The 54987-nt window shown below is 69.0% G+C and carries 54 protein-coding genes and 9 pseudogenes; 30 read left to right on the top strand and 33 right to left on the bottom strand.

The genetic code is table 11. The features are described from left to right. Entirely contained in the window at nt 1-372 is a 372-nt protein-coding gene (locus ACFYZB_RS33815; RefSeq protein ID WP_388765023.1) for a hypothetical protein, read from the bottom strand. Nucleotides 373-1451: 1079 nt separating this feature from the next. Here ACFYZB_RS33815 and ACFYZB_RS33810 point away from each other — a divergent pair. After that, nucleotides 1452-2099, top strand: coding sequence for a polysaccharide deacetylase family protein (locus ACFYZB_RS33810; RefSeq protein ID WP_388765022.1), 648 nt, complete (start codon nt 1452-1454; stop codon nt 2097-2099). Nucleotides 2100-2115: 16 nt separating this feature from the next. On the opposite strand, the gene ACFYZB_RS33805 is transcribed toward ACFYZB_RS33810, so the two are convergent. From ACFYZB_RS33805 to ACFYZB_RS33790, 4 genes and pseudogenes are all read right to left on the bottom strand, one after another. Next, on the bottom strand, nt 2116-2448 hold the full coding sequence (locus ACFYZB_RS33805; protein WP_388765021.1) for a hypothetical protein: 333 nt from the start codon (nt 2446-2448) through the stop codon (nt 2116-2118). Between the two features lie 326 nt (nt 2449-2774). Beyond that, nucleotides 2775-3908: pseudogene (locus tag ACFYZB_RS33800) on the bottom strand (IS630 family transposase). A 75-nt stretch (nt 3909-3983) separates the two neighbouring features. After that, complete coding sequence (locus ACFYZB_RS33795) at nt 3984-4715, bottom strand: dienelactone hydrolase family protein (protein WP_388765020.1); 732 nt, start codon at nt 4713-4715, stop codon at nt 3984-3986. A gap of 205 nt (nt 4716-4920) precedes the next feature. After that, a pseudogene (locus ACFYZB_RS33790) lies at nt 4921-5153 on the bottom strand (HNH endonuclease); the annotation flags it as partial. A 171-nt stretch (nt 5154-5324) separates the two neighbouring features. Here ACFYZB_RS33790 and ACFYZB_RS33785 point away from each other — a divergent pair. After that, a protein-coding gene (locus ACFYZB_RS33785) for an IS5 family transposase (protein ID WP_388765146.1) occupies nt 5325-6124 on the top strand; the annotation gives its coding sequence in 2 pieces (ribosomal slippage) (nt 5325-5660 and nt 5663-6124; 798 coding nt in all). Between the two features lie 23 nt (nt 6125-6147). On the opposite strand, the gene ACFYZB_RS33780 is transcribed toward ACFYZB_RS33785, so the two are convergent. Together ACFYZB_RS33780 and ACFYZB_RS33775 are read right to left on the bottom strand one after the other, a co-directional pair. Further along, nucleotides 6148-6291 (bottom strand): hypothetical protein, encoded by a 144-nt coding sequence (locus tag ACFYZB_RS33780; protein ID WP_388765019.1) that lies wholly within the window; start codon nt 6289-6291, stop codon nt 6148-6150. Nucleotides 6292-6578: 287 nt separating this feature from the next. Beyond that, complete coding sequence (locus tag ACFYZB_RS33775; RefSeq protein WP_388765018.1) at nt 6579-7478, bottom strand: helix-turn-helix domain-containing protein; 900 nt, start codon at nt 7476-7478, stop codon at nt 6579-6581. A 149-nt stretch (nt 7479-7627) separates the two neighbouring features. Between ACFYZB_RS33775 and ACFYZB_RS33770 the strand changes: the two genes are divergently transcribed. Then, complete coding sequence (locus ACFYZB_RS33770; RefSeq protein ID WP_388765017.1) at nt 7628-8008, top strand: YybH family protein; 381 nt, start codon at nt 7628-7630, stop codon at nt 8006-8008. 448 nt (nt 8009-8456) lie between these two features. Here ACFYZB_RS33770 and ACFYZB_RS33765 read toward each other — a convergent pair whose 3' ends face one another. Both ACFYZB_RS33765 and ACFYZB_RS33760 read right to left on the bottom strand, forming a co-directional pair. Continuing rightward, nucleotides 8457-8777, bottom strand: a complete 321-nt coding sequence (locus ACFYZB_RS33765) for a hypothetical protein (protein WP_388765015.1) — start codon at nt 8775-8777, stop codon at nt 8457-8459. Nucleotides 8778-9016: 239 nt separating this feature from the next. Beyond that, on the bottom strand, nt 9017-9199 hold the full coding sequence (locus ACFYZB_RS33760; protein WP_388765014.1) for a hypothetical protein: 183 nt from the start codon (nt 9197-9199) through the stop codon (nt 9017-9019). Between the two features lie 111 nt (nt 9200-9310). Here ACFYZB_RS33760 and ACFYZB_RS33755 point away from each other — a divergent pair, with 111 nt between their 5' ends. Then, nucleotides 9311-9919, top strand: a complete 609-nt coding sequence (locus ACFYZB_RS33755; RefSeq protein WP_388765013.1) for a hypothetical protein — start codon at nt 9311-9313, stop codon at nt 9917-9919. A gap of 632 nt (nt 9920-10551) precedes the next feature. Here ACFYZB_RS33755 and ACFYZB_RS33750 read toward each other — a convergent pair. The 3 genes from ACFYZB_RS33750 to ACFYZB_RS33740 all read right to left on the bottom strand — a co-directional run bounded on the left by ACFYZB_RS33750 (nt 10552) and on the right by ACFYZB_RS33740 (nt 12982). Beyond that, nucleotides 10552-11271: an SMI1/KNR4 family protein gene (locus ACFYZB_RS33750; RefSeq protein WP_388765011.1), complete on the bottom strand. Its 720-nt coding sequence runs from the start codon at nt 11269-11271 to the stop codon at nt 10552-10554. Between the two features lie 201 nt (nt 11272-11472). Continuing rightward, entirely contained in the window at nt 11473-11940 is a 468-nt protein-coding gene (locus ACFYZB_RS33745; RefSeq protein ID WP_388765009.1) for a hypothetical protein, read from the bottom strand. Between the two features lie 43 nt (nt 11941-11983). Beyond that, on the bottom strand, nt 11984-12982 hold the full coding sequence (locus ACFYZB_RS33740; RefSeq protein WP_388765007.1) for an RNA-guided endonuclease InsQ/TnpB family protein: 999 nt from the start codon (nt 12980-12982) through the stop codon (nt 11984-11986). A gap of 168 nt (nt 12983-13150) precedes the next feature. Between ACFYZB_RS33740 and ACFYZB_RS33735 the strand changes: the two genes are divergently transcribed. From ACFYZB_RS33735 to ACFYZB_RS33725, 3 genes are all read left to right on the top strand, one after another. Next, nucleotides 13151-13501 (top strand): WD40 repeat domain-containing protein, encoded by a 351-nt coding sequence (locus tag ACFYZB_RS33735; RefSeq protein ID WP_388765006.1) that lies wholly within the window; start codon nt 13151-13153, stop codon nt 13499-13501. 181 nt (nt 13502-13682) lie between these two features. Beyond that, complete coding sequence (locus ACFYZB_RS33730) at nt 13683-14039, top strand: hypothetical protein (RefSeq protein ID WP_388765004.1); 357 nt, start codon at nt 13683-13685, stop codon at nt 14037-14039. 81 nt (nt 14040-14120) lie between these two features. Continuing rightward, nucleotides 14121-14699, top strand: a complete 579-nt coding sequence (locus ACFYZB_RS33725; RefSeq protein ID WP_388765003.1) for a GNAT family N-acetyltransferase — start codon at nt 14121-14123, stop codon at nt 14697-14699. Between the two features lie 203 nt (nt 14700-14902). Here ACFYZB_RS33725 and ACFYZB_RS33720 read toward each other — a convergent pair whose 3' ends face one another. Together ACFYZB_RS33720 and ACFYZB_RS33715 are read right to left on the bottom strand one after the other, a co-directional pair. Then, nucleotides 14903-18427, bottom strand: a complete 3525-nt coding sequence (locus ACFYZB_RS33720; RefSeq protein WP_388765000.1) for a hypothetical protein — start codon at nt 18425-18427, stop codon at nt 14903-14905. Nucleotides 18428-18498: 71 nt separating this feature from the next. After that, nucleotides 18499-18999 carry a hypothetical protein gene (locus ACFYZB_RS33715; RefSeq protein ID WP_388764999.1) on the bottom strand — a complete coding sequence of 167 codons (501 nt, stop codon included), beginning with the start codon at nt 18997-18999 and terminating at the stop codon, nt 18499-18501. 182 nt (nt 19000-19181) lie between these two features. On the opposite strand from ACFYZB_RS33715, the gene ACFYZB_RS33710 reads away from it, so the two are divergent. The 7 genes from ACFYZB_RS33710 to ACFYZB_RS33680 all read left to right on the top strand — a co-directional run bounded on the left by ACFYZB_RS33710 (nt 19182) and on the right by ACFYZB_RS33680 (nt 25090). After that, nucleotides 19182-19646: a hypothetical protein gene (locus ACFYZB_RS33710; protein ID WP_388764997.1), complete on the top strand. Its 465-nt coding sequence runs from the start codon at nt 19182-19184 to the stop codon at nt 19644-19646. Between the two features lie 401 nt (nt 19647-20047). Further along, nucleotides 20048-21025, top strand: coding sequence for a DUF4129 domain-containing protein (locus tag ACFYZB_RS33705; protein ID WP_388764996.1), 978 nt, complete (start codon nt 20048-20050; stop codon nt 21023-21025). Beyond that, complete coding sequence (locus tag ACFYZB_RS33700; RefSeq protein WP_388764995.1) at nt 21022-21558, top strand: hypothetical protein; 537 nt, start codon at nt 21022-21024, stop codon at nt 21556-21558. The genes ACFYZB_RS33705 and ACFYZB_RS33700 overlap by 4 nt, the downstream gene beginning before the upstream one ends. Before the next feature lie 64 nt (nt 21559-21622). Beyond that, nucleotides 21623-22630 carry an AAA family ATPase gene (locus ACFYZB_RS33695; RefSeq protein WP_388764993.1) on the top strand — a complete coding sequence of 336 codons (1008 nt, stop codon included), beginning with the start codon at nt 21623-21625 and terminating at the stop codon, nt 22628-22630. Further along, nucleotides 22627-23973: a DUF58 domain-containing protein gene (locus tag ACFYZB_RS33690; RefSeq protein ID WP_388764991.1), complete on the top strand. Its 1347-nt coding sequence runs from the start codon at nt 22627-22629 to the stop codon at nt 23971-23973. Before ACFYZB_RS33695 ends, ACFYZB_RS33690 begins: the two co-directional genes overlap by 4 nt. Beyond that, nucleotides 23970-24572 carry a hypothetical protein gene (locus tag ACFYZB_RS33685; protein ID WP_388764989.1) on the top strand — a complete coding sequence of 201 codons (603 nt, stop codon included), beginning with the start codon at nt 23970-23972 and terminating at the stop codon, nt 24570-24572. Before ACFYZB_RS33690 ends, ACFYZB_RS33685 begins: the two co-directional genes overlap by 4 nt. A 152-nt stretch (nt 24573-24724) precedes the next feature. Continuing rightward, nucleotides 24725-25090 (top strand): hypothetical protein, encoded by a 366-nt coding sequence (locus ACFYZB_RS33680; RefSeq protein WP_351216470.1) that lies wholly within the window; start codon nt 24725-24727, stop codon nt 25088-25090. Between the two features lie 238 nt (nt 25091-25328). Here ACFYZB_RS33680 and ACFYZB_RS33675 read toward each other — a convergent pair whose 3' ends face one another. The 3 genes from ACFYZB_RS33675 to ACFYZB_RS33665 all read right to left on the bottom strand — a co-directional run bounded on the left by ACFYZB_RS33675 (nt 25329) and on the right by ACFYZB_RS33665 (nt 27827). Beyond that, on the bottom strand, nt 25329-25610 hold the full coding sequence (locus tag ACFYZB_RS33675; protein ID WP_388764986.1) for a hypothetical protein: 282 nt from the start codon (nt 25608-25610) through the stop codon (nt 25329-25331). Between the two features lie 346 nt (nt 25611-25956). Next, on the bottom strand, nt 25957-26733 hold the full coding sequence (locus ACFYZB_RS33670) for a MerR family transcriptional regulator (RefSeq protein ID WP_388764984.1): 777 nt from the start codon (nt 26731-26733) through the stop codon (nt 25957-25959). Then, nucleotides 26730-27827, bottom strand: coding sequence for a serine hydrolase domain-containing protein (locus ACFYZB_RS33665; RefSeq protein ID WP_388764982.1), 1098 nt, complete (start codon nt 27825-27827; stop codon nt 26730-26732). The genes ACFYZB_RS33670 and ACFYZB_RS33665 overlap by 4 nt, the downstream gene beginning before the upstream one ends. A 234-nt stretch (nt 27828-28061) precedes the next feature. On the opposite strand from ACFYZB_RS33665, the pseudogene ACFYZB_RS33660 reads away from it, so the two are divergent. Together ACFYZB_RS33660 and ACFYZB_RS33655 are read left to right on the top strand one after the other, a co-directional pair. Next, nucleotides 28062-28218 (top strand): annotated as a pseudogene (locus ACFYZB_RS33660) (IS630 family transposase); the annotation flags it as partial. 58 nt (nt 28219-28276) lie between these two features. Then, nucleotides 28277-28662, top strand: a pseudogene (locus tag ACFYZB_RS33655) (transposase); the annotation flags it as partial. Between the two features lie 15 nt (nt 28663-28677). Here ACFYZB_RS33655 and ACFYZB_RS33650 read toward each other — a convergent pair. Next, the gene (locus tag ACFYZB_RS33650; protein WP_388764979.1) at nt 28678-29265 is read right to left on the bottom strand and encodes a histidine phosphatase family protein; all 588 of its coding nucleotides are present in this window, start codon (nt 29263-29265) and stop codon (nt 28678-28680) included. Nucleotides 29266-29539: 274 nt separating this feature from the next. Beyond that, entirely contained in the window at nt 29540-30730 is a 1191-nt protein-coding gene (locus ACFYZB_RS33645) for a serine hydrolase domain-containing protein (protein WP_388764978.1), read from the bottom strand. Nucleotides 30731-31017: 287 nt separating this feature from the next. Here ACFYZB_RS33645 and ACFYZB_RS33640 point away from each other — a divergent pair, with 287 nt between their 5' ends. Continuing rightward, on the top strand, nt 31018-31446 hold the full coding sequence (locus ACFYZB_RS33640) for a hypothetical protein (protein WP_388764977.1): 429 nt from the start codon (nt 31018-31020) through the stop codon (nt 31444-31446). Nucleotides 31447-32054: 608 nt separating this feature from the next. On the opposite strand, the gene ACFYZB_RS33635 is transcribed toward ACFYZB_RS33640, so the two are convergent. Beyond that, nucleotides 32055-32717, bottom strand: a complete 663-nt coding sequence (locus ACFYZB_RS33635) for a peptidylprolyl isomerase (RefSeq protein WP_388764976.1) — start codon at nt 32715-32717, stop codon at nt 32055-32057. 294 nt (nt 32718-33011) lie between these two features. Between ACFYZB_RS33635 and ACFYZB_RS33630 the strand changes: the two are divergent. Beyond that, nucleotides 33012-33386 (top strand): annotated as a pseudogene (locus tag ACFYZB_RS33630) (ATP-binding protein); the annotation flags it as partial. Here ACFYZB_RS33630 and ACFYZB_RS33625 read toward each other — a convergent pair. Then, complete coding sequence (locus ACFYZB_RS33625) at nt 33364-33831, bottom strand: hypothetical protein (RefSeq protein ID WP_388764974.1); 468 nt, start codon at nt 33829-33831, stop codon at nt 33364-33366. The pseudogene ACFYZB_RS33630 and the gene ACFYZB_RS33625 sit on opposite strands and share 23 nt — an antisense overlap. A gap of 463 nt (nt 33832-34294) precedes the next feature. Next, nucleotides 34295-36028, bottom strand: coding sequence for an immunity 49 family protein (locus ACFYZB_RS33620; protein WP_388765144.1), 1734 nt, complete (start codon nt 36026-36028; stop codon nt 34295-34297). A gap of 490 nt (nt 36029-36518) precedes the next feature. On the opposite strand from ACFYZB_RS33620, the gene ACFYZB_RS33615 reads away from it, so the two are divergent. Then, the gene (locus ACFYZB_RS33615) at nt 36519-36875 is read left to right on the top strand and encodes a hypothetical protein (protein ID WP_388764972.1); all 357 of its coding nucleotides are present in this window, start codon (nt 36519-36521) and stop codon (nt 36873-36875) included. Here the strand turns inward: ACFYZB_RS33615 and ACFYZB_RS33610 are convergent. Next, nucleotides 36834-37253: a hypothetical protein gene (locus tag ACFYZB_RS33610; RefSeq protein WP_388764970.1), complete on the bottom strand. Its 420-nt coding sequence runs from the start codon at nt 37251-37253 to the stop codon at nt 36834-36836. The genes ACFYZB_RS33615 and ACFYZB_RS33610 overlap by 42 nt on opposite strands. A 29-nt stretch (nt 37254-37282) precedes the next feature. Here ACFYZB_RS33610 and ACFYZB_RS33605 point away from each other — a divergent pair, with 29 nt between their 5' ends. Then, on the top strand, nt 37283-37651 hold the full coding sequence (locus ACFYZB_RS33605; protein WP_388765142.1) for a transposase family protein: 369 nt from the start codon (nt 37283-37285) through the stop codon (nt 37649-37651). Further along, a complete protein-coding gene (locus tag ACFYZB_RS33600) occupies nt 37648-37803 on the top strand; it encodes a hypothetical protein (RefSeq protein WP_388764968.1) in 156 nt (51 codons plus the stop codon). The genes ACFYZB_RS33605 and ACFYZB_RS33600 overlap by 4 nt, the downstream gene beginning before the upstream one ends. 32 nt (nt 37804-37835) lie before the next feature. Here ACFYZB_RS33600 and ACFYZB_RS33595 read toward each other — a convergent pair whose 3' ends face one another. The 4 genes from ACFYZB_RS33595 to ACFYZB_RS33580 all read right to left on the bottom strand — a co-directional run bounded on the left by ACFYZB_RS33595 (nt 37836) and on the right by ACFYZB_RS33580 (nt 43146). After that, entirely contained in the window at nt 37836-38399 is a 564-nt protein-coding gene (locus ACFYZB_RS33595; protein WP_388764967.1) for a DinB family protein, read from the bottom strand. A 1709-nt stretch (nt 38400-40108) separates the two neighbouring features. Further along, nucleotides 40109-40588 (bottom strand): hypothetical protein, encoded by a 480-nt coding sequence (locus ACFYZB_RS33590; RefSeq protein WP_388764965.1) that lies wholly within the window; start codon nt 40586-40588, stop codon nt 40109-40111. A 919-nt stretch (nt 40589-41507) separates the two neighbouring features. Beyond that, complete coding sequence (locus tag ACFYZB_RS33585; protein WP_388764964.1) at nt 41508-42674, bottom strand: FAD-dependent oxidoreductase; 1167 nt, start codon at nt 42672-42674, stop codon at nt 41508-41510. Nucleotide 42675: 1 nt separating this feature from the next. Further along, nucleotides 42676-43146 carry a hypothetical protein gene (locus ACFYZB_RS33580; protein ID WP_388764962.1) on the bottom strand — a complete coding sequence of 157 codons (471 nt, stop codon included), beginning with the start codon at nt 43144-43146 and terminating at the stop codon, nt 42676-42678. 72 nt (nt 43147-43218) lie between these two features. On the opposite strand from ACFYZB_RS33580, the gene ACFYZB_RS33575 reads away from it, so the two are divergent. Both ACFYZB_RS33575 and ACFYZB_RS33570 read left to right on the top strand, forming a co-directional pair. Beyond that, complete coding sequence (locus ACFYZB_RS33575; RefSeq protein ID WP_388764960.1) at nt 43219-43812, top strand: PadR family transcriptional regulator; 594 nt, start codon at nt 43219-43221, stop codon at nt 43810-43812. A 798-nt stretch (nt 43813-44610) separates the two neighbouring features. Further along, nucleotides 44611-44793 (top strand): annotated as a pseudogene (locus ACFYZB_RS33570) (DUF4291 family protein); the annotation flags it as partial. 55 nt (nt 44794-44848) lie between these two features. Here ACFYZB_RS33570 and ACFYZB_RS33565 read toward each other — a convergent pair. Then, the gene (locus tag ACFYZB_RS33565) at nt 44849-45274 is read right to left on the bottom strand and encodes a hypothetical protein (RefSeq protein ID WP_388764958.1); all 426 of its coding nucleotides are present in this window, start codon (nt 45272-45274) and stop codon (nt 44849-44851) included. Nucleotides 45275-45629: 355 nt separating this feature from the next. Continuing rightward, entirely contained in the window at nt 45630-46223 is a 594-nt protein-coding gene (locus ACFYZB_RS33560; protein WP_388764956.1) for a DUF4291 domain-containing protein, read from the bottom strand. A gap of 384 nt (nt 46224-46607) precedes the next feature. Between ACFYZB_RS33560 and ACFYZB_RS33555 the strand changes: the two genes are divergently transcribed. Both ACFYZB_RS33555 and ACFYZB_RS33550 read left to right on the top strand, forming a co-directional pair. Next, a complete protein-coding gene (locus tag ACFYZB_RS33555) occupies nt 46608-46973 on the top strand; it encodes a hypothetical protein (protein WP_388764955.1) in 366 nt (121 codons plus the stop codon). 230 nt (nt 46974-47203) lie between these two features. After that, nucleotides 47204-47365 carry a hypothetical protein gene (locus tag ACFYZB_RS33550; protein WP_388764953.1) on the top strand — a complete coding sequence of 54 codons (162 nt, stop codon included), beginning with the start codon at nt 47204-47206 and terminating at the stop codon, nt 47363-47365. Nucleotides 47366-47631: 266 nt separating this feature from the next. Here ACFYZB_RS33550 and ACFYZB_RS33545 read toward each other — a convergent pair whose 3' ends face one another. Beyond that, complete coding sequence (locus tag ACFYZB_RS33545; RefSeq protein ID WP_388764951.1) at nt 47632-48237, bottom strand: TetR/AcrR family transcriptional regulator; 606 nt, start codon at nt 48235-48237, stop codon at nt 47632-47634. Between the two features lie 116 nt (nt 48238-48353). Between ACFYZB_RS33545 and ACFYZB_RS33540 the strand changes: the two genes are divergently transcribed. The 3 genes and pseudogenes from ACFYZB_RS33540 (at nt 48354) to ACFYZB_RS33530 (ending at nt 50954) form a co-directional block, all read left to right on the top strand. After that, a complete protein-coding gene (locus tag ACFYZB_RS33540; RefSeq protein WP_388764949.1) occupies nt 48354-49271 on the top strand; it encodes an alpha/beta fold hydrolase in 918 nt (305 codons plus the stop codon). A 550-nt stretch (nt 49272-49821) separates the two neighbouring features. Then, complete coding sequence (locus ACFYZB_RS33535; protein ID WP_388764948.1) at nt 49822-50352, top strand: hypothetical protein; 531 nt, start codon at nt 49822-49824, stop codon at nt 50350-50352. A gap of 100 nt (nt 50353-50452) precedes the next feature. Beyond that, nucleotides 50453-50954, top strand: a pseudogene (locus ACFYZB_RS33530) (DUF4291 domain-containing protein). Between the two features lie 27 nt (nt 50955-50981). Here ACFYZB_RS33530 and ACFYZB_RS33525 read toward each other — a convergent pair. Further along, complete coding sequence (locus ACFYZB_RS33525; protein ID WP_388764946.1) at nt 50982-52127, bottom strand: FAD-dependent oxidoreductase; 1146 nt, start codon at nt 52125-52127, stop codon at nt 50982-50984. 257 nt (nt 52128-52384) lie between these two features. On the opposite strand from ACFYZB_RS33525, the gene ACFYZB_RS33520 reads away from it, so the two are divergent. Then, nucleotides 52385-52978: a TetR/AcrR family transcriptional regulator gene (locus ACFYZB_RS33520; RefSeq protein WP_388764943.1), complete on the top strand. Its 594-nt coding sequence runs from the start codon at nt 52385-52387 to the stop codon at nt 52976-52978. A gap of 164 nt (nt 52979-53142) precedes the next feature. On the opposite strand, the pseudogene ACFYZB_RS33515 reads toward ACFYZB_RS33520, so the two are convergent. Both ACFYZB_RS33515 and ACFYZB_RS33510 read right to left on the bottom strand, forming a co-directional pair. Continuing rightward, nucleotides 53143-53385, bottom strand: a pseudogene (locus ACFYZB_RS33515) (hypothetical protein); the annotation flags it as partial. A gap of 29 nt (nt 53386-53414) precedes the next feature. Further along, a pseudogene (locus ACFYZB_RS33510) lies at nt 53415-53602 on the bottom strand (DUF4158 domain-containing protein); the annotation flags it as partial. Nucleotides 53603-54104: 502 nt separating this feature from the next. Between ACFYZB_RS33510 and ACFYZB_RS33505 the strand changes: the two are divergent. After that, nucleotides 54105-54419, top strand: a complete 315-nt coding sequence (locus ACFYZB_RS33505) for a helix-turn-helix domain-containing protein (RefSeq protein ID WP_388764941.1) — start codon at nt 54105-54107, stop codon at nt 54417-54419. Nucleotides 54420-54987 lie beyond the last annotated feature (568 nt).

The raw sequence follows: 54987 nt of genomic DNA, 5'->3' as shown, positions 1-54987 counted from the left end.
TCAGGGTTCGCAGGGCCCCGGCTTGGCGGAGAACACCGGTCGGTCGAACTGCTGGTACTCGCGCGGGAGCAGCGGTGCCACCGGGTCCTCGAAGCCCGGGCGGGCGTGGAAGCACCAGGGCTGGTCGTCCTGGTGCTCGGCCCGGGCGAGCGGCGGGACGATGATGGGCTCCTCCTTGGCCAGCTGGCGCGTGTTGCCCTCAACGTCCTCCGCGCAGACGGAGAGAACGGGCAGCCAGCAGTCCAGCTCCGCCGCGCGGACCGACGGCTGAGCCTGTGCCTGGGTGGCGGGCAGTGCGACTACACCGACGAGAGCGGCGACCATGGCGGCTGCGGCCGCGAGCTTCCGGGTGAGGCGGCTGGTCAGAGGCATCGCGTCCCTTCCCGTACGTCAACTACCTTGCGTATGCGAATAGTTACCGTCCGTTGACAGGATGGCCGAGCCGGGGAAGCGATAAACGATGCAGAGCTAGTTATGAAAATCATGTTATGACGATGAAGAAACCATTGTCTGCTCCCTGACCAGCATCGTTGTCAGACCAGGATGAACGGGTCCGTTCAATGTTCATGGTTGCGTGCGCCGCGCCACCCCCTGGGCCTGTGCGCCGCTCTGCGCGAGGGCACGCGGGCGTACGCTGCCCACCTGGCTCCCGACCTGTCCAACAGCGCGTCGGCCTTCCGGCTGGATCCAGCACGTCGACCGGCCGAGGACTACCCCCTACGAACCCCGGCCTCAGATCCAGCATCTGGTCTGGAGATCCCCCGCCCCTCATCCAGGACGCCGACCCCGCCCCGACCTGATGGGCCGGCAGGCATGGGGGGAACCGGCCGCGGGCGCCGGCTACCTGCGCCGTGGAACCGTGCAGGATCAGCCTGCACCTGCCGGTGGCCCGGCGGTGAGTTGGTCCACCGGCCGGCCTTGGCCTCCGATCGGGACGGAGACCGGCTATCGGCCCTCACGGCGGATACGCGAACTACCAGATCCCGTTCGGGCCGTCAACGTCCTTCGTGAAATGCCCCGCATGCGCCAGCGCCCCGCGGACTACTCTCCGGCGCCCGTGGCGCTGCCGCGCCTGTCGTGCGCTGCTGGAGAACGAGCAGGCGCACAGGCTGGTCGTTCGGTTAGCTCGGTTCATCGAGACCACAACCGCGTGGGCTCCCCCTTCGCGAAATGAGGGGGCTGTGCGTTCGGATCTACGCCGCACTCCTTCTCTCGACGTTGAAGCCTTCCCCGGGTGCAGGCTCAAGGGCGGGTATCGGTCGGCCGATGACGGTGGCATGGAAACGCGCTCTCTCGCCGCACGCCGTGTTGTCTCCCGCCGTCTGGTGGCCGCCGGACTGTTCGCCGGGGCTTGGGCGGTGGTGTCCGGGCCTCTGGCCGGGACGTCGAGGGCTGCTTCGATTCGGCCGGGCGTAGACGGCCTGCGGGCGCTGTTCGGGTCGGAGAACCGTGTGATCCGTACGCGCGAGCGGGTGGTCGCGGTGACGTTCAACGCCGCCTGGAACGACGCCGGCCTGGACAGCGTTCTCGGTGAGCTCGCCCGCCGGCACACGCCTGCCACGTTCTTCCTGACAGGAGACTTCGCCGACCGCTACCCCGAGGTGGTCAGGAGACTTGCCACCGCAGGGCACGGGCTGGGCAACCACTCCTACAGCCATCCCCACTTCAGGGACCTGACCGCCGCCGGGAGGAGCCGGGAGGTCCGGGCAGCGGACCGGGCGCTGCGCGCCGCCGGGGCAGGACGGGCGCTGACCCCTTTCTTCCGGTTTCCCTACAGCGAGACCAGTTCCACCCAGATCAGGGAGGTCAACGGGCTGGGATTCGCGGATGTCGAATTCACCACCGACACCAACGGGTGGAAGGGCACCGAGGGCGGCATGACCGTGGACCTCGCGTTGCGCCGGGCGCTGGACGCGCTGCGCCCGGGAGCGATCGTGCAGATGCACGTCGGCGCGTTCGAGGGCGGCACCGAGGTGATCGACGCTCAGGCCCTGCCACGCATCCTCGACGCGATCACAGCACGCGGCTACCGCGCCATCGACCTCCGCACCCTCCTCACACCCTTGGCCCACCCCGCAGGCAGTGGGGACAAGCTCTGAAAGAGCACGTTCCCGGTCATTCTCCGAAGGTCTGCGGGCCGCTGGGGGTGGCTCCGGCGCCGTAGCGGTTGCTGGTGAAGCTCCAGTCGAGGTTGCCGCGGATCCAGTGGGCGGTGCCGGTGACGTATCGGTCGACGCGCGGGTCGCAGCGGTGGCGGCGCCTCTCCTGCTCGACCAGGTCCAGGAAGATGCAGGGCTCCTCGGTGTGCATCCCGGCGGCGAGGTCGAGGGCTTCCTGCAGCGGGGCCAGCCCTGACATCTCGAGGATGACGAAGCACGCGGAGCACTGCAGCGCCGACGACTCGCGCAGGGTGATGTACTCGTCCAGCGCGGGCTGGGCCTGCTCCACCTGGTAGATCGACTCGGGGCGCTGGAGGCCATGAAGTAATCCTTCAGGCCCGCCCGCCACCGCAGCATCTGCTCGGGCGGCACATGCGCCGCCACCGCTGCGCCAGTTCCTGCAGCAGCAAGCTCCTCGTCAGCCAGGGTGAGCGCCTGCACGTGGTTGGTGCTTCCGCCCCGTCCTCGTGGGAGACGGGGCGGAAGCGACGGACCCTGCGCCCTGACGCCGGCATGCCGGGCGAGTGACCGCCGCGAGGGGTTGGTCGCAAGTGGTGAGCATGTCGCTGAGCTTCGTCTTCACAGGCGGCGTGATGCTCAGTCCCTAGTGCTGCGTCAGGCAACGTTCGCCCTGTCGACGACCTCCTGTAAGTGTCGGTCGTCGGCGTGGCGGTTTCGCCAGATGATGTAGCGGCGGATCACGCTGCCCTGCTCCTTGTGGGTGGTGTGGTCGGTGCCGTCGAGGGTGAAGTAGCGCAGGGCGGTGAACTGGGCTTCGATGCGGTTGAGCCAGGAGCTGTTCGTCGGCATGTAGGCGATCTCGACGTTGTTCGCGGTGGCTCAGTCGCCGACGCGCTGGCACTTCCTCGTGGTCAGGTGCGGGGGGAAGTTGTCAAGGACGATCGCGATGCGGACCTGTGCCGGGTAGAGAGTGCGCAGGTAGCGGCAGAACTCCAGGAACTGGGTGCGCTTCTTGATCGGCTTGATGTGGCCGTAGAGCTTGTCCCGGGCCAGGTCCAGGGCTGCGAAGAGGTGGCGCACACCGCCGTAGCGGTTGTACGTAGCCCGCCGCCTGCGGCGCGGTTCCCGGTCGGGGTCCTTGTGCTTGCCCCCGCGTTCGGCCCACTGACGGCCGGGGTGCGGCATCAGGTTGAGCGGCCTGAACTCGTCCATGCAGAAGACCACTTCGGGCTCGCCGTCCTCGGGTATGACCTCGCCGTCGGCGATCGCGTAGAGGTGCTCGACCTGGGCCTTCTTGGCTGCGTAGTCCGGATCGCGGGAGGTCTTCCAGGTCTTCAGGCGTTGAAAGGAGACGCCTTCCTCGCGGAGCAGGATGCGCAGGCCCTCGTGGCTGATGTCGTCGACCACCCCCTCGGCAACCAGGAAGTCCACCAGCATGGTCAGGCTCCAGGTGGAGAACGGCAGGTCGTGCTCGGTCGGCTTCGACTTCGCGATCTTCTTGATCTCGCGCCGCTCGGGCAGCGTGAAGGTCTTCGGCCGGCCGCCCTTGTACTTCGGGTACAGCGAGTCGAATCCGTCCTGTGTTGAAGTTGTGGCTCACATCCCTCACCCGGTCCGCGCTCGTGAACGACACCTCGGCGATCTTCGCCACCGGCATGCCTGCGCGGACAGCAGGACCATCTGGGCCCGCCGCCATGTCACCACTGACCCGGTGCCTCTGCGGATGATCCGCGGCAGGCGCTGTCCCTCGTCATCGTCGATGTGTCGAACCGGAACTCTGTCGGCCACGCCGACCAGTTTCAGTGAACGCGCCGATCGGGATCCGGTTCCCGATCGGCGCGTCGCGGACTGCAGGCGGCGGTGTCAGCCGAGGTGTCGGGCGAAGAACCTCAGCGTGCTCTCCAGCTCGAATGCCGGGATCTCCCCGTGCTTGCCGGGGTTGGCGTGCAACGTTTTCTCGGCCGAGGCCAAGGCGTCGAACAGCGCCAAGCTCTGAACCCGCGGCACCCGCTCATCGTCCCACTGCACCAAGAACTCCACTGGGACGGTGACCCGCGCGGCGGCCTCGGCCGACGCCAGCACCCCACCCAAGCCCAGTACCGCGGCGCGGACCCGCGGTTCGGCAGCGACGAACGGAACACCGAGTCCGCATCCCAGCGAAATCCCCCAGTAACCCACCGGGCCGGCACCTACGTGCTCGAGTTGCTGAACCGCGTCCAGGACCGCCCGCCATTCCGGCACGGTCTGGCGGGCCACGAGCGCCTGGAAGCCGGCGATCAGCGGGGCCAACTCTTCACCGGCTTCCACGCGAGCCTGGTTCTCAGTCGCGATCCGGTCGTACTCCTCAACCTTCGGCCGGTCGCCATGGGCGGGAACGTCGACCGCCACGACCGCGAAACCGCATTCGGTCACGAGGCGGCGTGCACGAGCCAGGATGTCAGGGGCCTTCTTGTGCTGACCGCCACCGTGTCCCATCAAGACGAGCGGACGAGTGGCGACGGCACCTTCTGGCGTCCACAACACGCCAGGAATGTAGCCGAGGGTGAAGAGCTGTTCGCGGACGCCGTCGGACGACGTCTCAGATATGAAGCGCATAGCGGTTCATGCCTTTCGGGATGCCTCTGCGGGCGCTCCCTAGGCCATGCGAGGGAGGAAGGCCCGACCTGTCAAAGCGTTGATCGGTCTCACCTCCTCAGTTCGCAGCAGTGCACGGCGGCAGGAACGTATCACGAAGGACTCCACCCTGGCCCGGGCGGGGATGCCGACAGGACGAACGTTGTCTGATGCGGCACTGGAGGTACTTGATGTCGGTCCAGGCCCGCGAGTAGATGCACCAGTAGTCCTTGTTCGGGGGCGCCCACTGGTCCGGGGACTGATCGCCCTTGGAGCGGTTGGAGGCGGCGGAGACGGCGATCGGCTGCGCGTGGTCGAGGTCGTTGGCGAACTTCTTGCGCTTGTCGGTGCTCCAGGTGTCGGCGCCGGACCGCCAGGCGTTGGCCAGGGGGACCGGACCATGTGGTCGATGTCGAGATCGCCTGGGTGGACGGAGGAGCGGGAGCCCTTCTCGGGTCATGGGTCTGAAGTCGGTTCGGCCTGCTTGCGATCCCGACGCACGGAGACATCGGCTGTCGCGCGGCCGTATGGCGGCCGCCGAGTCTTAGAGGTCATCTCATTTGGGGTGTTCGATAGGCTATAGGCGTGGGGATCGTTGAGCGGCTGGTGCCGGATGAGCTGTGGGAGTTGTTCCAGCGAGTGGTGCCGGAGGCGCCGAGTCGGCCTCAGGGAGGCGGTCGGCGCCGGCACGGTGACCGGGAGGTACTGGCTGCGATCGTGTTCGTGGCCACGTCGGGCTGCACGTGGCAACAGTTGCCGTCCGCCTCGTTCGGCCCTTCAGGGCCCACGGCTCACCGGCGTTTCGCCGAGTGGTCGAAGGCCCGGGTGTGGGCCAAGCTCCATCGCCTGGTCCTCGACGAGCTCGGCTCCCAGGGTGAACTGGACTGGTCTCGCTGCGCGATCGACTCGGTGAACATGCGGGCCCTGAAAAGGGGGACCTGACAGGTCCGAATCCGGTGGATCGCGGCAAGTACGGCTCAAAGATCCACTTGATCACCGAGCGAACCGGACTGCCCCTGTCCGTCGGGATATCCGGCGCCAACCTGCACGACAGCCAGGCCCTCGAACCGCTCGTGCGAGGCATCCCACCCATCCGCTCCCGGCGCGGACCGCGTCGGCGACGGCCGGCCAAACTCCACGGCGACAAGGGCTACGACTACAACCATCTGCGCCGATGGTTACGCCAGCGCGGCATCCGGCACCGCATCGCCCGCAAAGGCGTCGAGTCCTCCCAGCGGCTCGGACGCCACCGCTGGACCATCGAACGCACGATGGCCTGGCTCGCCGGATGCCGCCGCCTCCACCGCCGCTACGAACGCAAAGCCGAACACTTCCTGGCCTTCACCAGCATCGCTTGCACCCTCATCTGCTATCGCAGACTCACCAAATGAGATGACTTCTTAGAGGGGCAGCGTCAGCGCGTTGAGCACATGCGGTGCATGGTGGTCAGCAGGCGCCGGCAGTTGGTGACGGCGTCGTAGATGCCGTCGAGAGGCTGGTAGCGGTAGGAGCAGTGGCGGGCGGACCAGAGTCCCTTCCAGGCTGCGTAGGGTGCCATGGCATCTGTCCACGTGCGAGGGTGCAGGGTCGCCCAACTGGTGCGTGCAGGCTGCGGCAGGCGCTGGATTTCCCGTTCCCATACTGCTCTGTCGAAGGCCGCGTTGTAGACGAGGCAGCACCGGTGCGGCCAGAGCCGTTCAGGGGTCTGGCCGTGTTTCCGTGAAGCCGCAGGCCAGTGGTTGGTACGCGGGACCGTTCCGCTGCGTCTGCCTGGCCATGGCAGGTGCCGAAACGGCAGTCGGCCGGCGGGTGATTGGCCTGACGCCGTGCTGCCCGGTCTCCTGGCTAGCGCCGGCGGGTGCGGAAGCCGCCGGGGGTGTCGCCGGTCTCGCGGGCGAAGAACTTCCCGAAGTTGGCGGGTTCGGAGAATCCGAGCATCCGGCCGATCGCGGCGACGGGCAGGTCGGTGTGGACGAGCAGACGCTGGGCCTCTAGGGCGGCGCGGGCGTCGATGAGTTCTTTGGCGGTGCGGCCGGTGGCGGCCTGGCAGGCCCGGGTCAGGGTGCGTGGTGAGTAGCCGAGTCGGGCGGCGTAGCTCTGCACGGAGCGGGTGGCGGCGAAGGAGCGTTCCAGCTCGTACCGGAAGGCACGGAAGACCTCGCCGCCGGCCCTCGCCGAGGCGGCGCGGTCCGGATGGGGCAGCCGCGCCAGGCGCAGCAGCACCGCGCCGAGGAGCTGGCGCAGCAGTGGGACGGTGAGGTCGGCGTCCGTGTCCTCCCGGCGGTCCTCCAGGGTGTGGTATTCGGCCGCGATCTCGGCCAGGGCCCGGTCGAGGACCTGGTGGTCGCCCGGGGACAGCGTCCAGCCGGCAGGGCCGAAGCCGTCGAGGAGGGACGCGAGTTGAGGCAGGCGCGGTGGGAAGGCGGCGGTGAACAGCACCAGCACGGCATCCAAGTCGGCCAGGCGGCCCTCCGCATCGGCCGGGAACCGCTGGACCTGCCCGGGCCGCAGATGCAGCAGTCTGCCCGGTGCGCAGGGCTGGGGGACGAAATCGACCATCATGGTTGCCTCGCCGCCTCGTACGAGGAGCAGTTGGTGGAAGTCCGGTCGGCTCGCGGTGCGGGCGACCGCCCTCTTCATGCGGCGGCGCAGGACGTCGTACGTCAGGACCTCGATGCCCAGCCGCGGGCGGTCGGGATTGAGGTAGGCGATGTCGATGACGTCGCGTTGTCCAACTTTGACCATGGTGGGACCCGACTCTACCTCGTCGCGGGAGCCCCTTGGCGGGGATCGTGGAGGCGTCGCCGCGACCTGCCGGCCTGTGCCGCTGATGCCCGCGGCGCGCTCGTGCATCCCTGCCCCGATGGGCACACACCAGATAAGGACCCACCCCTGTGAAGACTGCGATCACCGATCCCGCACTGCTGCCCGGAGCGTTCGAGGATGCCCTGAACGGCGGTGACGTCGAGGGCGTGCTGGCCCTGTTCGCGCCTGGCGCCACCATGCGCACACCGGCCGGCGAGGTCATCACCGGTCACGAGGCGCTGCGCCGGGAGATCAGCGGGACCGTCGCCGCCCGTGGACGGCTCACCAACATCCCCCGGCACACCCTGGTCGGCGCCGAGGCCGCGCTGCTGGTCACCGACTGGACGCTCGAGGTCACCGCCCCCGACGGCGAGCGTCTCGCCCCGACCGGCACCACCGCCAATGTCGCGTGCCGAGGCGCCGACGGCTACTGGAGGTTCGCCGTGCTCAATCCGCTCGGCACAGCCTGAGCGACGGCCTGAGCGCGAAATGCGCCGGCCTCCACCGGCCCGACGGTGGCCGTCCCGCCAGAACCGGCCGGACGGACCACCGGGGCTCCGCGTCACCGCTGGGCTGCCGGGCACCGCTGCCGTCACCACCGGGATGGTGAAGCCCCGTGATGACTCACGGAACTGCGGTCAGAACCGTTTTCAAGAATCGCCATTCAATGCTCCTGCCGCGCCTGCCGCTGTTCACACTGACGGAGGCGCACCAACTCCTGTGCGTCCTGCAGGAGTTCGGCACGGTGGACCACGACTGGGTGCCCAGGCTGCCCGCCAATTCGCCGCCGGAATCGCAGCCCGTGTCCCCTCACGCGACGCCTAGTGACCGACCCCGTCCTGTTCTTCGAGGAGTCGAGTGCCGACAGCTCCGGTCGGCGTCACACGGGCTTCGCGGCCCGCCGCCGCGCCCGGTATCTCAAAACGGAATGTCTGGCGTCCCGGAACTCGCTCCTGACGACAGCGAGGCACAGTTCGGGGAAGTCGGCGCGCAGGCTGATCTCTTCGGCGGCTCCCAGTCGTTGCCGCGCTCGGGTGCCGGTGGGCCGTCGTGGACCTGAATGATCATGTGCACAGGGCCGGTGTCGGGGGTGGGCATCACGATGGCGTTGCTGTCGGTGGCCAGGCCGCACCGCCAGCCGAAAGGCATCTCCTTCGGCCGGTCGTAGTCATCGTCGAATCCGATGAGGTTGCCGTTTTCACTCACACCGACGGTGAACGTCACTTCACGGACCAGCATGAGACAAGCCTCCTTCAGCGGAGAAGGGTGCCCCCTGGCCTCGGGAGAGAGGCGGGACAACGGGGCACCCTGTCTGGCGGGGAGTCCAGCGGCGCTCAGACGATGACGTAGAACGGGTCGCCGTCCATGACGTGCATCTTGCCGCGCCAAGCAGTGATGCGGCCGCCCTGGCTGCATGTCCGGCGGAGCCTTGGTCGGGCACACCGCCTTGCGGTTGTTTTCCTCCTGCGTCGGGTTGATCACCCGCACCCGTACCGGCTTGTCCGACTGCTGCCGTAGTAGTTGTCGCGCCGGTAGACCGCCGAGTCGTAGGAGGCGCTGCCAGGGGTGTAGCCGAGCTTGGTGAAGGAGTACGTGTGGTGCGTCTTCACCTTGGCGTTGACATGGCCCTTGGGGATTGCCCCGGTCTTGTACGAACTCACCGGGCGCACCCGGGATGACCGGCGCGGGGCGTCAGATGCTCATCGAGAGCGACGGCTGTGGCAACGGACCCCGCTTTTCAGCCTGACGAACCCTTTCGTCACACTGACGCCGTGCCTCGAATAGCCACCGCCACCTCGTCCCGGCAGGTCCGCCGCCTCACCACGACGGCGTTCTGCGGTCCGCCGGTGATCGTCGGGCTGTCGTTGCTGGCCGCCAATCCGGACTGGACAGGGCTCGGACTGGTGCTCGGGACCTTCGCTCTGATCGCGACTCTCTCGCTGATGATCACCGCTGCGCCGAACGGGTGGTTGATCGTCGGCGGGGTGATCGTGGGGATCGCCGCGCTGTCCGGGCCGGGGCCGGTGCTGCAGGCGGAGGTGATGGCGCACCAAGGGCAGCGGGTGCAGGTGCGGGTCACCTCGGTGAAGACGTACCAGGGCAAGCACGGGCCGGAGTACACCTGCCATCTGGAGCGGGTGGACGGCAAGCCGCTCAAGCACGCCGAGCTGGGCAACGACTCCTGCGACGGGCCGATGGAAGTCGGGCAGACCGAGGACGTGCTCGTCGACCCGCACGGCTGGACGGCGCCGGAGCCGACCGACACGGACTACAGCGGGATCGACATCGCCGCGTGGGCCCTGCCGGTGGTACTGGTGCTCTTCGAGCTGCTGGTCTGGCTGTCCCGGCGGGTCGGGCTGCGCCGGTTCGAGAGCCGCTGATGGCGCTGCCCGCGCGACCAGGGCGCGGGCGAGCCAGGCGTCGACGTCGGCCTCGACGTACGCCCCGGCACGGCGGGTGAGCTCGCCACGGGCGGCTTCGTCGCCCTCGCGGGGCTCGGCCTGCTCCAGTGTGCTCAGCTCGCGCAGCGCTTGGAGCTCGTCGGCGCGGGCCTCGATCCGCTGCGCTCCGCGTACGGCGGCCTCGCCCTTCGGCGGCAGCCGCGGCTTCGGCGGCGAGCTCGGCCTGGACGTGGTCGTCGGTGTCCGGGCGTACACGGTGATCAGCCGTGTGAGCAACACTTCAGGTCAATACGGCTAGGATCTGGGGCCGGATCGGCCAGGCCCCTCGTCCCTGGAGTACCGGAGCCGCAAGGACGAGCCGAAGGGCTTCGGCTGGCGCGACTTCTGGACCTGATCGTCCGCGCCCGGATCCAGACCTCAGTCCGCAGGAGGGCATCTGGTCACTGGTCAAACGCGACATCGGCAACCTCGCCGCAGCCGACCTCAGCCAGACCACCCGGGCCGTGAAGCACCGGCTCAATCAGATCCAGCACCAACCGACCTGGTCGACAGCTGCCTCACCGGCACGACCTGACCATGGACAGTTGACAGACATCACGCATTCAAAGTCTTTATCCGTTGAGCCAGTCCCCCGGGAGTAGGACCCGGACCGCTTCCAGTGCTTCCTCGGTTCGAGCCCTCACAGGCACGCAGCCCTCCTCATCCCGCAGCAGCACGTCCGCGCCGAGGAACCAGCGGGTGCCCTCGAAACCCCTGGCCGGATAGGCCGGAAACGGCAGCTGCTCGCAGCTCTCTTCGAGGATCAGCGTGTATTCGGGGTCGGGCTCGTACAGAAAGTCGCTCAGGTGCTGCGGTGCGTGCAGGGACTCCGCCAGCACCATCTCGACGGCCGTCCACGACAGGCGTTCCATCCACGGCTCCCACCGCTGGGCCTGCGGGTCGGCCAGGTCCGACAGCACATGAACTCCCGGATCAGCCTGGTCGAGATCCCTGAGCAGTACGCCCCAGCAGCAGGCGCCCTGGTTCTCTTCCCGGAAGACCAGCGCCTGGCCGCGGGCGTCGATGTAGATCTGGTCGGGGTGCAGCAGCCGATCGTGGTTGCTCGTCAGATCCTGGCGCCGCCCGAGCAGCCGGTACATCTCGCCGAGGGCGGTCGGCAGGCTTACGCCGAGACGTTCCTCCGCTCGTGCGAGGTCCTCCTCGGTGCAGCCGTCGCCCTCGGTGAGCGGCTCCACCCATGCGTGCGTGAAGTCACGGACGAAACGCCACGCGGCCTCGCGGTCCGCGCGTGCATCCTCCAGGCCTTGGCGAACATCGAACGTCTGCGTCATGGCGCAGACCCTAACCGCCGCCCCTGACACCGCCTCGGACCGCACCCCTGCGGCGGCCTGGCCAGCGCGGGCCCGGCCGGCCCTTCATCGGGCGGGGAGCACCGTCGGAAGCGCTCAGCGGCGAATCGTTGATGGGATTTCGGCCGGCAGGAGATACGGCCGATGCACCGCCGTCGCAGGCAGTGCATCGCGTTCCACGGCCTATTCGCTCTGGGCTCGTGCCTTGTTGATGGCGGCTTGAAGCTGAAGCCAGGTCGGATCCGTCGCGCCGGCCGCGGTCACGGTCGCCAGATCGTCGGCTTCCCATGTGCGGGTTCCGTCGGTCAGGACGAGGTGCGTCTCCAGGTCGTCGCCGTCGTCCGGAATCTCGGCCGTGGCCTCCGAGAACGCAATGGCTGCAGCCCTGGAGATGTCCCTGCTTGTGGTGCAGGTCTGCGTGGAGCCGGAGAGCACGGACAAGAGCACCAGATCTCCCCCACTGCCGGCAACGAGAACTTCGCCTGTCGCCGTGGCGGCCAGCGCGGACAAGCGGGACCCGGTCAGCGCATCGTGCTCGACCGCTTGCCGGGTTTGAAGGTCAACCTCGACCAGCGCCCCCGCGGGCGTGGCGATCCACAGCACGCTCGGTCGCGCTCCGAAGGCGATGTTGTGACGCGACCAGGCTTGCATCTGTTGACATCCTCCCGGCCCTGAAGGGACCGGGATTCCTTGGTCAGGTGGCTTGGCCGGTCGCCCGGCTGCCGGGTTCCTGCTTCACGGACTGGCCAGTGCCGAGGTCTCCACAGGCTGACACGGGCTGCCCGCCCGCGTGTCGGATGTTCTTGGCCGCGTTGACGTCGGCGTGATCGACGTTGCCGCATCCGGGGTTCTTGCACACGAAGACCGATTGGCTCTCTCGGTTTCCCTCGGTGACGAACCCACAGGCGTGGCAGCGTTGCGACGTATACGCGGGATTGACCTTCACCAGCGTCGTTCCCGTGTACCGGGCGGCCCTGGTGAGGGCGAGTTCAAGGCGGTGCCACCCCTTATCGAGGATGGCCCGGTTGAGTCCTGCCTTCTGGCGGACCCGGCGGCCGGGCTCGGCCACGGTTCCCGACGCCGAGGCGGACATGTTCTTGACCCGCAGGTCTTCGAGGACGACCAGGGCGTTCTTCCGCACCAGGTGTGCGGCCGTTTTCGCGCAGAAGTCTCCGCGCCGGTCCGTGACCCGGCCCATGATCCGGCCCATGGCGGTGACCGTCTTGCGCCGGTTCGCGCTGCCCCGCTTGGAACGGGCGAGGCGCTGTTGCAGCCGCCGGTAGCGGGTGCTCTCGCCGGGCGTGATGAACTCCCCGTCGAAAAACTCGCCGTCCGAGGTGACGGCCGCCGCAGCAACACCCCGGTCCACCCCTACGGCCGTGCCCGGCAAGGCGTGCAGGTCGGGGGTGACCGCGCCGTCGTCCACGAGGAACGACACGAACCAGCCCCCGGACTTCTCGGACACGGTCGCGGAGCGGATCTCACCACCGAGCGGGCGCGACCAGCGGAATCGGACCCAGCCCAGCTTCGCCAGCTTCACTCTCCCCCACGTGCGGCCCAGCCGCTCCACAGTGACCTGCTTGGAGTCGGGGAAGCGGAATGAGGGGGACCAGCGGGCCTTGGACCGCCACTTCTCACACTGCTCTGCCTGTTCGGCCGTCAGCTCAAGCCGGTACCTGCGACCCGACAACATAGGCCCCCCACGCCAACTGATGTGATGACGCTAGCGTGGGCCACTGACAACGCAGCGAACTCCGCCGCTTCGCGGCTCCGGCACGAGGATGAGCCAACCCCGCCCTCAAGTACGGGGCTTGCGCTCAAGAATCCGGTCAACGCCCCTCTCGGAGCCGCCGTCCCCGCGGTGAGTTTCTCACCACCCGACGGAGCTCTGCTGGCCGCGGCGGGCGACGACGGGGTGGTACGGCTGTGGAACATGGGGAGCCGTCAGCCAGTCGGTGACCTACTCACCGGCTGCGACGAACCACTGCGCGCGGTCGCGTTCTCCCCGGATGGCAGCCTCCTGGCGAGTGCCGGCGACGACGGAGTCGTACGGCTGTGGAACCCCGCCACCGGACAGTCGGCCGGTAATCTCCCCACCTGCTGCGACGGGCCACTGCGCGCGGTCGCGTTCTCCTCCGACGGCACCCTCCTGACGAGTGCGGGTGACGACGGGGTGGTGCACCGGTGGGCCCTGAGAGTCAACGGCGCGTGAACAGTGCGGCATACCGGGAGCCGAAGCGACCCCGGCCCGGACCCGGCCGATGCCAGTCGCCGGGTGGGCCACATCGCGCTGGAGACAGTTGACGCGGACGCGGCGAGCCGCCTGATCGCCCAGCGCGCCGCACCGATCGCCGCGGAGAGCCAGCCGCGACGCCCTCTGTTGATCCCGGCCGTTGACGCCGGGACAGGTCAAGCCACTCCTGTGGGACGTCACCGCGGGCGTCCCACTGCTGCGCGCGGTCGCCGCGTCCAGGGCCTCCCCGGGAGTCGAGCCTCCCGTCGCCGACGACGGCCGCCGCTCCCTGGACGGCGCCTTGCGAGACGGCACCGACATCCACCTGGCGGCCGGCACCTGCACCGTGGCGGTCATCGATCCGCTCGCCCACCGCCACCCCCACCCCACGAACGAGGGCGCCCACCTCGTGGCCCCCCGCGGCCGCGGTGCTCCTGTTGGACGCCGAGCAGGGCGACCCCGAGACGGGGACAGCGGCCTAGCAGGCCGGCACGGCCCAGGCCGGCACGGCCACTGAGGAACTGCCCGCCGAGAAAACCCGTTGCGAGTGACCCGCATCGGATGTCTGATTGATCGGCCGCCGATCAGGGGAGGGAACATGAGGACGTCGCTGCCCACCCCCTCGTTGCACACCGCTCGCCTTCGACTGCGTGCCTTCGAAGACGCGGATGCCGACGACCTCTTCGCACTGCACAGCAGCGCCTACGTGCTGCGCTACTGGGACGCGCCACCGTGGAGCGAACCCGTGCGCGCCGAGAAGTTCATCACGGCTTGCCGGCAGATGGCACATGAGGGCACCGGGGCGCGGCTGGCCGTAGATCGAGTCTCCGACGGGGCGTTCATCGGCTGGTGCAGCCTGAACAGGTGGAATCCCGACTACCGCAGCGCGTCGCTTGGCTACTGCTTCGACGATGCTGCCTGGGGCCACGGCTACGCGACCGAGGCCGCGCACGCTCTACTGCGGTGGGCATTCGACACGCTGGACCTCAATCGCGTCCAAGCCGAGACCGATACGCGCAACGCGGCTTCTGCCCGCGTGCTGGAGAAGCTCGGCTTCGTACGTGAAGGGACGTTGCGGGAAGACTGCGTCGTCAACGGCGAGGTCTCTGACTCGTGGGTCTACGGGCTGATCAGGCGGGAGTGGCAGCCGTTGTCCGAGCCGGTACCCGCCCACTGAGCTCCGCTGCCCGGCACCCGGTATCGGCTGACCCCAAGCAACTGATCACTGCGCCTCATCCACGCACAACGCGAACCTAACAATGGGTTACATACCGGGCCCCGTGTCAACCGCCGGTCCGGCCAGTCGGCTGCGTTTGGCCGGGTTCAGGACCGTGCCCTGGAGGTGGCCTGGGCGCAGACAGCGCACTACCGAACGGAGATTCAGGCTTCCCCCGCCGCGTCATCGCCGTCGTACACCGCGTCGGCGATCCTGATCAGCTCTGCCGGGAAGAGTTTCGCCATCACCGGCAGCGGAGTCAGCCATGATCCCAGCACGAATGCTCTGCCCAGCAGATGCCCGGCGTGCGGGGTTCCGACGGCTTCAGCCGCATTGACCAGCGCCTGTGCCTGCTTCTGCGGGTCGGGGATGGCTAGGGCGAGTTGTTCGGCCTGCAGGTGCTCGCCACGGGTGGCCACTGCCAAGGACACGTCAGCCAGCGCTCTCTCGCGCCAGTACTGATCGGTGTTGGCGCGGGCGAGCTGTTCGGCATGCTGGTTCTCACCAGCGACGGCCATCGCCCGGGCCACCACCGCCAGCGCCCAGTGTTTGCGCATCTCTGTGTCCATGGTGTGGGCGACCCGCTCGGTGTCAGAGGCCAGTCGGCCGGCTCGCTGTTGCCGGCCGAGAGCGGCGAGCGCCCCGACCACCGAGTCCAGCGCCCGGACCTGAGCCAGCGGGTCCTTGCACTTTCGCGCCGACCGCTCGGCCTCCTCTACCAGCCGGCACGCCAGCTCCGCCTCTCCGGCAGCCGCCGATTCAGCAACCGTCGACAACGCGCGCGCCCGATGTTCACGGTCGTGGATGGTTCGCGCGACCCGTTCGGCCCGTGCATGGTCTCCGGCTGCGGCCACTGTTCCGGCCAGTTCAGCCAGCGCATTAGCCCGCTTCACCGGGTTGGTGATGGTTCGCGCGGCCCGTTCAGCCAGCCCGTGCTTGCCGGCGGCCGCCGCTGCACGGGTCACGTTCGCCAACGTCCACTGCTGCGCGTTCGCATCCGTCATGGCTCGGGCGAGCTGTTCGGCTTCGGCGACCAGTTGACCCGCCAGCTGAAGCTCCCCGGCGGCGGCCGCCACGCCGGCCGCACTGGCCAGAGCGTCTACCTGCTCACCCCGGTGAACGAAGGTTCGGGCGACCTTGGCCGCCTGAGCGTAGTTGCCGGCCGCAGCTTCCGCCGCCACCACCTCGGTCAGCGCCCGCACGCGGTGGATCGAGTTCACCACGGTTCGGGCGATCTGCTCGGCCCTGTCGGCCAGCCGGCGCGCCCGCTGCTGCTCTCCCGCCCGGGCCACCGCCTGCGCCATCTGAGCGAGGGCGACCACCTGCCGGCGCGGATCGGTAATGGTTCGCGCGGTCCGCTCCGCCTCGTCGGCCAGCCGGTGCGCCCGCTGGTTCGTGCCGCAGGTCACCGCCGCGGAGGCCACCTCGGCGAGCGCCGGGACCTGCTGAGTCAACTCGGTGATCGTTCGCGCGGTCCGCTCGGCCTTGACGGTCAGTCGGAGCGCCCGCTCATGGTCTCCGGCGGTCTTTGCCGCGGCAGCCACGTCGGCCAGCGCCTGTACCTGTTCGGCCGGGGCGGTGACGGCACGCGCGATCTGCTCGGCCTCCGCAACCAGGCTGCGCGCCTGCTGGTGGCCGCCGGCGGCGGCGACCGCCCCGGCCACCCGGCACAGCGCCCTCACCCGCCATCTCGACGGCGTGCCGATACGGGCCACCTGTTCGGCCTCCACCACCAGCCTGCTCGCCCGCTGATGCTCACCGGCAGCGGCCCGCACTCCCGCCGCCCTGGCCAGCGCCCAAGCCGCCCGATGCGGGTACTCACTGACGTGCGCGATCCCTTCCGCGATGGCAGCCAACTTGCCCGCCCGCTCATGCTCACCGGCAGCGGCCATCGCCTGAGCCACCTCGGTCAGCGCCCATGCCCGCTCGTCTGCTTGGGCGATCGTTCGGGCGATCCCTTCGGCCCTGTCACGCTCCCCTGCTGCGGTCAGCGCCTGCACCACTACGGTCAGCACCGATGAGCGCCTGCCCCTCGTGCTGATGTCTCGGGCAATCCGCTCGGCCTGCTCTGGTGCTCCCGCAGCGGCCATCGCCCGGGCCACCTCCACCAGCGCCTCCTCCCTCTCGTGCGTGATGAGCATCGCCCGGGCCAGCCGTTCGGCTTCCGCCGCCAGCATGCCGGCCCGCCCACGCTCGCCCGATTCGGCGGCCACCCCGGCCACGCCTGCCAGCGCCCGCACCTGCTGGAGCGGGTCGGTGATGGCCCGGGCCAGCGCTTCAGCGCGCTGGGGGCGGCCGAGACAGGCCCACACGGCAGGGAGGCCGGCGGGCACACCGGCGTTCCGCGACTCGAGCAAGCCGCGGTGATGCGACAGCCTCGCCAGCAGGTACAGGTCCGGCTCCGGACAGTCCAGGAGCAGCTTCTGACTCGTACCGATCTCGGAAAGGGCGGCGGTGTCTCCGACGAGCAGGTCGAGCATCCGGTCGTGGCGGGCGGAGTCGAGGGCCAGCGCGGCCAGGCGCGCGGTGTCGCCGGCTCCGGCCAGCATGCGCGGGTAGCCCAGCAGCAGGTATTCGGGGGTCTGCCTCGGCCACGGCGGACGGCCGCGAGCGGTGCGGGTGCGGTAGCTGTCGGCCCAGACGTGTATGCGGTGCCTGTACCGGGCCAGGCGGGCGTCACCGATGTAGTGGCTCGCGGCGTTGTGCAGTTCCTCATGCCCGAGCAGGTACACCTGCGGGCTGCCGAAGTCCCGGGCAGGCCTGGTGGTGAAGGTACGCCCGGCCACCGTGTGCAGAACTTCCTCGACGGTCACCAGATCCGCGCGGGTGAGCTCACGCAGGTCCGGACCGGACAGACCACCCCGGGCAGCAGTCAGCAGGCCCAGCAGGTCCCGCTCGACCGGACGACCCGCAAGGAGGCGCTTGAGTTCGGACTGGCTCAGGCGCTGCACATCCCTCGCATACGAAGAGTCACCCAGCAGTCGAATGACGCCCGGCGAACGCAGCGGATGCCAGTCCGGTACATCATCGGGGATCGGGGGGTTCAGCCGACTGGCGACAATGACCCGCATTCCGGCCGGAGGCCGACCGGGCAACAGCCCGGCAATGCTGTGCGCCCACGCTCCCGTGGTCACGCTGCGGTCCTCGTCCAGGCCATCGACGACCAGCACCAGGCGCCCGCCCGCCGCACGGCACGCGGTCGCGGCCTGAGCGAGCAAGTCGAGAAGGGCCGCCTCCCCGGCAGCCTCGCCCCCGCCGACGGGGAGGTCCGCGCCGAGCAGCGCGCACAACTGCTCCGTCAGCGAGGCCGTGAACGCGTCGCGTGTGTCCTGCGCGGCCAGGCGGGCGGTAATGAAGAACGACACCATCCACACGCGACCGGCAGAGAGCAAGGCGGGCGCATTGAGCACGAAAGTGGAGAGCAGCGCGGACTTGCCGGCCCACGGGCCGGCCCGCCACCACACGTACGGACCGCAGCGCTCGTCGAGGCAGAAGTCGGCCAGTTCGGCCATCTCGGTCTCCCGACCCAGCAGCTCGGGTGGTGCGATCCGCTCGACCTGCCGCAGGTAAGCCGACCGCACCGGCCGCCGCGCGTGCGACGCACGGTCGCGAAAGACCGACACCATCACGTTTCCGGTGACGTGCCCGAAAACGGTGCCGCCACCCTGCCCGTCGACGTGCCGGGACACCAAGCCGGCTGACGCGGCGGACGGACTCGGTAACGCAACCCCGTCCAGGCCCTCCGGCGCGCCGGGTACGGTCAGCGGCGCGACCGGCCCGGCCCGAAAGGGTCCAAGCCACCGCCATCCGCACCACGGTCGACGTGCACGTCCCCGCCGACCTGCCCGAAAGCGATCCCGCCACCGCTGGCCTCGGCGTGAGCGTCCCCGGTGAACACCGCAGAGCCGGCACCCGCAACCACCGAGCCGCCAAGATCCCGCTCAGCCGCACGCACCCGGGCCACCAGCCCAGTGACCGTCCGCCCGAACTCGTCGTCCTTGAGAGCCGCCGCCGTGACCGCCAACTCCACCTGCTGCCGGGTCAGTTCACTGATCTCCCCGTCACCAGCGCGGCCCTCCTCAGCCAGATCGTCCAGCACAGGATGAGCGCCGAGCTTGGCGGCCACCACCGCATGCAGCTGCTCCAAGCCCGCATCGAGCACCGAATCAACCTCGGCATCCACACCCCCAGCCACCCGCCGAGCCTTACGCAGCACCCACGCGACCACATACCCGGCCACCACACCGGCCTCGACCACCATCGCGACGACGCCCCCTCCCGCGTACCGCTCAACCCGCTACAGACAGACCCCCACCAATCCCTCGCCCCACGAAACCCGCCCAGCAGCACTCAGACGGGGAGTGTTCCTGGTTCGGGTCACGTTGGGGGGCGGAGGCTGCGGAGCCGGATGACCGCGCCGGAGGTCTGGTTGCATGGTGCCCCATGAACGCCATAGTCACGAGCGTTATCGCGGTCCTCGGCACGCTGCTGGGCTCGACGGTGACGCATGTCTTCCAGCAGCGATCAGCACGGCGCACGGAGCAGAGCAGCCGCAAGGAGCGGCTGCGTCAGGAGCGGCTGAACATCTACGGCACGTACGCCGGGCTGCTCGTCGAATTCCGCCAGGCCATGCTGCACCACTGGTTCTGTGAGCACGAGGGCATCGACGCCGACGACGAAATCGCCCTGCGCAGAAGTTCGTTCGAGCTGCGCTCCAGCACGCAGCACGCCCTGTTCCAACTCCAACTGATCACCGATGAGCCCGAGCTCATCGCCGTCGCGGTCGACGCTTTCACGGCGGTCGGCAAAATCGATCGCGCAGAGGATCGCAGTGACGTCGTCGCCCGGCGGGACGCGACTCGGGACTTGATCGACGCCTTTGTCGGCGCGGCACGCCGGCACGTCTAGGCATTCCCTGATCCGGATCAGGGTGTCCGGATCTGGTTTCCGGCACGCCAGTGCGAGCTGGTAGAACGACCGGTGTGACGCGTGCGGAACTCACCATGACGAGTGGGAATTGACCGAGTCATTCCTGGAGATGGGCAGGTTCGGCCCGTACCCCCCGCACGGGTGAACCTCGCAGCGTCGCCCAACCCGCCATCCGGGCAGGCCCCCTGGGCTCAGCCCACCGCTGAATGCCCGTCCGGTCGTAGCCGAGAGACGGCATGAAGAGGTGCGTAAGGACTGCCGTAAGTCGGCAATGAAACGGCGCACCCCGCCATGTCAGGATTCCGTCAAGTCGGGGATCGGCGACAGGTGACCGGGGACGGCGCGCGTGGTCCGGCCGGCCACGAGTGAAGGGTGTGGCGGTGGGACTGCAGCACACGGCGGGCGGGCGACGGCGGCACAGCACGATCGGTGCCCCACAGGCCGCCTTGGCAGTGCTGATGGTGGGTGGAGCGGCCCTGGGAGCGCTGCTGCTGCACCCCGACACGGGCCTGTTGGCCCAGGGCCGCGGGCCGCTCGGCGGCAACCCCGTCCTCGTGGTCGGCCTCGCCCTGCTGTCACTGCTTGGCGGCTTGGCACTGCGCGAGAAGTACCAGGAGCAGGTCGGCGCCGCCTGGGAACTCAACCTGGTGGAACAGCGGGTGGTTGACGGCGTGAGCCGCGTCCTGCTGGCCGCGACGCTGGTCGTCCCGCTGCTCGTGCTGGTCCTGCACCAGTTCGGTTCGTCCGGCAGCAGCCACGGGGGCGGCCACGAGTCGTCACCGCTTCCCAGCCCGCGGCAAGACCCGGTGCCCACCCTGCCACCCGCACAGCGTGCCGGGCACGCCGGCCACAGCATGCACTTCGGGCTGACGCGTATCCTGCTCGGTCTCGGTATCGCCCTGCTTGTCGCGGTCGTCATGATCGCCGGGCTCCATCTGTGGCGGTATCTGACCCGGCCGCCGGCGGCCGAGGCCCCGGCCACGTACGCGACGCTCGACCACGAGCAGGAACGCCTGGCCCAGGCCGTGGACTCCGGGCGCCGTGCCCTGCTGGACGCAACCGACGCTCGCGCAGCCGTCATCGCCAGCTATGCGGCCATGGAGGAGTCGCTCGCCGACTCCGGCGTAACCCGGCGCGCCTCGGACAGCCCGCAGGACCTGCTGGAGCGGGCCGTCGCCGACGGCCTGCCCACCGGGGCGGCCGCCGCCGCGCTCACCGCGCTGTTCCGCGAGGCCCGTTACTCCACGCACCCGATGGACTGCGGCCACCGCGACCGGGCCGCGGCCGCGCTCGCCGAGATCGCCGACGGCCTGCGCTCGCCGACTTCTGGACCCGAAGCCGTGACGGGTACATCGTGAAGGCGCCCACCCGGATACGGGCCGTCGTCAACTCCGTGCTGCCAACGCCCGGTTCCGTACGCCACTCGCTGGCCGTACTGGGCACTGCCGCGGTCGCGGCCGACGTGCTGCTCGCCCTGGCCGACGGTGCCGCCGCGGCCGCCACCGGCCTCGCCCTCATCACCGCGGTCGCGCTGGCCCTGGGGCGCTTTGCCGCGGGCAGCGCCGCCCAGGACAGCGGCTGTCGCAGGCCGGTGCGCCTGCTGGACAGCCGGGCCCCGGCGCTCGGCGAGTGGCAGCGCATCGTGGCCAAGTCCCTCGCGGGCGACGCCGAAGCGCATCTCGACACCGTCATGCGGCCGCAGTTGCAGCGGCTGTTCGCCGCCCGACTGGCCGAACGGCGCGGCGTGGCGATGTACCGGAACCCGCAGCGGGCCCGGGCGCTGGTCGGAGCTGAGCTGTGGCCGTGGATCGACCCCGAGGCGACCGCTCCGCAGCGCACTCTCCCCGAGCCCGTCCTGCGCTCCCTGCTCGACCGCCTGGAAGCCCTGTGACCGGTGGCGCTGTGGCCGACCCCGCAGCCCGCGCACCCCGACCCCGCCCTGTGAGGAACCGACCGTGACCAGCCCGCAGCCCATCCCGGACCACGACACCCTGACACCCCGGCAGGCAGGGGAACGGGCCGCGGCCGTGCTTGACGAGATCCGCACGGCCGTGGTCGGCAAGGCGGAGCCGCTGGCGCTGGTGATGCTCGGCATCCTCGCCGGCGGCCATGTCCTCATCGAGGACCTGCCGGGACTCGGGAAGACGCTTTTGGCACGCTCCTTCGCCACCACGCTCGGCCTGGACTTCCGCCGCATCCAGTTCACCCCCGACCTGCTGCCCTCCGATGTCACCGGCGCTCCGTTCTACGACCAACGGACCGCAGACATGGTCTTCCGGCCCGGACCGGTCTTCACCCACCTGCTGCTCGCCGACGAGATCAACCGCACCCCGCCCAAGACCCAGGCCGCGCTGCTCGAGGCGATGGCCGAGTCCCAGGTGTCCATCGACGGAACCACCCGGTCGCTGCCGGAGCCCTTCGTGGTCGTCGCCACCGCCAACCCCATCGAGTACGAGGGCACGTACACCCTGCCCGAGGCCCAGCTCGACCGGTTCCTGCTGCGGGTTCGGATGGGCTATCTGACGGCGTCCGAGGAGGCAGGCATGCTGCGCGCGCGTATCGATCGGGCGGCGCCCGAGGCTGTGCTGCGTACGCTCAGCGGACCGGGCGAGGTGCTGGCCATGCGGGCCGCCGTCGAACGCGTCGAGGTGGACGACGACCTGCTGGAGTACGCCGTCTCGCTGGTCGGCGCCACCCGGGCCCACCCGCATATCCAGGTCGGTGCCTCTCCGCGCGGCGGCCTGGCCTTGGTGCAGCTCGCCCGTGCCCGTGCCGTCCTGGACCTGCGGGACTATGTGACCCCGGAGGACGTCAAGTCCGTGGCGGTGCCGGCCCTCGCGCACCGCGTCACCCTCAAGCCGGAGCTGTGGGTCCGGCAGATCGACGGCGACGACGTGATGCGCGAGATCGTGCAATCCGTGCGCGCCCCGCAGACCTTGCCGCGCACGCCGGTCGTGTCATGACAGAGCCGGCACCGGCCCGCAGAGCGGCCGCCGCCGTTCAACGGGCCCTGGACGGCCGTCACGACGTGACCGCCGAACCCCCGCCGCCGCCCCCGCCCGGCTGGCGCACCGGTGAACGCGCCCTGCGGCTGGGCACGTTGGCCGTCGTCGCGCTGGCGGCCGCGCTGGTCACCGGGCGCCCCTGGGTACTTGCTCTCGCCGCCGCCCCCCTGGTGATGCTCGCCCTTGCCCTGCCGAGCGGGCCGCGCCCGGAGGCGGTGACGGCCGAGGCCGAGGTGGAGCCGCGGCGGTGCTTCGAGGGCGAGCAGGTGACGGTGCGGATCGCGGTGGCCTACGACGGTGAGACCGGCCGCCTGGACCCCGGCGTCACCCTCGGCCACGGGGTTCGGCTCGACCACCTCGCGGTGGGTCCGCACCGCGTCGATCTCGTCCTGACCGCGCAGTGCTGGGGTCGCTGGACGCTCGGCACGGTCGACGTCGACGTCTACGACCGCGGCGGGCTGGCCCGGCGCACCGTGCGGGCCGATCTCGGTGAGGTCGCTGTCTTCCCGCTGCCCCAACACGCCCGCCTCACGCCCATACCGGTCCGGCTGCCGCAACGTCTCGGCGAGCACACCGCCGTGCAGCGGGGCGAGGGCGTCGAGGTCACCGGCGTGCACCCGTATGTGCGCGGCGAACGTCAGCGGCGGATCCACTGGCCGGCCAGCACCCGCCGCGGCACCCTCCAGGTCCACCAGTTCGTCGCGGAGCGCACCGCCGACACCGTGGTGCTGCTGGACGTGCTCGCCGACGTGGTCGACCCCGTCACCGGCGCGTCCTCGCTCGACGAGACCTTCCGGGCCGCTGCCGGGCTGGCCCGCGCCTACCTGCGTACCCACGACCGGGTCGGCGTCGTGTCGGTGGGTGGAGCGACCCGCTGGCTGCAACCGGGCAGTGGCCAGGGGTACTTCTACCGCATGGTGGAGAGTGTGCTGGAGGTCCGCAAAGACCTCGCGTACCGCACGGAGGGACTCAGCCTGCTCCCACCGCCCGCGTTGCCCGAAGGAGCGCTCGTGTACGTCATCACGCCGCTGACCGACCAGCGGATTTTCGACATCCTGCACCAGGTGCGCGGACGGGCCAACCCGATGGTCGTCATCGAGATCCCCACTGGCGACCCAGTCGTGGAACCCGGTGACACCGAAGCGGAACTCGCGCTGCGGCTGTGGCGGGCTGACCGTGACGCCATGCGCTTCGCCTTGGTGAAACGCGGCATCGCGGTCGTCGCCCACCGACCCGGCGAGACCCTCGACCTCGCCCTTGCGTCGCTGCTGCGCACCCGCATCCGCGGGGGGACCCGATGACCACCGCCCCCGCCCGGATCGCCCGGCCAGGCCCGCGCCCCGCCGGCAGCCGAGCCGTCCTGCTCATCGCACGTCTCACCTCCCGCATCACCGACCGCTTGCTCGGAACGGCCCTTGCCGTCGCCGCCTGCAACCCGCCGGCCGCCCTGCACGCACCACTGCTCGTCAGGGTGCTGGTCCTGGGGGTGGCGACGGCCGCCTGGTGGGCCGCCCCGATGGTCGACGCGCGCCCCGTCCTGACCTCCATGCGCTGGCGGACATTCGCGGCCCGCCGCAGGACGACCGTGCTGCCGGCCGCGGCGATCGCGGTCGCCGCGGCCACCGGCCCCGCGCTCTGGCTGGTCGTCTGCATCGCCGCCCTTCTGATTGCCTACCTGCTCGTAACCGACGCCTGGACAGCCGGTGCCACCGCCCCTCCCGGCCACCCGCAGGCGACACCCGCACTGGCGGCCGCCGCCGCGACCGCAGTGGTGCTGCTCGCTGCCCAGGCACCGGTCGCAGACTCCTCATGGGCACGTCTGCCCGCCTCACTCGCCATCGCCGCGACCACGGTCTGCCTGGTACTGGCGCTACGCGCCCGTCGCAGCCCGCCCGGTTGACCGCCGGGACCACTGGTGAGTTCGGCTCATCTCGGTGACACCCCAAAGATGGTCAGGGGTGAGAGGCTGGGGCTGCCTGCATGACAATGCGAACACCCTTCCGGTGAGCCATCTATGCTGGTCCGCAGCATCACAGGGGGAAGGGATAGCCGATGGACTGGTTCTGGTGGGTTCTCATCGCCTTTTGGACGGGTGGCTTCGCGTGGGCGGCCGACAACATCCGCACCGCACTGCGTAATCGCCATGAGCGCAAGCTGCAGTTGCTGGAGGCGGCAAGACAGGAACGTTTGGCCGTCGAAGCAGCGAACAAGTCTCCGGAGCCAGTGTGCGGATGCACGCACCATCTCGCCAAACACGACAAGCAGGGCCAGTGCCACGAGCGCGTCGAGGTACCAGTGGCCTGGGACGAGAACAAGAAGCCGCTGCGTTACGAGGCTGGTCAGTGCAACTGCCAGCAGTATGTGGGACCGCAGCCTCTGTCGCAGGTGTTCGCGGAGGACCTGACAGATCTCGCCTGACCAGGATGGCGAGGCCACTGTCGTACATGACGCTGGGGACAGTTGGTCGCCAGTGGGATGGGGATTCCCGGCGGCTCTCTTCGTTGCCTACGGTGGCCGCATGGGTGGGCACGGTGTTTCCCGGCTGTGGCTGGTCCGCCTGATGGACTCCGACGCCGCCACCATGACCCGCACCGTCCGGCGCCTGTAACAGGCTGGCTTCGTCCGCCGCCGCCCCGACCCCACCGACAGACGCGCCTCACTCATCGAGCCCGCAGCTGCAAGCCACGCCCTGCGCCGCGAGGTCGAGCCGGGCTGGAGCCAACGCGAGGAGCTCTCGACCGCTGGTATGTCCGCCGACGAGCGGATCGCGGCCCTGCTCACCCTGGAATGCCTGGAGCACAACCTCGTTCAGGCGGCCGCCGATCCCGCGGGCGCAGACGCGGAGCGTTAACACTTTGACGGCGCCGATCCGCTCCGACGGTCGGTCCCCGGCTCCCTGTTTCTTGTGAAGGCCGCACTCCCGCACCATGCGGTGCACTCCGCGACGGTGGAGTCCACTCCTTGCCGAGTGGGTCGAGTGGGTGCGGTGCATCGTCGGTGCGCGCCGCAGCATCGGGTACCCGGCATCGGGTGCACTCAGTGGCCGGCCTCCCGGCCGCCGTGCGGGCCGGGCTGCTGCGGACGGTGCGCCCGCTGGTCGCCCTCACGCACGGGGTGCCCTGCGTCGGCATCGTACTGTTCGGTGTAACGGGCTGTGCGGGCGCGGGAGTCGTCGGCCCGCCTTGGCGAACGCGTCCTGGAGATAACGCAGCCGCTCGGCCGTGAAGAGAGGGTGAGCTTCTCATCTGCTGTGATGCGTAGTTTTCGGTGCCCTGAGGATTCCGTCATCGGTGCGGCACGAGCACGCCTGCGGCGCGGAGCTTGGCCTCGGTGAGCGCGGTCAGGCGGGCCGCCACCGGGGCTTGGTCCTCGCGGTGGTTGTTGATCAGTTTGTACTGGACCGAAGCCTTGGCCCATGCCTGCAGGCTGGCACGATCCCCCAGCAGCGTGGGGTTGGCGAGGTAGTGGTCGGCCATGGCGGTCGCGAGTTCTTCGATCCTCGGGTCGTCCGGTTCCCAGGTCTCGGCCTCCCAGCCACGCTTGGTCAGTTCGATGTACTCGGGGTCGTCGAGGCCGTGTTCGAGCTGGGTCAGGAAGCCGTCGAAGCCCTCCGGCACCAACGCCCGGGCCAGCACCAGGGCCTCGCGTTGTGCGGCCACGTACTCGGGGCTGAAACCGAGGCCCGGCATCCGGTCCAGGATCGCGCAGGCGCGGTCGGGCAGCAGGGCCCGGTCGCCGTCGGCGAGCCGGTGCAGCGTGTCGCGGCGGGCTGCCAGCTCATCGATGCGTTCGGTGAGCTGCCGCTCGACGTCGGCGAGCGCGGCGCCGAACCGCGCGGCGTCGGCGTCGAGCAGGGAGCCGATCTCGGCCAGCGGTACGCCCGCGGCGGCCAGCGTCCGTACCTGCACCAGCTGCAGCAGCTCGCCAGATCCGTACCGCCGGTAGCCCGAGCTGTCACGTTCCGGCTCCGCGATCAGGCCGAGCTTGTGGTAGTGCCGCACCGTCTTCACCGTGACGCCGACGAACGCCGCCGCCTGCCCGATCGTGACTCCGTTCCTCATCGGCCCAGCTTGCCGCAGAACACCTCGGCGACCAAACGCTGTTGGGCGGTCCGGAATGCTGGTGCTATCGACAGGTCGGCGTCGTCCACCCAGGTCAGCCCGGCGGTCAGGGTATGGGTGCCGTCGGCGGTGCTGTACATCAGCGCCGCCGAGCCCATGGTGGCACCGTTGTGCTGGAAGATGGTGCCGCCCTCTGTTTCCTGCGCGAACACCCCCAGGCCGTAGCCGACGGTCGCCTCCGGCGTGCGCATCTCGGCCAGCAGCTCGGTCGGCAGGAGCTTGCCGGCCATCAGCGCGGAAAAGTACGTGTGCAGGTCCCGAGTGGTCGAGATCATGTCACCACCGGCTCCGACCCAGGACGGGTTCTGTCGGGTGACATCGACCGTCCGCTCCTGCCCGGCGTCCTCGTAGCGGTAGTAGCTGTGGTTGTGCGGCTCGGGGATTTCCGGCGAGGCGCCCGGTGCCACGGTGCCGGTCATCCCCAGCGGGTCCAGGATCAGCCGCTGCAACTCTTCGGCGAACGATTGGCCGGTGACCTTCTCGATCACCAGCCGGGCCAGCACGTAGTTGGTGTTGGCGTAGCTCCAGCCCGTACCCGGCGCGAACCGCGCCGGCTTGGACAACGACAGCCGCACCAGCTCCTCGGGCAGGTAGGTCTTGAACCGGTTGTCCACCCACTCCTTGCCCTGCCAGGGGACACCCAGCACGATCGTCCCGTCCTCGTAGAGTTCGCCGGTGTGGTTGAAGATCCCGCTGGTGTGCTGCAGCAGCATCCGCACGGTGATCCGCCGGTCGAGACCGAACTCGGGCAGGTAGTCATCGGCCGGGGCGTCCAGGCCGATCCTGCCCTCGTCCACCAGCAAGAGCACCATGGTGGCGACGAAGTTCTTGGTGCTGCTGCCGATGCGGAAGTGCCCATTCTTCAGGGGCTCGGCGCTCTGACCCAGCTCGCGCACACCGGCGCTGCCGACCCACTCGCCCTGCTCATCGTTCACCCGGAGCTGGACCCCGGCGAAGCCGGACTCGGCCAACTCCTCGATCGCCTTCTGCAGCTCCGGACGATCCTGCCCCTGACTGGAAAGTTGGGTGGACATGTTGCTCCCTCACATCGGTGGTGTCCGGGTCGGCGTGGTGCCGCTGCGAGGAGCCTCCACCCTGCCCCGAGGTCAACCTCAACTGTGATCCAGCCCACGGCCGCTTCCAGCCGGCGTGACTGTCAGCGAGAACTCCCGGCCCGACTCCGGGTCCTCGCCTCGGCCTCGCTGTCCCGCGACAGCGCTCCACCCGACCTGGGACCGCAGTCGGCGCGGACCAGGACGAGTTCACGACTCGCCAACTCCAACCGCCGCAACCACACGGTGCACACCTGCGCCCTCCACGCCTACCGGCGCCGGCGCAACGCCAACGTCCGCCACCCCGCTGCGCTGGCAGCGCCGTGAGCGCGCCTGGATCCGCAGCGAGAAGAGCCGCCTCCGCCGGGGAGGGTGTCCCCTCCCGTCCGAACGGCTTGTGGTCTTCAGGTCGAGAACTACGTGCAGACCCGCTCAACCTCTCGATCGGCATCGCGGGCCCAAACACCCACGGCAGTCAGGGCCTTGAGCCGCTCGTGCGCGGGATTCCGCCGATCCGCTCGCGCCGAGGGCCGCGCCGACGTAGGCCCTCAACGCTCCACGCCGACAAGGGCTACGACTACGACAACCTGCGCCGATGGCCTCGCGCGCGCAACGTCACCCCGCGCATGGCACGCAAGGGCGTCGACTCCTCCCACCGCCCGGAGCGCCACCGCTGGACCATCGAGCGCACCGTCTCCTGGCTCGCCGGATGCCGCCGACAGCACCGCCGCTACGAACGTAAGGCCGAGCACTACCTCGCCTCACCGGCATCACCGCTGCACTCATCTGCTTCCGGCGCCTGTCGCATCACCTGTGATGCGACAGGCGCCGGCTACGGGACGTTCCAGGCGGAGATGAACGGCTGCCCATCCTCGGCGGCCAAGCAGCTGAGAGTGCCCGGATGCGGGTGGCCGAGCAGTCGGCTCGCGGACGCGTCGAGGCCGAGCCAGCGGACGGTGAGCACACGAGCCAAGTGGCCGTGCGCGACGACGGCGACGTCGCCGTCGTGCAGAAGCGGACGGATACGGTCCAGCACCGCGTCCGTGCGCGCGGCCACCTGCGCGAGCTGCTCGCCGGGATGGTCGGCGTCGCCTGGAATGACGCCGTCGCGCCACAGATTCCAGCCTGGCCTTGACTCGCGGATCTGCTCGGCGGTCAGGCCCTCGTAGCCGCCATAGTCCCACTCCAACAGGTCGGGATCGGGCTCGGCACCGGTCAGGCCGGCCAGTTCGGCGGTCCGGATGGCGCGACTCAGCGGGCTGCTGAACACCGCGACCAGCCGGCGGCAGGCGAGTCTCGGAGCAAGAGCCCTGGCCGCAGCCTCGCCCGCGTCGGTCAGCGGAACATCGGTCCGACCCGCATGCCGGCCCGACAAGCTCCACTCGGTCTGGCCGTGCCTGATCACTATCAGTTCACCCATGGCCGCGCACGCTATCTGATCTTGTGGCGCGCCGAGACGGTTTCCGTCGCCTGCGCCTGATCTACTGCTTGGGATCACCAAGTGAGACCCATGCTTCCGGGCGCCATCGCTCTCTTTCACGAACTCGACCGCCAGCACGGTATGGACGGGGACGGCGATGCAGGGTGCACGTTTGCGAAGGCGTACAAGTCTGCGGCGGCCACGACGCTCGAAGGCCGATCGTTGACTCCGAGGGGCTCCGGTCGATGGATGCCGGTCCATGCTGCCTGTGGGCTTAGCGTCCGGGCGATGGACGGGCTGCGCAGAGCGCCGTCTGGACAGTGGCCGCCATGTCTTTGTCCTGGGCGTCCGTCTCGCCCGGATAGAGGTTCGCCATGACGGTGGCCTGCCTGCCGTCGAGGGTGACTGCGCTTGTCGTCTGGTAGCCGACGATTCCCCCGTCGTGCCCCCAGGCGCGGCCGCCGCACGGCAGCGGGTGGCTCTCCAGGCCGAGGCCGTAGGCCCCGTTGTCCGGGGATCCGGTCGGCCGGGTCGTCATCATCTGCCGAAGCTGGGCGGGCCGGAGCAGCCGCCCGTGGACGAGCGCGTCCAGGAAGCGGTTCATGTCGGCGCCGCTGGAGATCATGGCGCCGCTCGCGCCCGCGACCGTGGGGTTGAGCGCGGTGGTGTCCTTGAGCGGCGCGTCCTTGTCCTTGCGCACATAGCCGCTCGGGTGCGGGCCCGGGATCTTCGAGGTGTCGGCCGGGACGGATGTCTGGCGCAGGTGGAGCGGATCGATGATGCGTCGGCGGATCTCGTGGCCGTAGGTGTGCCCGGTCACCCGCTCGATGAGCATGCCGGCCAGCAGGTAGCCCGTGTTGGAGTAGCGCCAGTCGGTGCCGGGCGCGAAGGACGGGCGGTGGGAGAGCGCGAGCCGCACGAGATCGCGGGTGTCGTAGTGGGTCAGCGGTTTGTCGATGACGTCCTGCGGCTTGAGGTAGTCGAGGTAGTCGGGCAGGCCGCTGGTGTGCTGGAGGAGTTGACGGACCGTTATCTTCCGCCCGTCGTTGCCGTGGCCGCGGACGACGCCGGGGAGGTAGCGCTCGATCGGCGCGTCGAGGACCACGCGGCCCTCGCCCACCAGCTGGAGCACGACGGTCGCCACGAACGGCTTGGTCATGCTGCCGATCCGGAACGTGCTGTCTGCGCGCACCGGCGTGTTCCACCGCACGTCTGCGACGCCGCTGGTCAGCACAGCGCGGCCGGACCGGTTTTGCAGTGCGACCAGCGCGCCGGGGCCACCATCGGTCGTGGTCAGCCGTTGCAGCAGTGCGCGGAGGTGGGGGAATTCGGCGGTGGGCGCGGCGGTGTTCGGCCGGGCGTGGGCGTCGTCCGGCTGCGTGCTCAGGGTGACACCGGCGGCCGCGGCCAGCACGAGCAGGCCGCCCACCGCTCGCTTGTACGTGGTTCGCTTGAGCGTGATCATGTAGGCGTCCTCGGAGGTGGAGGTGTGGTGTGCTGGTCGGGCGAGCGGCGCGTCCCCGGCCGAGGCTGCCGCGCACGCCGTACCCCCATGGTGGCCGGGGCCTGAGAGGCGGCGTAATGGGGCGACCGCCCGGATCGGCGGTGGGGACAGCCCCAGGGACACGCCGACAACACCCCGGCCCCTTCGCCGCGCAGAGCACAACCAGGGTCCCGAAGCAAGCACCGAGGTGTTCTCGAAACCCAGGCTCTGGTTCAGGCGCTGCTGTCCTGGGCAGGCGGTGCGGCGCCGTGGTGCTCGAGGATGACTACGACGATGAGTTCCGCTTCGATCACCGGGCGATCGGCGCACTGCAGGGACTGGCGCCTGACTCCGTCATCCACCTCGGTTCGACGAGCAAGTCCCTCGCCCCGGCCCTGCCTCTGCGGCTGACCGGTGTCCCTGCGGGCGTGCAGGCCCTCGCCACGCTTCCCGCAGGCCACGACTCGGACGCCCTCGTCCGGCGGGCGGCCGCCATGGGTATCGCCTTCGCCTTGGCCTTCGACTCCGTCACCCGCTACCAACACGCCCCACGGCATCGACCAGGCCATGGCAGCCCTCGCCCGCACAATGGAGAAGGCGTGGTCCGCGCCCCGTCCTGCTTGAGTGGCCGCCAGCCGATCTCGCGCGTCATGCCGAGGAGCGGCCTGCTGGCCGCCCGCTCCACCGTCGGCTGTTAGGGGCTGAGGGGTGTCGTCGGCAGTCCGGGGGTCACCCCGTCAGCGTGGCTTGGTCGCGTCCCTTCTAGCCCCAGCGCAGGGCGTACGCGTCGACCAGGAGGAGCCTCGCGGCCGGGCGGGTGCGCACCCCTCGGCCGTCTGCGAGTGGTCCCCCTGCCCGCACATCTGGGCTGGCCTCGAGACCCGTTGAGAACGAGGGCTACCTGTTCTGCCGCCAGCCCGACCAGGTCGAGATGATCACGCAGGCCGCCGGCTGGTTCCCCCGGTGGCCGGCTCGTCGACGAAGAACCCTATGACGCCCCCGCCGACTCCCCATTCCCCCTGGCCCAACGCATACTCACCGCCGACGAGCACACCGGCAGACAGCACGGCGCCGCCATGACCTGGGCCTGCAAACCGCCCGCCCTGCACGCCCGCAACGCCCTGACCGAGGTCGCCTACACCGGAAACCTCAGGTCGCCGACCACGGCGACAAGGTCACCCTTCGCCAGTTGGGCCGCTCCCGTGGAATTCCCGCCCCGCTGGACGATCTCGTCCGCCGACTCGTACGACGCCGACCATGACCTGGACGAGGCTTCCGGCAAGGACAGGGCCGGGGCGGGGCCGTACTACCTGCTCTTGATCTGTACGCGCTTGATGTTCACCGGCAGCGTCGGAAAGCCGTCTCCCGGCCCGTTCTGGTCGTCCTCGCCGCCCACCGCGATCTTCTGAAGCACGTCGAGGCCGGCGGTGACTTTGCCGAACGGCGTGTAGGCGGGCGGGAGTTTGGTGTCCTTCCAGACGAAGAAGAACTGGCTTCCGTTGGTGTTGGGCCCAGCGTTGGCCATCGCCACCGTCCCCGCGGGGTAGGTCGCTCCGGTCAAGTTCTCGTCGGGGAAGGAGTAACCGGGTCCGCCGCTCCCGGTGCCGGTCGGATCGCCGCACTGGAGCACGTAGATGCGCGCGGTGGTGAGCCGGTGGCAGTGCGACCGGTCGAAGTAGTGGCGCCGAGCGAGGAACTTGAAGGAGTACGTGGTGCAGGGAGCCTTGTCGGTCAGTGCCCGAAAGGTGATCGCCCCCTGGCCGGTGCGCAGCGTCGCACTGTACGGCTTGGCGGCCTTCACCGGGTCGAAGACCGGTATCCCCTTGAAGTTGTCTGCGGGAACGGCCGGCGTGTAGGTGCAGGCGGCCGGCGGCGCGGCAGGAGGCGGGGTGTCGGCCGCGGCCTGCGTCGCGGTGCCGAGGAGGAGCAGGGCGGAGGTGGCGAGCAGGGCGCTTGGCTTACGGAGCACGAGACGGTTCCCTTCGGGTCAGCATCGTATGGGTGTGTCATGTCCGCCTCATCCTGCCCCCTCCGCCGTCCGGGTGAAACCCGTGCTCCGGGCACCGTCAACTTGGGCGGGCGGTCGCCACAGCAAACGGGCGACAGGACACGGACACCGCGAACGGGCGGTCCTCCAACCGACCCGCCGGCCGCAGCCGTTGTGGTGCACCTGAAAGCGATGCCGTACTCACGGGCGAACCGGTTGGCCTCCGCAGAAGAGCCGCGGCGCAAGCGGACGCCTCAGTCGGCGGCACCCGCAGCCACCCTCGAATGGATCGGTCGCCGCGAGAACTTCTGCATCTGCGGGCCCACGGGCACTGGCACGTCCCACTTCACCGAGGCCCTCGGCCAGACCGCGGTCGAAGCAGGCCTGTCCGTCACCTGGTTCACCATCCAGGACCTGGGCGCCCTGGTCCGCCGCCACCACGCGGACGCCCCCTTCGCACAAGCCCTCGCGAAGATCATCCGCTCCGACCTGATCATCGTCTACGGCACCGGCCTCCTGCCCGTCTCACCCGATGCCACCGAAGGGTTCTACCGCCTGGTCGACGCCGCCTACGAACGACGCTCGGTCGCCGTCAGCAGCAACCTCCACCCCTCCGGCTTCGACGAGATCATCCCCAAGCCCCTGGCCTCTGGTCGAAGTCCTCCTTGTAGGCGCGGCGCTGGGTGAGTTCGGATTCGGTCAGCCGCGGGTGTACCGGCGGCTGCTGGGGGGCGGCCCAGAGTTGCATCAGGTGGCGTTCACCGCGGTCGCCGACGCCGGGCTCGGGGGTGTGGCAGTGCAGGCGCATCCGGATCCACACCGGGGCGTGGTCGGTGGGCAGTTGGAGCGGGCCGCCTTCGGGGCCGGCTTCTTCGAAGTCTCCGCTGCCGAGGATGTAGATGACGGGAGTGTCGTCGGTGGCGTGCAGGCTCATCTCCTCCGCGGGCCCCCAGACAGGGCCGGTCTCGGGCGGGGGCGGGGCGTCGTGGGTCTGGACGGTGATGGTGATGGTGCCGGTATCCATGTCGGTGGGGATGTGCGCCGTGTCGCTGCCGATGGGCCCGCACCGCCAGCCGTAGGCCACTCGGGCGGCCATGCGTAGTCCTCGCCGAGCGCGAGGAGGTAGCCGTACTCGCCGGTCTCCGGCGTCAGGGTGGTCTCAGCGATGATCAATCTGATCTCCTCGCGCGGAGGGGCACCCCGGCGAGCCGGGGTGCCCCATGGTGCCGTTCGGCCCAGCGTGTCAGGCCGTCAGGCGACGACCCGGACGGGTCGTTGTCCATGACGTGCATCGGCTGGCGCCAGTTCGTGATCCGGGCGCCCTGGCCGTTGTTCTGGTTCGGGCTCACCCACGTCGTCTCTCCCTGCGAGGCGGGCAGCTTCGTGCCGCCCTCCTGACTTGAGGCGAACGGGTACTCGCCACAGTACGTGCGCCCCGCCCGTTCGGGCCGCCGTAGTGGCCGCCCTGGGCGCGGAGCTTGCGGGTCACGTCATCGATCCACGGGATCCCGCCTCGGCTTGGGGGCCGGCAGGGGCATCCCGCTGTGCCCCCGGGCCCGTTAGAAAGGTTCGGCGGCCCGCAGGAGATCCTGTGGAAGATAGGGGGACTCGACGCGGATGGCCCAGCCGCGGCGGCGGGCGTGGCAGGCCAGGGCGAGGATGTCCAGGTTCACGGAAGCATCCGGATCGTCGGCGCGGTCGGCGACCCGGTAGTAGTCGCGGTGGGCTTCGAGCGCGTCGGCCAGGGCCAGGTTGAAGCTCTCCTCGTCGCCCTCCACGAGTTGTGACAGCAGCACGGCCGGCGGCATGGCGAAGCCCCAGTCCTTGGCCTTCTCGGCCTGCTGCAGGGCCCGCTGCGCGGCCGGCTCGGGATCAACGCCCTTGAGGTAGGCGTGGAGGGCTTCGCGGTAGGCGCTGAAGGCGGAGCCGTCCGGGCGCGCGAAGGCTGGGCCGGTGAGGACCAGCGGGGCGAGGTCCTCGCGTGCGCCGGTGATGAGGGCGAGGGCGGTGGCCGTCTGCCAGTTGCCGGCGCCGGCCTCCTCGCCTCGCTCGGCCGGGTAGCGCAGCGTGCGGCCGTCGATGGTCACCTCGGCTTCGGTGCCCGGTTCCGCGAGGGCGATACGGAAGAGCGCCGCCCCCGTCTGGGAGGCCAGCCGGAGATTCGCGAGCAGGGCGTCCGTGACCGAGGAGTCCCCCGCGCGCCACTTGACGAGACGTTCCTGATCACCGAGGACGCTGCCGAGCCGCCAGATGGAGAGGGCGCCTCCGTCCGCAGGCGTGAACGCCTTCTGGATGTGTTCCTCGTACATGGCCTCGGTCCGCGGGTTCACCGTCCGCGTGCAGGCGGGCCGTTCCACCACCAATGGGCCCGCGGCGAGTGCGGCCACCGCGTCCGGGCGCCGGTTCCGGCCGAACCCCCCGACCCGGGGGCCTCGGGTCTCGAAGCCGGTGATCAGCGCGTGCGGGAGGTAGTCGGTGCGGACGGCCGGGGCCCAGCCCAGGGTCCGGTACGCGAGAGCGGCGAGGGCGATGGGAACGAGCGGGAGAAGAGTGCTCGGGGAGGCCGAGAGGCCGTGAAGGGCGGTGTGCCTGGCCAGGAGGTCGGCCAGCGCGGCATCGAAGGCTTCCCGGTCCTCGGTGGTCAGGGCGCGCAGCGTGAGCAGCGCCGCAGTCTCCGGCCGGTCCAGGAGCGGCTCGTCGGTCTCCTGGGCGCGGGTTCGGACGCGGTCCAGGGCCGCGTCGACGGCGGTGAGCTTGGCCTGCGCGCTCGGCGGATACTCCTCGTCGTTGCCGGTGTCGTCCAGGACCACGGCCATCAATCCGGTGGCGAGCTCGCCGCTGGGCGTCCCCTGCGCCTTCTCGGCGAACTTCTGCCGGGCGAAGTCGAAGGCCTCGCCGTGCCACTTGGCTTTGTCCCTGAGGACCGTCAGGCAGAGCGCGTCGATCCACTCCCCGGGCGTGGCGCTCTCCTCGGGGGCGTCGTGACCGGGGTCGTAGCTCATGCCGAAGTTCACGTACTCCAGGAAGATCTGGAAGCTGCAGTGCGGGTGGTAGGCGGCGTAGGCGACGGCGCCGGCCGCGGCTTCGGAGGCGTCCTTGAGGGCGGCCTTGGCCTCCGGGGTGTCGAGGTCGGGTGTCTCGATGGAGAGGGCGCCCAGGTAGTCGAGGAACTCGTCTGCGATCGACTGCCATTCGTAGGTGGCCATCCGGCCTGCCCGCGACATGGACCGCACCTGCCTCCCGATGCGGTTCGTGAAGTCCTCGCGTGCCGCCGAAACGGCGGCCCCGCCCACCTGGTGACGCTCTATTCGCACTGCCCTGCTCCTTGATCGATCTCTGCAACAGCCAGCCTAGGCGCGGGATCTGACAGGCCAGCGTCTGACTGCTGTCACCGGGCCCTGGCCGGGCCACGGGGTTCCGCGGCAGGGGTGTCGGCGCCGCTGCGATGACCAGGCAGTTCTGGCCGCGGTCGTGTTCGCGGCCACCTCCGGGTGCGAAGTGCGAGATCGACATATTCCTGGCGCAAGGACTCGCGATGCCCCTCGGGCCCTGGTACGGGCCGTTGTCGGTCCTGAAGCTTCGCCATCTTCGAACGTGCTGGTCGGAGGCTCTGGTGTAACTGCTGTGCGACACGCTCGTGCTGGTCGTGGGTGGCTGTCCGCTGTCTCGATCATCCGGCGGGCCGTTCACTGGTTTCCACTCGCCGCCGTACGTGCGGCTCCTACGCGCCGTTTCCTGGCGGATCCCGAGGTTCACGAGCGCATCACCGCACGACGCGCGGAGTTGGACGAACTCGAAGAACGGCTGGTCAAGCAGCTGGATGAGGTACGGATCGAGCGGAATGAACTGGCCGTCGCCGAGCGGGTCCGGCAGCAGATGAGCAAGCAGCTCGCCGCCGAGCGCCAGGCGGCCGCTTCGCCGACGGTGCAGGTAGGCGGGCGTGGGGTGCTGCTTGTCCCGCGCCGTGAGCCGGGGGTGGCCGTCGGTGGTTCTGTCACGGCCCGGCAGGTCGGCGAGACGCTCGGCCTGGACGTCGGGGTGCAGGGGAAGTTGGAGCCGCTACCCGGGAAGATGACCAAGCTCGCCGACGGCGGCTGGCTACGCAAACGGCCCGACGAGAAGTTCACCGCCAGCCTGTGACAGCAGCGCCAGGGCCGTAACTGTGGTGACACCGGCGGCTGGTTGGGAATGCGTGACCAAAAGCAAAGAACACGCCGAGGACAGCGTCTCCCATGTCTGCCAGTGCCGCCTCCCGCTGTCCACCCGCACCGTCACCCACCAACTGAAGCAGATCCGCTCACCGTTCCGGTCGCGGCCCCCGGGTCGGATAGCCGCGCTCTCCTGGCGATGCGGCGCCACGACCAGCGCCTCCTGGACGCGGCCGGCGGCAACGGCGTGCCCGAGTCGACCCTGCGACGCTGGCGCGACGAGATGATCAACCTGCTCGCCGCCCGGGCGCTGCGGCTGGACCGCGCCCTGAAGAAGATCGCCAAGCGCGGCGGCGAGGTTGACCGGCATCGACGGCACCCTGAGAAAGGCAAGGCGATCTGGGTCTTCGCCGCCCGCCCGGACGCACCCACGATGCCACCGCCGCCCGCAGCGACCGAATCGTCGAGCACCTGCAGGCGGCCGGTCGCTGCGCGTTCGCCGACCTGGGCTCTATCGGCGTGGACAAGCCCGAGAGCCCTGACGACCTGGTCATTGTCACCGGCTACAAGGCCACCCGCGCGCGCAAGGTCGGCGCAGGCCAGCAACGGGCCAACCGCGTCCTGGCCGCCGGAAGCGCCTCGGCCGAACACGGCTTCGCGAACCTCAAGGCGTGGAGCATCCTCAACAAGCTCCGCACCGACCCCGCCCACGCCACCGCCCTCCTGCGCGCGCTGCTCGTCCTCACCATCCTCGAGGTCAACAGGTGACAGATGACCAAGACCGCAGACTCCCGCCCACCACCTGCATGGGCATCCCGCGCGAGCGCCATGGCAGGGCCTTCTACCTGCGCAGAACGGCGGTCAAAGATCGTGAGGCCTCTCGGGACCAGCAGCCGCAGAGCGTCACGGAGTCGACGTAGGTTCCGAAGCTCGATCGCCGGTTACCGAAAACTCATATTCGGCACGGTACGGATCCGTCCTGCCAGCGGTAGAGGTCGCGCAGCAGGGAAATCTCGGCGCCGTGATGGATCAGCTCCCTGTTGACGTGCAGAACCCTGTTCTCCATGGGAAACCGCTCGGGACCCACCGTGGGCGGATTGTCCAGGTCAGCGTCCGAGAGTTCGCGGACCCCTGCGTTCCACCTCCCGTACATCTCATCGAGCTGTTTTAGCGCCTCGTCAGCGGTCCCCGCGTAGGCGAATGTCTTGAAGTCGACGTCCTGACCGCCGAAGTGCCATCCGACCCGATAGCCCAGGCACGAGACGATGAGGTGCGCAAGCCGCCAGGCAATCGTGGTCACCGGCGCCGGCACCGGGTCAGGAGACGCAAAGTCCACCGTCCACTCCCCCGAACCTGCCGACATCGGTGCGGCCGACGTGCCACGTGGGCGGATGCTCCAGCAGCCGCGCACCGGCTCCCAGAAGTACTCCTCGTCGGTAAGACCGTCCAGCCGTGGCCGCAGGTTCTTGCGCCAGTGCCAGTCCAGCTGCTCCGCGAGCCGCTCGCTTCTTGTCATTTCCGCACACTACATACAACGGGGATCTTGCTGCGACCCTCGCGAACGCCGTCGCCGGCCGTGGGCCGCGAGGCCGTACAGCACCGGCAGACGACGCTGGGGGCTGATGTGCCCTTCGGGCCGCCCGGCCCCGGCTGGATGGATTGGGTTCAACCCTGCATCGGCCTCGACCCATGACATCGGCGGATGATCAAGACCGCAGACTCCCGCGCATGATCAGCATGAGTACCCCGAGCGAGCGCCACGCCAGAGCCTCCGACCCCGCCATGTTCAAAGATGGCGAAGACTCAATGATGAGCGCACCAGAACCCCCTAGGCCGACCGATGCTGCGGTGAGCGAGCGCCGGGTGCCGGCATCGCCGGGTGCCTGGCGCGCCCCGACAAGGGATCCCTGGACCGCGTCATCGCGGCGGAACTCCGCCCTCGGGCCATCAATCCTGCGCCTTCCCTCCAGCGTCGCCGTCACGCCGTGTGCATAAGGGTCGCCTCGCCGAGCCGCATCGACCAGCGGGACCGAGTAATCCCGGATGAACGACTCACCGGCCTGGTTGATCTGCCGAGCCAGACGCCTCGACCCCCGGAGTAGTACTGACGTGAATGAGTTGCCCTGCCTGCCCGGGAATGCCTCCTGGGCGGCCTCCCGCGGCTGGAGGAATTGACTCTGTCCATTCATAAGAGCGCGGCGAAAGAAAGGCCGATCAACAAGGCAAGCAGGCCACCCGCCACGACCGTACGGTGCCCCCACCGCGCCGGCCTCCTCAGTCGGATCTTGTCCTGTACAGCCATGCTCCGCGCTGCCGCCCTGCGAAATCCGGAAATGGAGCCAGAAATACCGACCCGTTTCCAAGGCTATGCGTTTTAGGGGTGACTGGCCTGCGTCGGATCGGCGAGAAGCCGCTCTGCCTCAGGCGTGGACAGTTGATTTCGAGCAGTGACAGTAGATCCTCCTCGTCTCTTCACCACATGAACCGTGACGGGTGTGCATTCGCCGCGGTCGCGTTCCTATTTCCGATTTCACTTACTGGGGACCTCCAGGCGTAGTGCCGCAGTGGGCGGTCGTGTGGTGGGCGCTGGTGAGGTCGCCAGGCCCACGCGTCGCAGAAGGTGACATCGCTGGGGCCGGTGATGCCTCGAGGCCAGCCACCATCGATGCGACACAGGGGCGTTTCTCGACTTGAGATCAGGCCTGGGCACCTGGGCAGGCAGCTGCGCGAGATACGCACCCAAACGAGCAGGACGGGCGGCCCCACAGGTACCGAGGGGCCGGCTGACCGCGACTCTCGATGCGGTGCCGCGGGCCGAGTCCTGCCGGGGCCTTTGTCGATGCCCTCCGGCTGCGGGCATGCGCCGCCCTGGACTTCGTACACCTGGTTGGCCTCACAGCGTCACACCTTTGATGAGCACCGAATGCCGGTTGTGCGGGCCGTCGGTACGTTCATCGCAGGTCGGTCGTCCGGCCGACGCACGTAAGAAAGAGAGAAGTGCCCATGCCCTCGCGTGCTTTCGCTGTGGTCGGCGCCGGAATAGGCGCGACCGTCCTTGCAGCCGCCGGCATCACCTATGCCTCGACTGTCGAATCCTCCCCGGCTTCCCCGCCTGTCCACCAGGCGGCCAAACCACTCCATCACGCCGCCCAACCGGCCCACCGCGCCGCCCAGCCTGCGCACCACGCCGCATCCGCAGCTTCTGCCGCTTCTGCCACGGTTCCTTCAGGCACCAAGAACGGGGGCGGAGACGGAAACGGGGGCCGCGACGGCGGTGGACGTGACGGCGGCGGAGGGCGTGGTGACGGCGGTGGACGTGACGGCGGCGGTGGACGTGAGCGCGGCGGTGGGCGTGGTGACGGCGGCGGTGGACGTGAGCGCGGCGGTGGGCGCGGTGACGGTCACAGGCGTGCCGGAAGGATCTTCTTCAACGAACGTTCGTACCCCGCCTTCATCGAGGGGTGTATCACCGCGGCCAGCGGACCCGGCGCACACAGCTTCAATGTCCTCAATGAAAGCCGGAGGACCGTCGAGGTCTTCCGGGGCTTCAACTGCGACGGTGGCCCTCCGGTCGCCGTCGTGGGACCTCGCAGCGCGACATTCGGCGTGGTGCCCCATGACCACGGCGGCGAATCCGGTTTCGACGGCGATGGCGCATTCGGTCACCGTGGCGTCGTGGGCAGCTTCCGGGTGGTCTGCGACCATGCCGGGTGGTGGTGACGGCGCCACCCGGCGCACGGGATAGTCCCCCGACCATCACGGCCCGGGGGGGCCGTCCGCATCCGCCCCTGAGAGCAGCGGAACTCCCGCCGCCTGTGCCGCTCCAGCGCCCGGCACACCTGATCAGCCCTGCGGCCGGCGTGCCGAGCGGCAGCCTCCGGCCTCACGAGGCAGGCGTGACAGCAGTCCACGGCCGGCCTCACCGAGGGCACGAAGGCACTCCTCCCCCGAACGGTCATCACGCCACACCCGGCTCGCCGAGGCGACCATCCGGTGGAAGCCGCCCGCACCTTCACTGGCAGCGAGACGCCTCCGGGACCTCGGCGACAACCACCGGCGGGGAGGCGCTCTATGTTGCCTCGGGCGCCTCGACCGGGGCCGTTTGCGTGAACGGTGCGTGAGTGCGGCTCCTCGCAGGCATCGTGGATGGCGGCGACCGCTGGATGGTTCAGCGTGGCGGCCGCGTGGGCCTCGCGCCGGAAGCGGGCTCACGGCTGCCGGTCGTGGGCCGGCTCCGAGGAGAGATCTTGACCGCCACCGTACGAGGCAGCTGCCGGTCCGCCCTCCCGGTGGACCGTTCCTCTCGTGACAGCCTGGGCAAGAGCCACTAGCTCTTCTCGCCGTCGGTCCAGCCGTCATTCGGCGTGTAGGAGGCCCGCCACAGGTCGGTCCGGTTGTTCGAGCCTTTGACGACCGTACGGAGACTGCCGCAGCCAGGTCCGGCCCGCCCGCGGACCTGGCTCCGCCTGTCCTGCGCACCGCAGCGCTGTCGCTCTGGGGAGCCGCCGGTTCATGCGCCATGCCCCGGTCGGGCGGCTCGCTGCTGCACGATGCGGTGAAGTGGCGATAACCGCAGACCAGTTGGGTGGAATTTTCGGAAGAGGGACGGGCATCGGTGCCGTCCTCATGCTGCGACGGGAGTGTCCCAGGGGATCCGGTGGTCGTACTGCCAGGCCATCTTGTCGGAGGTGGCCAGGCGGGCGAACAGCGGCAGGAGGGCATCCCGGAACACGCGGCCCACCGGCCCGGCGGCCTTTTTGCTGTTGGTGCGGGCGGCTTGGGCGATGACGCGCTCGACCCGGTCACGACGGGCGCGTTCATAGGCTGCGAAGGCCTGGGGTTGCGACAAGTCCCGTAGTGAGCGAGCGAGTTCGACGGCGCTCTCGGCGGCGAGCGAGACGCCCTGGCCGGAGCTGGGGGAGGTGGCATGGGCGGCGTCGCCCACCAGCACCATCCGGCCTCGATGCCAGTGGGGGACGTGTGGGAGGTCCTCCAGGGGGCCGGAGGTGATCAGGTTCTCGGGGGTGGTGCGCTGGAGCAGGTCCAGAGCGGGGAGGGTGTCCTCGGCGAAGGCCTCGCCCAGGACGCGCAGCCACTCCTCGTTCGGGGTCTGCCGCACCTGCCCCCATGTGAGGTACGGGTGCGGGAGGTTGGCGAACCAGACGCCGGTGCCGTCGTCGAAGACCTGGTACCCGAAGAAGGCCCGGCGCCCGAAGGCCATGTACATCCGGTCGCCGGTGGTCGGCAGTCCGGCACCGTCGACCCGGGCACCGAAGCCGAGCAGTCCCGAGTAGCGCGGCTCGGGAGCGTGGGGGTCGATCAGCCTCCGTACGGTGGAGCGCAGGCCGTCCGCGCCGATCAGGACGTCGGCCTCCTCGCTGGAGGTGCCGTCCGCGAAGACCGCCTGGATGCCGGTGGCGCTCTCGCGGACGTCGACCAGTTGGTGGCCGTGGTGGATTTGGACGCCTTGTTCCAGGACCAGATCGTAGAGCCGCCGGTAGAGGCCGGCGCGCCAGCTGAACTCCATCGGCTGGCGGATCTCGGTGATGGTCCGGCCCTTGTGGTTTTGCAGCACGATGGCTCGCATCGGGGCGCCGATCCGGCCGAGTCCGACGAGGCCGAGGGCGGCCCGGCCGTTGGGGGCGACGCCGAGGGCTCCGCCGACGCCGTCGGCTGTGGTGGCGTGCGATTCGTACACGGTGGCCGCGATCCCGGCCCGGCGCAGCGCGAGGGCTGCGACCGGGCCGGCGATGCCGCCGCCCACCACGATCGCGGTGCGGGTGCGCGTCATGTCAGTGGTTCCCCTTCCGGGTGGGGTCGTCCACGGTGGGCAGGGCGCCGTTGCGGTGGGCACGGCGCAGGTCGTCCAGGTAGGCGCGCGAGCACATGGCGGTGAGCTGGGCGGTGCCGCCGCGGCGGAGGCGGATCTCGCCGTCGGTGACCGCTCCGACCAGCCGTAGCCGGCTGCGTCCGGTGCCGGGTTGTGCGTCCTTCACCCGGCCGCGGCCGGTGAATGCGAGGTCCCAGCTGTCGACGGTGACGGCGTCGGGCAGCAGCAGGGTGAGGACGGCGGTGGCGAGTTCCAGGTTCACGGTGACCGGTTCGTCCCAGCTGATCTGCGGGGAGCGGAGGTCCAGCACGACGGTGGCGCGACGGGCGCGCACGTCGAAGTCGGTGGCCTCGGTCCAGTGACCGAGGTGTTTCACGGGGGCGTGGTCCGCGTGGATGCGCTCGGCGGAGTCGAGCGGGGTCGCTGTCGTCATGGCCTGATAGTTGCAATGAAACTAGTGTCATGTCAACTAGTTCTCCTGAGATTGCTCCGGTAGGCTCCAGACATGCGCAGCTCCCCTCTCGGCCTCACCGTCCTCTCGCTGCTGCACATGCAGCCGCTGCACCCGTACGGCATCCAGCGGCTGATCAAGCAGTGGGGGAAGGACCAGGTCGTCAACGTCAGCCAGCGGGCGAGCCTGTACCGGACCATCGACCGGCTGTTCGACGCCGGGCTGATCGCGGTGCGCGAGACCAGCCGGGATCAGCAGTACCCGGAGCGCACGGTGTACGAGGTGACCGACGCGGGGCGTACGACGACACGCGCGTGGCTGCGGGAGATGCTGGTCGCGACGCGGTCGGAGTACCCGGAGTTCCCCGCCGCGCTCTCGTTCACCATGATGCTGCTGCCACAGGAGGTGGAGGCCGACCTCACCGCTCGAGCCGCCCAAGTAAGGGCGCACCTAGCCGAGTTGGAGGCCTCTGCCGAGCAGTCTCGCCAACTGGCGCTGCCTCGGATCACCGTGCTGGAGGACGAATACCGGCGCGCCGTACTGACCGCGGAGCTGGACTGGCTCGACGCGGTCACGACGGACCTCCGTTCGGGTGCGCTCACGTGGGACTTCGACACCCTGGCAGCGGTGGCCCGAGCTTCGTCCTGACGCCGGCCGGCGCCCCGCAGGGGCTGCCGACGGCGGGCCGGGCGGCCGGACGTCGCGTCGGGCAGGCCGCCTCGCCCATGCTGCCGCACGCGCCACGTCTCATACGGACGGAGACGCGCTCGACGCGAGCGCGGACCCTGCGGTGAGTCAGCACGCCCGACGAACGCGTGGTGAACCGCTCGGGCGGTAAGCAACGCAACAGCCACGCCACAGCAAAACCCGTCCGGGGCGGTCACACGTCGAGGTGATCCGGCACCGGCGCACATGCGTGGTCCGATGGGTCAGCGAGCGCAGTTCTCGCTCATGCGCAGCATCGACCGCCACGCGTCGTGGAGATCACCGCGTCAAAGGCAACTCGCCGATATCCACGCCAAGGACGGCCGGCTGACGACGCTCGTCGAGAACGCACACATCCACAGACGCCGCAGTTGGGACCGCTCCCGCAGATTGCCGGATTGGTTCTGTTCACGAACTTTCGGTTCTGGCTCAGCTTCTGTGCTGGCACCCCTGTGCGTGACGACTGAGATTCAACGCCCGGGCCAACGGCTTACAACGGACACAATGAGGTGAGTCGTCTACCGGGCCCTACGAGGACACCAGTGCGTGCGGGCGACCGCCAGGGTCGGCCCGGTGGTTACATCTCGCGCCAGTTCACGCACACGTGCGGGCCTGAGTCCCGGGATCCGTTCGCTGAACGGATCCACTGCGCCAGTGAGGGCGACCAGGCAGACTGCGCCATGCCACCATCGGAGATCGTCCAACGGTTCGTCCCGTGTTGTCGACGACACAGGTAATTCGATGGCGTGCATCGAGCAATGTCAGCACGCTGTCACCGTGGCAGAACTCAAGCACCAGATCCGCGCCCGCTACACCGACTCCACGGTCATCGTCTACCAGGCATACGCGCCAGAGCTCGGCCTGCCCGCAGCCCGCGAGGGTCGCTTCCCGACAGCCTGGCAGCGAGACCGGATGACGTGGATCACCAAGACGCGTTCACAGACCGCTGCGCGTGGGGAAAGGGGAGCCGTTGGGGCTCTCAGAGGCCGGCTGGGTGGCTGGAAAGCCAGTCTGTGTGCTGGTCACGCACACGGTCACGCTCTGCAGACGTGGCAAGGATGACGTCTGCGCCGCCGTCGTAGGGATGGTGGATGCGCTGCAGTTCCATGTCGGCAACGAAGACTTCGACGAGCGCCTCGTCCGCGACGGCTCGCAACAGCCCGTCGAGGCAGCCACGGTTCCATCGACGGCGGTCGGCGTACAGACGTGTGTGGGTGTGGAACTCCGGGTAGGAGTCGTCCTGCTCCGATTCTGTCCACCAGCGGATGCCGTCGGGGTGCAGTATCTGTCGTGGCGTCGGGTAGCCTGCGGGCCCGGTCGGTGTGTTCGACCAGTCCATGGTCACCACGAACACGTCCGTGCCCGCGAACAACCCGTCGAGGATCGTGTTGTACCGGTCCAGCACGATCCCGTACTCGTCCTCGGACTCCGGGTAGCGCTTCGAGTCGGGGAGGCTGTGAAAGCGCACCCAGCGATCCGCGTACCTAGTGCGAAACGTGTGAGCGACAGGAGGGCCCGACGGATGGCGTTCCCTCCACAAAGCCACCAGAAGATCAGGGTCGATGGCGAAGCTCCCTCCTTGGCCAGAACCACACGGATCGGATGGGAGACGCCGATCCCGCCGTCGCCGTTGATGTTGCGGACAAGATATCGCTGGTGATAGCCCTCCGCCGTGCCGAAGGTACGGCCCTCCCCGGAAGGCAGGCGTTCATCCTGATCACGCCCATGGGTCATGCCGCCAGTTGCGCCCGGATTGCCGGTCAGGGACGCAGGTGGGCTAGGAGTTCTGCGCTGGCGGGGTATTCCTGCTCCCGGGGGAGCAGTTGGGCGGCTGAGTCCAGTTCTCCGTCCCTGACGAGTGCGTGGATCTCGTTGGCGAGCGGGGTCACGTCACTGATGGACACGATCCACTCGTCCGCGTAACGCGACGATGCCTCACCCGAGAGGCCCAGTTGCAGCGAACGATGCGGCAGGGGACGCAGGTGCAGATCGCGTTCGGGATCCCACTGGACACGGGACGGTGCGCGCTTGAGGTCACGCTGCCAGGTGCCGCGATCGGGATGCAGTCCGCGAACGTAACTCGACAGGCAGGCATGGCGCAGTGCCCAGTCGAAGCCGTCGCGAGTGAGCTCGACGGCGAGGACGGTCTCCTGCCCCTCCTTCGTGCCCCAGCCGGAGCGGTACATCATCCACATGAAACTGGGTTTGATCCAGGTCATGCGGTCACGCTTCCACGCGGCCGGAAAGTGGCCGTCTCGGGTGGCGGGCAGTCCGATCTCAGGGGAGTACGCCTGGTAGACGGTGATCGTGGACGCGGTGTGCAGCGCGCGGATCCTGTGGTGCGGTTCTTCCATGGCGTCCAGCGTGGGCTCCGTCAGCTCGGGTGACCACCGATTTTCGACCCGTTACTCGATCCGACGGAGCACGCCGGACGCGGGCGGCAGGCAGTCGCCCGTGTGAGCCAAATCGCGTCCGGCACATAGAGCGACATCTCGGCATTGCCGCACGCGAGGCGGCGGATGTCAGAGAGCCGACGATCGCAGGGTCCCTGCTGCGATCCTTTTCGTTGCCGCGTCCGCATGCAGCGAAATCGCATCTATCTACCAATGGGCGTCACATACGGTCTGGTCAAAGGGTTTGTGAGCAAGGCTTGACGTGGATCACCAAGGCGGGTTCACCGCCCCATCCGTGGTCGTAAGATCCTCCGCTGGTGGTCGACACAGCTTGTGGGGGCGAACTTGGAGAGACCGGACGACCGCATCGCATCCGTTCTGCGCTTCGCTGCGGAACTCGTCGCCTGGGTGGCCAGTCCCTGGGCCTTGTCCAAGTACTCATGGCTGCTAGCCGTCTTGGCGGCCGTGATGCTGATTGGCCTCCCGACCGTCTTCTCCACTCCGGGAGACAAGGCGCAGGTGATCATCCCTGTTCCGGGTACGGTCACGATCCTGCTCGTGCTGCTTCAGCTCGCTGCTGCCGCGATCGCCGCATGGTTGGCGTGGCCCATCTATGCGGCAGTCCTCGTGTCTCTCCTCGTGGCCGCCACCCTCGTCACGGAACGTCGACGCTGGCAGTGGCTACTCTCCACGGACCGGCACACCGGCTGAGCCGGGAGAGGGGTGGCACCGGACGGCGTTCGCCCTCCGGGCAGGCCCGCAGCTTCCCGGCCCCATCCTTCAGTGAAGTAGGTGTACGGCGCGACCGGGACTCCTTCGGAGACCGCGCGGTCGTCGTCCTCGCCGGCCTCCGGGTCGAGGCCGCGCGCCCGCAACGAATGCAGGGACCACACGGAGAAGCCGGCGTGGAAGTCGTGGCCGATGTCTGAGGGTGTGCTTGAGTGCCCCAGGGCGTGGAGGTCCGCGACGACATCATCCAGAAAGCGATGGGTCAGTTGAACCCCGTCGTAGTGTGCTTCGGCATCGCCGCCTTCGCCGCTGTAGCCGATCTGCACGAGTTCGACCGTCTCGTCAGCCGCGTAGGTGATCACCAGTGTGGGTGAGGTGGTGTAGACGGCTCGCTGTCCGCCTGGGCCGTGACAAGGAGACCCGACGCGCTCCTCGACCTGCGAGCGTGGATCCCCGATCCTGACGAGGCCACACCTTGTCCTGGAATGATCTCCATGTTGACCATCCTGCCTGCCAGGACACCCACTCGGGAGTCTGCAGAGAAATCAGAGCGCTGCCGCTCCGTCCGGCAAAGGTCTGTGAGCACGGCTTGACGTGGGTCATCAAGCCGCGTCCATAGACCGTCAGTGTGCGAACTCTGTCAACCGACCTGGAAGATGCGGTTCAGGTGACGATTCAGGATCGCTGCTGCGGACTCCGGGCTGCGCTGGCCGACGAGGATGCTGGTGCCGAGTCCGGCTGACATGGCGAGCAAGCCGGCCGCTTCGTCTCTCGCATCGATTCCAGGCCCAGTGAGATCGGCCTCTTGCGCCTCCCGGAGGAGCCCGGTGAGGGCGTCCTCGGCGGCATCAGGGTTCGCGATGAAGGGCTGGGCGGCAAGGGCCTCGTCGGTCACGGCCAGGACGGCGTACGAGGTGTAGAGGAAGTGGAACGTACGGCTTTCGTCATCGGTCGGTAGTGCCGCCATCAGCAGCGCCTCGATCACGGCGCGTGGGCCCGGACTGCTCCCGGCGGCTCGAACCCGGGCGCTGACTCGTTCCCCGAACCTCTCCGTCAGATGGTGCAGCCCGAAGAGCAGCAGCTTCTCCTTGGTCTCGAAGTAGTACTGGACCAGCCGGAGTGACACACCGGCCTCCGCTGCCACATCTCGCATCCCCACGGCGTGCAGCCCGTTCCGCCCCGCGACCCTGACGAGTGCCTCGGCGATCTCGGTTCGTCGTTGTGCGTGATCCACGCGTTTCGGCATCGGTTGCGCCTCTCGTCCGTCCGCGCCGGATGCTCGGCTGTTTTCATGATACGACTGTATCAAGTTAATGATACGGTCGTATCACGATCGAGTTGTCGCCTCTGGAGGTGCCTGCCGTGTCCGAGACCACGACCCGCGAACGCGTACGCCCCGACGTAGGGCGGTACGTGAGCGACACCCTTCGCGAGCGCTACTTCTCCGCGTGCGACGCCGTGTACGCCATGGGCGCGTCGGCTGTCGCAGAGGAAGACGTGGAGACCAGCTTCGGGACGACGCACGTGTACCGGTACGGCACCGACGACCCGGCCGGCGTCTCCCGCACCCCGGTGGTCCTGGTACATGGAGCGGGCAGCTGCTCCGCGATGTGGTACCCGAACACTACGGCGCTCAGCGCCGAGCGCCCCGTCTACGCGATCGACACACCCGGCGACCCCGGCCGCAGTGTTCAGCGTGAACCCATTCACCAGCCCGAGCGTGCCGCCCAGTGGCTGGACGAGACACTCGCGGGACTCGGCCTCGACCGCGTCCACCTGGTTGGTTCCTCCTATGGAGGATGGCTCGTTCTGAATCAGGCACACCGCAGGCCCGCACGCCTCGCCTCGGCCACCCTGCTCGACCCAGGCGGCCTCGAGAAGGTCGGCCTGCGTTTCTTCGTCTGGATTTTCGTCAGCCTCTTCGCGACCTTCGCGCCCAAGGGGCTGCGCCCTCGACTGGCGGCCTGGCTGGAGCAGCCGGTCCTCGTCGTGCCGCAGCTGCGCGCGATGATCAGAGCAGGCGTCCGCGCTTACCGTATTCGCCGCCCGGCTCCGCTGCCCCTGTCCGAAGAGGAACTGTCCACTATTCGCACCCCGCTCTATCTGGTGCTCGGCAAGCGAAGCCTCCTTGTGCATCCGACGCGGCAAGTGGAGCGCGTTCCGCGGGTGATACGGGGCGCCCGGGCCGAGATCGTCTCGAACACCGGTCACGGACCGCAGATCGACCACGCGGACGAGGTCAACCGCCGGATGTTGGATTTCATGGACTCGATCGGCTGACGGGTGCGGACCCGGGCGGGTCTCGGCCGCGATCTCGGGTCCGTCTCCCGTCAAAGGGTTGTGAACGCGGCTTGACCTGGGTCATCAAGCCGCGCTCACCACCCCTTTCAGGGGCCGAAGAACGACACGAACCAGCAGACAGACTCCCAATTGCAGCGAGCAGGCTCGGTGCGGTCCGCCAGCCCTCCGTGGGGCTCATGTGCAGGACCACGCGCGGGAGGCCATGCGGGACGGTGTGCAGGTCGACCGCTGATGCTCACTCACGTCCTGGCCGTCGATCACGACGGTGTACGAGCGTCAGTCGAAGGTGAGTTGGAATCGGATAGGCGTTGTCGTCGGCGGAGCCTACTCACCAGCGTCACGCTCATGGGTTGTGGGAGAGCTCACGGTCAGCGAACGGGCCTATGCTCACCCTTTGCGCTCACGCCGTCGTGGAGGAGTGATCTGCAGCTATGCAACCCCACAGACCTGATTCCCTCTGGCGTTCACGTGACCGCCAAGGGCGGTGGACTCGACATCGACCAAACCATCATCAACAAGTAGGTAGCTCATGACGGACCTGCGACTCCTGGCGGCCCTTCCGGCGACTGGCGAGGCGGGAATGGTCGCCAACGACTGCGAACGGACCGAGGCTGCACTGGGAGTCGCCTTCCCTTCCGCCTTCATGCGCTTCCTGGACGTGTTCGGCGGCGCCAAGTTCGACGACTTCCTGCGCGTATACCGGGCGGGCGCCGACAACGAGAACGTCGATCTCGTGTCCCGGACGAAAGAAGTCGGGGAGAAGTTCTTCGAAATCCGTCCGCACATCCGCGAACTCCTGGCCCAACGTGGCGTACACCCAGCTCAGTTGGTCCGCTGGGGCGGAACGGACAACGCGGACGCCTGTTTCCTGATCCCTCACCCTGATCCCAGAAGGTGGGCTGTCCTCGTCGTGGAAGGCCGCGACAACGACTACGACCTCTTCGAGGGCCCGGTCGAGTCCTACCTCCTACGCATCCTCCGCGGTGACCTGGTCGGCGACGTCTTCCCGGACGACTTTCCCGACGAGTCACCCTCCTACGAGCGCAATCCGCACATCTGACCCGTACGCCGGCCAACCCTTCTCAGAGGGCGTCCACCAGACGATGCTCGTGAGCAGGCGCCCTTCCGCCAGTGATGCTCAGAGGGGAGAGGCACCACCGATGACGGGGAAGGCGCACCCCGCTGGAAAGGTCTGTGAACGTGCCTTGACCTGGATCAAGCCGTCCTTCCTCTGGATGATGTATCGGTGCGGATGGGGAGCCAAGGAAGGGCAGGAGACCGTCCTCGCAGTCGAGATCACCCGCGAAGGCTTCCAATGGGCGCTGGATCATGCGTGCCTGTCCCACTACGAGCGCGCTGCCCTCCGACCGAGCAACGTGGAAGCGGCAGTTGAAGCGGGCCTCGGCTCGTGTCCAATGGGGCCCCGAGCGCGATGTGCAGCTGCAGCCCCTTCCCTACCGCGCGCTGCAGCTCGGCCTCGGCGGCCAAGCCGCACACCGCTACGCGGACGAGTGGACGGTTTCCATCACCGACGTAACTGGCCCCGTGCACGAGATCCACGGGCATGTTCGGGGCGGCGACCTGGACACCGCCCAGCAGCTTCTTCCCCTTGAGCCCCCCTACCCCGTGCCCGACGGACTCCTGGACCACCTGCGCCAATGAGTCCAGGCACCAGTTGAGAGATGTCCTCTAAGGCTGGGCGTCGTTGTCGCCGCCGAAGTCGGGTACGTCGGCGGACAGCAGGTGTTCGGTGCCACGTTCGAGGGCTCTGGCCGTCTCGGTGGAGCGGGGGAGCATGGTCTTCTCGTAGGCGCGGATGGCGTCCTCGACAGTGGCTGCGTTCGAGAGCGCGTTGGCGAGTTCGCTGGCGTCAAGCATGGCGAGGTTGACGCCGACGCCGAGCGGGGGCATGAGATGGGCGGCGTCGCCGAGCAGGGTCACCGTCGGGTTGTGGTCCCAGGTGTGCGGGACGGGGAGGGCGAGGATCGGGCGGTGGATGTAGGGGCCCTCGTTTTCGGTGATCATCTGGCGCATGCGGGGCGACCAGTGGGCGTACTCGTCGCGTAGCACGGCGCGGATGCCATCGGTGTCCTCGGCGGTCAGCCCCTTGGTGCTGATCCAGTCGTCCGGAACGCGTTGGATGATGTAGACGCGGATGTGGTTTCCGCTGTTGCGCTGGGCGAACAGGCTGCGTTCGCCGTCAGCTGCGTGGGCGCTGCCCGAGCCCACCAGCTCGGCAATCTCGGGGTGTCGGTTGTCGACGTCGGAGAACCGTGCTTCCAGGAAGCTGATCCCGGTGTACTCGGGGACGGCGGGGGACACGGCCGGGCGTACCCGGGAGAAGGCGCCGTCGGCGCCGATGACCAGATCGGTCTCGATGCTCGTGCCGTCGGCGAAGTGCAATCGCCGCGGCCCATCGGCGGGTCCGCTGATCGTGTCGAGGGAGCGGCCCCAGCGCACAGTGCCCGTCTCCAGGGAGTCGAGCAGCAGGTTGCGCAGTTGGCCGCGGTCGATTTCCGGCTTGAAGAGTTCGTCGGCCGCCGGGACTTGGTGGGACGTGATCGCGCCGGTCGGGTCCATCTGGCGCATTTCCTGCCCTTCGGGACGGGCGAGGGCGAAGAACTCGTCGAGCAGGCCGGCTTCGCGCAGGGCGACCTGGCCGTTGTCAGCGTGCAGGTCGAGGGTGCCGCCCTGGTTGCGAAAGTCGCGGCCCGGGTCACGGTCGTAGACAGTGACCGCGATGCCGCGCTGCTGGAGGATGCGTGCGCAGGTCAGTCCGCCGGGTCCGGCGCCGATGATGCTGATGCCGGCGTTGGCGGGTTCTGGGGACTTCATGGTTGTTCCTTTTGGTCGGCGAAGAGGAGTCATCGGGCGAACAGGGCGGGGTGGCGGCACTCAGAGGTCGTCTCGGTCATGGAGGTGCGTCGCGCGTCCCCTTGATGGACGGGACGGCAAGGAGGTGCGGTCCTGACGATGACCATGCCGGCAAGGACGTGCCGCTCAGGTGCCCACAACCCCATAAAATCAGAACAAGCAAAAAAGTGCAACGACTCTACTTTGAGATGGGTTCGACTATCGGATAGGCTCTAGCCATGACCGTGCCCACCGCCAGTCGCCGAGACCGCAAGAAGGCAGCCACCCGGCAGGCAATCGCCGACGCCGCACTGCAGCTCTTTCTGGAGCATGGCTACGATCAAGTAGGCATCCGTGACATCGCCGACGCCGCCGACGTGTCGACGGCTACGGTGTTCAAGCACTTCAGCGGTAAGGAAGCGCTGGTATTCGACCAGGACCAGGACCGTGAGTCAGAACTGATCGCCGCGGTGCGGGAGCGACCCGGCGGTCAGAGCATCCTCGACGCGCTCCGACAGCACGTCCTCGACACCTGGCCCTCGATCGAAGCACATCCTCAGGCGGCCGCGTTCACCAACCTGGTGGAGTCCACGCCGGTGCTGCGCGCGTACGCCGAGCGCATGTGGACCCGTTACACCGACAGCCTCAGCGCAGCCATCGCGGACGAGGTCGGCGTGGCCCAGGACGACCTCGCCTGTATGGCTCTTGCTCGATTCGTACTCGACATCCCGGCCCTCACTCGCGGTCGGCAAGACCGCCGAGCCGCTGTCGAGGCAATCTTCGACATCCTCACACGCGGCTGGGAACCGCCCAGTGAGCCGCCTGTCCCCTAGCCCCCACCATGCACTTCGGCCGCAGCCACCCCTCAGTCCGGCATTGAGAACTGACATTTCCTCATTGCCGGGCAGGAAGCACCTCATTCTGATCTCAGTCCTTAACCTCCCCTCGCCGCCGGTGACCGAGGTGAACGCTGGTCGGTGCCGGTCCACGAGAACAGCTCCAACAGCGCGGCCCGCGCCGCCAGGTACTCGCCCGCCTCGCCAGGCAGGTTGAGCGACGCCGGCACGATGGGCTTGGCCCGCTTCCACGCGTCCCCGCCCAGCAGCTTCGCCCGCGGGTCGCCCCACTTGGAGTAGTCCTTCGCGAACACCTCCCGTCGGCGCAGCGTCCGGTGCAGCTGCTCCAGCACGCAGAACGCGTACGCCTTCCACTCCACCGGGCCTGGCTCCAGGTGCGGCGCAAGCCCGGCAGCGATCCCAGCGCCGCCGCGTCCGCAACGCCGAGCTGCTCGCCGAGGTGATCGACCACCTCCGCCGACACGTCGGTCGGATCGTCCAGGAACACCCCGAGGAACCGGACCGTGGTCATCTGCACCGCGAATCCGAGCCGGTTGTGGGCCCACCGCTACCGATCAGCGCCCGGTCCGCGTCGTCCAGGAAGAAGAACCGCTCCAACTCCGGGACGGCGCCCAGTCGTACGACGCGCACTTCGCGGCCTGCCCATCCGTCAGGAACTCGACCGGCCCCCCGGACCTCCGGACAGCCAGTGATCAACACGACTGCCGAAGGCTCCGCGCCCGCTCAGGCGCACGACGGGCTTGGCGCCGGTTTTCGTTCCGATGTTCCAAGCACCGCCAATTGCATCGGATGCGAACTCGCGGCGCTCTGCGATGCGGCGTCGGAGGATGCCCGAATTCTCCTGCGTGACCAGGGCGGTTGAGGCCCTGAAGCGGCATGCGACGTTAGCGGGTGGTGCCACCTGAACGCCAGCCGCGTCACTCGTGTGGCTGGCTGACCTGCGGATCGGCGACCGAGTCGCATCGGGTGCGGCTTTCTCGCACCGAATGCGAGTGACGGCGGGTGGCGGAATGGTGGGGTTCAGCGGGTCGGTGCCGGAGGCGGCGAGGCTGCATCTGGTCGACGGGATCGCGCTGCTGCGGCCGGAGGAACAGTCGGATACGTGTGGCGGCTGCGCGAGGTCATGGCCCAGCACCAGATCTTCACGGCCACCGAACTGGTGCCGCTGCTGCGCGAACGGGGCATCGACCTGTCCGCCTCCCAGGTCCACCGCCTGGTTTCCGGCACCCCTGAGCGCCTGTCGTTGCAGATCATGGCCGCGCTCTGCGACATCCTGTCCTGCACCCCGGCCGACCTGGTCACCACCACCGCCGAGAACGCCGGAGTCCGCAAGACCGCCACCGACGACCTCCCCGCCCCGCCCGCGAACGTCGCGAACCTGCGGCCCCGCGCCGCCCGCATCCTGCCCGACTCATGACCCGCACCTACGCCACTGACGAACAGTACGAGCGCTGGTACATGGCCGAGTGCTGCCGCTGCGGCGCCGCAGGCTCAAGGCCGGCGTCTGGCCGAACGGATACGCCTTCCGGACCTGCTCGGACCGCGCCGTCCGGACACGGGGGACATGCCCGGGATGTGGGGCGACTGTGTGAACGCTGCACTCTCTCCGACCGCCTCACGGCGCTCCTGGACGACGGCACCGGACACATCCACCCTGCGCTACGCTCTTGAACGAGGTCGGGGTCCCGGCCGCCGCTGCCCGCGGTGCCGCCATCCGACAGCAACTCCTCGAACTACCCGGCCTCGTCGTTGTGGACGCCCTCGGCTACCACGACAAGACCACCAGCCGCCTCATCAGAGAGACAGGCGGGACATGGAGCCGATACGCCCCAGGAGATCACGCAAGGTCACCAACAGGCCGGCTTCCTCGAGGACTGGCAACAGTCGATTAGCTTGGCGTTTAACCTCCGCCGTTCACCTGACCTGCTGATCTTGGTTTGTTCCCGGGACAGCAGGGCGGCCGTTCTTCACGCTTCGAGGTGTCG

It is taken from the genome of Streptomyces sp. NPDC001852 (assembly GCF_042891825.1).
GTDB lineage: Bacteria > Actinomycetota > Actinomycetes > Streptomycetales > Streptomycetaceae > Streptomyces.
The sequence above is the reverse complement of the archived record's forward strand: the minus strand, read 5'-3'. Positions and strand labels throughout refer to the sequence as shown.

Bases quoted from the DNA above. Each gene is read 5' to 3' on its own strand.
- ACFYZB_RS33815 (WP_388765023.1), bottom strand. From the start codon at position 372: ATGCCTCTGACCAGCCGCCTCACCCGGAAGCTCGCGGCCGCAGCCGCC.
- ACFYZB_RS33795 (WP_388765020.1), bottom strand. From the start codon at position 4,715: ATGCGCTTCATATCTGAGACGTCGTCCGACGGCGTCCGCGAACAGCTC.
- ACFYZB_RS33780 (WP_388765019.1), bottom strand. From the start codon at position 6,291: ATGGCACCCTACGCAGCCTGGAAGGGACTCTGGTCCGCCCGCCACTGC.
- ACFYZB_RS33775 (WP_388765018.1), bottom strand. From the start codon at position 7,478: ATGGTCAAAGTTGGACAACGCGACGTCATCGACATCGCCTACCTCAAT.
- ACFYZB_RS33765 (WP_388765015.1), bottom strand. From the start codon at position 8,777: ATGCTGGTCCGTGAAGTGACGTTCACCGTCGGTGTGAGTGAAAACGGC.
- ACFYZB_RS33750 (WP_388765011.1), bottom strand. From the start codon at position 11,271: ATGACGCAGACGTTCGATGTTCGCCAAGGCCTGGAGGATGCACGCGCG.
- ACFYZB_RS33745 (WP_388765009.1), bottom strand. From the start codon at position 11,940: ATGCAAGCCTGGTCGCGTCACAACATCGCCTTCGGAGCGCGACCGAGC.
- ACFYZB_RS33740 (WP_388765007.1), bottom strand. From the start codon at position 12,982: ATGTTGTCGGGTCGCAGGTACCGGCTTGAGCTGACGGCCGAACAGGCA.
- ACFYZB_RS33725 (WP_388765003.1), top strand. From the start codon at position 14,121: ATGAGGACGTCGCTGCCCACCCCCTCGTTGCACACCGCTCGCCTTCGA.
- ACFYZB_RS33715 (WP_388764999.1), bottom strand. From the start codon at position 18,999: ATGGTGGTCGAGGCCGGTGTGGTGGCCGGGTATGTGGTCGCGTGGGTG.
- ACFYZB_RS33710 (WP_388764997.1), top strand. From the start codon at position 19,182: ATGAACGCCATAGTCACGAGCGTTATCGCGGTCCTCGGCACGCTGCTG.
- ACFYZB_RS33690 (WP_388764991.1), top strand. From the start codon at position 22,627: ATGACAGAGCCGGCACCGGCCCGCAGAGCGGCCGCCGCCGTTCAACGG.
- ACFYZB_RS33685 (WP_388764989.1), top strand. From the start codon at position 23,970: ATGACCACCGCCCCCGCCCGGATCGCCCGGCCAGGCCCGCGCCCCGCC.
- ACFYZB_RS33680 (WP_351216470.1), top strand. From the start codon at position 24,725: ATGGACTGGTTCTGGTGGGTTCTCATCGCCTTTTGGACGGGTGGCTTC.
- ACFYZB_RS33670 (WP_388764984.1), bottom strand. From the start codon at position 26,733: ATGAGGAACGGAGTCACGATCGGGCAGGCGGCGGCGTTCGTCGGCGTC.
- ACFYZB_RS33665 (WP_388764982.1), bottom strand. From the start codon at position 27,827: ATGTCCACCCAACTTTCCAGTCAGGGGCAGGATCGTCCGGAGCTGCAG.
- ACFYZB_RS33650 (WP_388764979.1), bottom strand. From the start codon at position 29,265: ATGGGTGAACTGATAGTGATCAGGCACGGCCAGACCGAGTGGAGCTTG.
- ACFYZB_RS33645 (WP_388764978.1), bottom strand. From the start codon at position 30,730: ATGATCACGCTCAAGCGAACCACGTACAAGCGAGCGGTGGGCGGCCTG.
- ACFYZB_RS33625 (WP_388764974.1), bottom strand. From the start codon at position 33,831: ATGGCCGCCCGAGTGGCCTACGGCTGGCGGTGCGGGCCCATCGGCAGC.
- ACFYZB_RS33610 (WP_388764970.1), bottom strand. From the start codon at position 37,253: ATGCCGGTCAACCTCGCCGCCGCGCTTGGCGATCTTCTTCAGGGCGCG.
- ACFYZB_RS33595 (WP_388764967.1), bottom strand. From the start codon at position 38,399: ATGACAAGAAGCGAGCGGCTCGCGGAGCAGCTGGACTGGCACTGGCGC.
- ACFYZB_RS33590 (WP_388764965.1), bottom strand. From the start codon at position 40,588: ATGGTCGCAGACCACCCGGAAGCTGCCCACGACGCCACGGTGACCGAA.
- ACFYZB_RS33585 (WP_388764964.1), bottom strand. From the start codon at position 42,674: ATGACGCGCACCCGCACCGCGATCGTGGTGGGCGGCGGCATCGCCGGC.
- ACFYZB_RS33580 (WP_388764962.1), bottom strand. From the start codon at position 43,146: ATGACGACAGCGACCCCGCTCGACTCCGCCGAGCGCATCCACGCGGAC.
- ACFYZB_RS33575 (WP_388764960.1), top strand. From the start codon at position 43,219: ATGCGCAGCTCCCCTCTCGGCCTCACCGTCCTCTCGCTGCTGCACATG.
- ACFYZB_RS33560 (WP_388764956.1), bottom strand. From the start codon at position 46,223: ATGGAAGAACCGCACCACAGGATCCGCGCGCTGCACACCGCGTCCACG.
- ACFYZB_RS33545 (WP_388764951.1), bottom strand. From the start codon at position 48,237: ATGCCGAAACGCGTGGATCACGCACAACGACGAACCGAGATCGCCGAG.
- ACFYZB_RS33535 (WP_388764948.1), top strand. From the start codon at position 49,822: ATGACGGACCTGCGACTCCTGGCGGCCCTTCCGGCGACTGGCGAGGCG.
- ACFYZB_RS33525 (WP_388764946.1), bottom strand. From the start codon at position 52,127: ATGAAGTCCCCAGAACCCGCCAACGCCGGCATCAGCATCATCGGCGCC.
- ACFYZB_RS33520 (WP_388764943.1), top strand. From the start codon at position 52,385: ATGACCGTGCCCACCGCCAGTCGCCGAGACCGCAAGAAGGCAGCCACC.